We start from the raw sequence: 56,872 nt of genomic DNA on the forward strand, positions 1-56,872 counted from the left end.
CTGGTCCTGCTCACCGGCCCCGGCGTGCTGGACGTCGACCCGGCCCGCGAGGTGCCCGACGCCCTGCAGACGCTCACCGTCCTCGCCGACGGCTTCGAGCGGGGCCTCGACGCCCGGCAGCGGACGGAACTGCTGCGGCTGGCGGCGGGGATGTGCGAGCGCGGCCACCTCAGGCTCGTCGGCGCGGTCAGCGACGCCTCGTGGGCCGAGGGGGCCGAGGGGGCGGACGACGTGACGGTGGTACACCTGGAGCCGTGACCGATCACCGACTCGCCGAACTCCAGGCACGGCTCGCCCGATTCGCGGCGGCCCGGAACTGGCAGCCGTACCACACGCCCAAGAACCTCGCCTCCGCCCTCAGCGTGGAGGCCTCCGAACTCGTCGAGATCTTCCAGTGGTTGACGCCCGAGGAGTCGGCGTGCGTCATGGCCGACCCGGACACCGCGCACCGCGTCACGGACGAGGTCGCCGACGTGCTCGCGTACCTGCTCCAGCTGTGCGAGGTGCTCGGCATCGACCCCCTGGCGGCCCTCGACGCGAAGATCGACCGCAACGAACACCGCTTCCCGCTCCCGGGCGAGCGGTCCTAGGTCTGGGTCGCGTCCGCGAAGTGGCGCCCGGCGCACACGGGCGCTTCTGCGGAGTGTCGGACTCCGTTATCACGCTCCGGAGTTGGAAACCTGTCCGACACCGACTTGTTGTCCACAGATTTCCGTCTTCCTCTGGCTTTTCGTCCCAGACTCCCTCACTCTGGGTAGTGGACACGGGAGTTCGGGCGGACGCGCGGCAGCGCGTCGGGACAGACGGGGACAGCGCATGGACGCGATGCGGCTCATCGTGACGAGCAGGCGTGCCCTGGCGGCGAGCGGGGACGTGCCGCAGGTTCTGGCGGAGGTGTGGCAGGCGCAGGCCCTGGCACAGGCGATAGGCAGCCGCCTCGCGGTCGCCGGCCCGCCCGAACTGCGCGGCGAGGCACTGGGACTGACGGAACTCGCGGGCCGGGGCTGCGGCGTCCTCACCCGCCCCGAGCTGGCCCCGGGCGAGCTGCTCGCGGCCCAGCTCACCGAACTGGGCGACGCGCGGCTGGCGTTGACGCGGCTGGGCGGCCTGCTCGGGGAGATAGGCATCGCCCTCGTCGGCATCGCCTGCTCCGCGGACGACGAGGGCACGTACTGGCAGTGCATGGAGGCCATCGACGCGGCGGACGAGTCCCGCGACCGGGTGCGGGAGATGCTGCGCAGACTGGCGGACCGGGAGGAGGACTTACCGCCCGGCGCACCCGACGGCCTCCTGCCGGAGGTCTACCGCGAGCCCATGCTGCCCCAGCGCGAGGCCGGCTGAACCACCCCCTCCGCATGCGCGGTCCGGCGGGGTTCCGGGCGTGCGGTCCGGCGGGGGTTGGGTGTGCGGTCGGGCGGGGGTTGGGTGTGCGGCATGGTGGGGTTCCGGGTGTGCGGATTGGCCGGGTTCCGGGCGTGCGGTCTGGCGGGGTTCCGGGCGTGTGTCCGGCGGGGGCCGGGTGTGTGTCCGGCGGGGGCCGGGTGTGCGGTCGGGCGGGGCCGGGTGTGCGGCATGGTGGGGTTCCGGGTGTGCGGATTGGCCGGGTTCCGGGCGTGCGGTCTGGCGGGGGCCGGATGTGCCGTCGGGCAGGGTTCCGGGCGGGTGGTCCGGCGGGGCCGGATGTGCGCAGCGGTGGGGATCCGAGCGGGCGGACCGGCCGGGGCCGGATGCATCGACCGTGGTGATCCGGATGCGCCGACCCTGGAGATCCGGACGCGCGGACCCGCGGGATTTCACCCGACCGGCCGCCCGGGCCGCGGGGGACCGCCGCCGTCGCCGGGACCTGCGGCGGGCAGGATGGGGACATGGATCTGCGTATCTTCACCGAGCCCCAGCAGGGGGCCACCTACGACACCTTGCTCACCGTCGCCAAGGCCACCGAGGACCTCGGCTTCGACGCCTTCTTCCGCAGTGATCATTACCTCCGGATGGGTTCGTCGGACGGCCTGCCCGGGCCCACCGACGCCTGGATCACCCTCGCCGGACTCGCCCGCGAGACCAGCCGCATCCGCCTCGGCACCCTCATGACCGCCGGCACCTTCCGGCTGCCCGGCGTGCTCGCCATCCAGGTCGCCCAGGTCGACCAGATGTCGGGCGGCCGCGTCGAACTGGGCCTGGGCGCCGGCTGGTTCGAGGAGGAGCACAAGGCGTACGGCATCCCGTTCCCGAAGGAGAAGTTCGCCCGCCTGGAGGAGCAGCTGGCGATCGTCACCGGCCTGTGGGAGACCCCGGTCGGCAAGACCTTCGACTTCCACGGCACCCACTACGACCTCACCGACTCGCCCGCGCTGCCCAAGCCCGCCCAGCAGAAGATCCCGGTGCTCATCGGCGGGCACGGCGCCAAGCGCACCCCGCGGCTCGCCGCGCGCTACGCCGACGAGTTCAACATCCCCTTCGCCTCCGTCGAGGACAGCGAGCGCCAGTTCGGCCGGGTCCGTGCCGCCGCCGAGGCCGCCGGCCGCACCGACGAGCTGATCTACTCCAACGCCCTCGTCGTCTGCGTCGGCCGGGACGAGCGGGAGGTCGCCCGCCGCGCCGCCGCCATCGGCCGCGACGCCGACGAGCTGCGGCTCAACGGCCTCGCGGGCTCCCCCGCCGAGGTCGTCGACAAGATCGGCCGCTACGCGGAGATCGGCAGCAGCCGCGTCTACCTCCAGATCCTCGACCTGGACGACCTCGACCACCTGGAGCTGATCTCCTCCGAGGTGCGGTCGCAGCTGTCGTGAACGCCTGACGCCCCCACGCGGCATGGATACGGCCCGCCGGTCTCCCTGACGAGACCGGCGGGCCGTTTCACGGTCGCCCGGGGGCGGGGGCCGTGCCCCCGGGCGACCGGCTCAAGGACGCAACGGCGACGGTCAGGAGGCCGTGCAGGTCCCGACGACGGGATCGGCGTTGCTGCCGTTCTTGTTCACCGTGAAGCCGAAGCTGGTCGACGCGCCGGCCGCCACCGAGCTGTTCCAGCCCACCGGGCGGACGGTCACGACCTGGCCGCTCGTGCTGGACGCGCCGTTCCAGATGGCGGCCAGCTGCTGGCCCGAGGGCAGCGTCAGCGTGACGGTCCAGCCGCTGATGGCGGCACTGCCCGCCTTCACGGTCACCTGGCCGTTGTAGCCGGACTGCCAGTCGGCGGTACGGGTGTAGGTGGCGGTGCAGGCCTTCGTACCCGGGTCGGGGGTGCCGGGGCCGCCCGGGTCGGGGGTGGCGCCGAAGGCGCTGATGACCGCGTCGTACGCCGGCTTCTTGTTGTAGTTCGAGTCGAACAGCAGCGGCGTGCCGCTCGCCCGCCACGAGTACTTGTCGGTGATGCCCCACACGGTGATGCCGGAGCACTTGGTCACGGCGAGGCAGGCCTTGACGACGTTGGCGTAGTTGGTGGCCTGCGCCGTCCCCGAGCCCTCGATGTCCAGCTCGGTGATCTGGACCTCCACCCCGAGGTCGGCGAAGCGCTGGAGGTTGGCCTGGAGGTCGCCCGGGACGGGGGACTGCGCGTTGAAGTGGCCCTGGAAGCCGACGCAGTCGATCGGGACGCCGCGGGCCTTGAAGTCCTTGACCATGTTGTAGACGGCGGTGCTCTTCGCGTTGATGCCGTCGGTGTTGTAGTCGTTGTAGCAGAGCTTGGCCGCCGGGTCCGCGGCGCGGGCGATCCGGAAGGCCTCCTCGATGAAGCCGTTGCCGAGCTTGTCCTGGAAGGGGGAGCTGCGGCGGGCGCCGCTGGTGCCGTCCTGGAACGCCTCGTTCACGACGTCCCAGGAGTCGATCTCGCCCTTGTAGTGACCCATGACCGTGTTGATGTGGTTGGTCATGGCCGCGCGCAGGTCGGTGGCGCTCAGCGATCCCACCCAGCTGGGCAGCTGGGAGTGCCACACCAGCGTGTGGCCGCGGACCTTCATGTTGCGGATCTGCGCGTGCTCGACGATCCGGTCGGCGCTCGCGAAGTTGAACGAGTTGCGGGCCGGCTCGATGGCGTCCCACTTCATCTCGTTCTCGGGCGTGACCTGGTTGAACTCGGTGTTGAGCGTGTTCGCGTAATCGGGCTCGCCGAGGTGGTTGTTCGCGACCGCGGTGCCGAAGTAGCGGCCCTTGGCGGACGCCGCCGAGGCCAGCGTCGTGGCGGCGTCGGCGGTCCCGGCCAGGGCGGTGACGCCGGCCATGGCGAGCAGACTCGCCATGCCGAGGCCCAGGGCCCGGCGGACCCGGGACGGGTTCGTGCTGCGTGCGGTACTCATGGGCATGTCATCCCCTTTGAGGGCCTTCGCGCATACGAAAGTTTCGTGGAAGTTTCCGAATTGCTGCGCAGAAGGTACGGCCGCAGGGCTGTCCGGTCAACCGGTCACGCAGGAATTGTCGAGCGGCCCACGCGTCACGCGGCGGCTCTCGGGCCCCAGTTGACGCCATGGCGCGGGCCCGTGCGAGGTCGTACGGCGTGTGCGAGAAAATGCGAAACATTCGGCGCGGGTCGAGCCGCTCCGTCCGCTCACGCCCCCCGAGGCCGTGCCGTGCTCTGCCGGGTCACCAGGTGGGTCGCCAGTTCTATGCGCTGGGCCGCCTTGCCCGGGTCGTCCGGGCGCAGCAGCATGCGGGCCGCCTCCTCCGCCATGTGGCGCAGCGGCTGGTGCACGGTGGTCAGTGGCGGGCTCGACCACTGGGCGAGCGGGACGTCGTCGTAGCCGACGACCGAGAGGTCCTCCGGCACGCTCAGGCCCTTGAGGCGGGCCGCCTCCAGGACGCCGAGGGCCTGGAGGTCGCTGCCGGCGAAGATCGCGGTCGGCCGGTCCGGGCGGTCCAGCAGGTCCATGGCGTGCTCGAAGCCGCCCTGCACGTGGAAGTCGCCGAACCGCACGAGGTCCGGGTCGATCTCCAGGCCCGCCATCGCCATCGCCGAGCGGTAGCCGTCCAGCCGCGCCAGCGAGCACAGCATGTCCTCGGGCCCCGTGATGATGGCGACGCGCTCGTGCTTGTGGTCGGTCAGGTGCCGCGTCGCCGCGAGGCCCCCGGCCCAGTTCGCGGAGCCGACCGACGGCACGTCGGGGTCGGGGTCGCCGGCCGGGTCGATGATGACGAACGGGATCGCCCGTGACCGCAGCTGCCGCTTCACGTCCTCCGGGAGCGTGGAGAAGACCAGCACGACCCCCAGCGGCCGGCGCCGCAGCACCCCCTCGATCCAGTCCGGGGAGGGGGCGTGCCGCGTGCCGCTCTCGGTGAGGACCACGGTCGCCCGGTTCTCCTTGGCGACGTTCTCCACGCCCCGGATCAGCTCCATCGCCCAGATGCTGTCCAGCTCGTGGAAGACGAGCTCGATGAGCGGCGACCGGGGCGCTCCCTGGGCCCGGCGGCGGTAGCCGTGGGCGTCGAGAATGCCCTCGATGCGGGCCCGGGTGGCGTCCGAGACATCCGAACGTCCGTTGAGGACCTTCGAAACTGTCGCCAGCGACACGCCGGCCTCTTTCGCCACCGCGGCCAGGGTGACCCTGCCGCTCACCTCGTCGTCATCGTGCATGCCCGCAGGATAGGCCACGCGCGCCGGTAACGGTTTGGGCGACTCCGTGCAGGACCGTTGACCGAAACTCGGGTCGCCGCCTACTGTCCCGAGGCATGGACTTTCGGCGAAGATGCCGAAACTTTCGAAAGGCGAACGATGAAGACACGTGCGCTGCCCAGACTGGTCGCCGCCTCAGCGACGCTCGCGCTCGCGCTGAGCCTGTCCGCCTGCGGTGACGGCAACGGCGGAGGCTCGTCGGACGACGGGAAGATCCATGTCCTCGTGTACGGGGACGCGAGCAACAAGGTCGAGAAGCAGATCGTCGAGACGTTCAACAAGACGTCCGACGTGAAGGTGAAGCTCGACACCATCCCCGGTGCCGACTACCAGCAGAAGCTCCAGACGATCATCAACACGCCGCAGGCCCCGGACATCTTCTTCAACTGGGGCGGCGGCAGCATCAAGCCGTTCGTCAAGGCCGACCTGCTGATGCCGCTGGACGACTTCATCAAGAAGAACCCGGACCTGGAGAACAAGTTCCTCCCGTCCGTGTTCAACAGCGCCGTCGTGGACGGCAAGCCGTACGGCGTCCCGATGCGGGGCACCCAGCCGGTCCTGCTGTTCCACAACAAGAACGTCCTCGACAAGGCGGGTGTCCAGCCGCCGAAGACCTGGGACGAGCTGATCGCCGCGGTCAAGAAGCTCAAGGCCGAGGGTGTCACGCCGATCGCCCTCGGAGGCGGCGACCGCTGGCCGACCCAGATGTGGTTCCAGTACCTCTACGACCGCGTCGCCGGACCCGGCCTCTTCCAGAAGGCCCTGGAGGGCGACAAGGAGGCCTGGAACAGCGCCGACAGCAAGAAGGCCCTCGCCATGTTCCGGGAGCTGGTCGACGCCGGCGCCTTCGGCAAGAACTACGACTCGGTGAAGTACACCAACGGCGCCTCGCCCGCGCTGCTCGCCTCCGGCAAGGCCGGCTTCGAGCTCATGGGCTCCTGGTACTACGCCCAGCAGCAGTCGGACGCCCCGAAGTTCGCCAAGGACGGCCTCGGCTACACCGCCTTCCCGACCGTCGACGGCGGCAAGGGCGAGCCGGGCAACGTCGCCGGCAACACCAACAACTTCTACTCGGTGCTGAAGAAGACCAAGCACCCCGAGGCCGTCGCCGAGTTCCTGAAGCTCATGTACTCCGACGAGTTCGTCAAGGCGCAGATGGCGATCGGCAACCTGCCGACCACCACCAACACCAAGGACTTCCTGGACACCGCGGCCAGCCCCGAGTACTCCCGCTTCCAGTACGAACTGGTCGCCAAGGCCCCGTCGTTCCAGCTGTCGTGGGACCAGGCGTTCCCGCCGTCCGCCGCCACCCCGCTCCACCAGGCCATCCAGCAGTTCACCAACGGCCAGATCGACGCGGACGGATTCATCAAGGCCATGCAGGCCCTCCCGACCGAATGAACGGCTCATGACCACTCAGATCAAGAGCCCTCCCACCGCCGCCGAGCCCCGCAAGCGGGCCCGGCGGCGGCCGGACGGCTCCCACGCCGCAGGCGTGGCACGCCCCGGCTCCGCCTGGGCCCTGCCCGCCACCGTGTTCTTCGTCCTGTTCGCGATCGTCCCGCTGATCATGGTCGCGGTGCTGTCGTTCATGACCTGGAACGGCCTGGGCTCACCCGAGTTCGTCGGATTCGACAACTGGTCGCGCATCATCGACGACCCCGTGATGCTCAAGAGCGTCTGGCTGACCCTGCTGCTCACCGCCCTCGGCGTGATCCTGCAGACCCCGCTGAGCATCCTGCTCGGCGTCTGGGCGGCCGGCAACCAGCGCAACCGCGCCGTGCTGTCCGTCATCTACTTCGTGCCGCTGCTGCTGTCCGCGACGGCCGTGTCCGTGCTGTGGCGGGCGCTGCTCGACCCGAACTTCGGCATCCCGGCGAGCGCCACCTGGCTGTTCGGCGACGGCAACCTGTTCGGTGAACAGGCCACCGCCATCGGCGTGCTGGCGTTCGTGAGCACCTGGCAGTTCACCCCGTTCCACACCCTGATCTACCAGGGCGCCGCCCGCGCCATCCCGCAGGTGCTCTACCAGGCCGCGCAGATCGACGGGGCGGGCCGCTTCCGGACGTTCTTCCACATCACGCTGCCGCAGCTGAAGAACTCGATGATCACCTCGATGATCCTGATGATCGTCGGCGGCCTGACCACCTTCGAGACGGTCCTCATCCTGACCCAGGGCGGACCCGGCACCGACACCACCATCAGCGCCTACTACATGTACCAAAAGGCCTTCAAGGGCTTCGACTTCGGCGCCGGCTCCGCCATCGCCCTCACCCTCGTCGTCGCGGCCACCGTCATCTCGCTGATCGTCGTCCGCGTCTCCGGCTACGACAAGATGCGCAGCTCCATGGAGGGTGTGTCATGAGGCGCCGCCCCAACTACCTCGCCGGCGCCGGCTCACTGCTGTGGCTGTTCCTGATCGGCCTGCCGCTGTACGTGATGCTCGCCGCGACGGTCCGCACCCGCCAGGACTACGCCGAGAACGGCCCGGTGTCCATTCCGGACAGCTTCACCCTGGACAACTACCTGGGCGCCTTCGACTCCGGCTTCGGGCAGTACTTCTTCAACACGCTCGTCGTCACCGTCGCCGTCGTCGGCCTCGTCCTGGTGCTGGTGCCGCCGCTCGCCTACGCGATCGTCCGCAGCCGCAGCAGGATCACCACGGGTGCCTTCCGGCTGTTCCTGCTGGGCCTCGCGATCCCGGTGCAGGCCGTCATCGTGCCGATGTTCTACCTGATCAGCGAGGCGGGCCTGTACGACAACCTCCTCGGTGTCATCCTGCCCACCGCGGCGTTCTGCCTGCCGATGTCGGCGCTCATCCTCAGCGGCGCCATGCGCGACATCTCCCCGGAGCTTTTCGAGGCCATGGCCATGGACGGCGCCACACCGCGGCGGATGTTCTTCCAGCTCGTGCTCCCGCTCTCCCGGGGCGGCCTGTCCACGATCGTGGTGTTCTCCGCGCTCCAGGCCTGGAACGGCTTCCTGTTCCCGCTCGTGCTGACCCAGTCCGACTCCACCAAGGTCGTCACCCTGGGTCTCTACAACTTCCAGACCGAACACGGCATCGACATCCCCGGTCTGCTGGGAGCCGTGGTGCTGTCCATGGTGCCCGTCCTGCTCGTCTACTTGTTCGCCCGTCGCGCCCTGGTCCAGGGCCTGATGGGCGTCGGAGGAAAGTGACCGCCAACGTGGCCGTTGAGACCACCCCCGAAGTCCCTGTCTGGAACGACCCCGCCCACGACATCGACACCAGGGTCACCGCCCTGATCGACGCCATGACCCTCGAGGAGAAGATCGCCCAGCTCTACGGGGTCTGGGTCGGCGCCTCCGCCGAGGGCGGCGAAGTGGCCCCGCACCAGCACGACATGGAGGACGCCGTCGACCTCGACGCCCTCCTGCCCGCCGGCCTCGGACAGCTGACCCGCCCCTTCGGCACCGCCCCCGTCGACCCGGCACTGGGCGCGCTGTCCCTGCTGCGCACCCAGACCCGGATCGCCGCCGCCAACCGGTTCGGCATCCCGGCCGTCGCCCACGAGGAGTGCCTGGCCGGCTTCGCGACCTGGGGCGCCACCGCCTACCCCGTGCCGCTGTCCTGGGGCGCCACGTTCGCCCCCGACCTGATCCGCCGCATGGCCGCCGCCATCGGCCGCGACATGCGCGCCGTCGGCGTCCACCAGGGCCTCGCACCCGTCCTCGACGTGGTGCGCGACCCCCGCTGGGGCCGCGTCGAGGAGACCATCGGCGAGGACCCCTACCTGGTCGGCACCATCGGCACCGCCTACGTCCAGGGCCTGGAGTCCGCCGGACTCGTCGCCACCCTCAAGCACTTCGTCGGCTACTCCGCCTCCCGCGCCGGACGCAACCTCGCGCCCGCGCCCATGGGCCCGCGCGAACGCGCCGACGTGCTGCTGCCGCCGTTCGAGATGGCCGTGCGCGAGGGCGGCGCCCGCTCCGTCATGTCCTCGTACACCGACACCGACGGCCTCGCCGCGGCGGCCGACGAGACCCTGATGACCGGCCTGCTGCGCGACACCTGGGGCTTCGACGGCACCGTCGTCGCCGACTACTTCGGCATCGCGTTCCTCAAGACCCTGCACGGCGTCGCCGGCGACTGGGCCGAGGCCGCGGGCGCCGCGCTCCGCGCCGGCGTCGACATCGAGCTGCCCACCGTGAAGACGTTCGGCGCGCCCCTGGTCGAAGCCGTCACCGAGGGCCGCGTCCCGGAGAAGCTCATCGACCGCGCGCTGCGCCGCGTCCTCGCCCAGAAGGCCGAGCTCGGACTGCTCGACCCCGACTGGAACCCGGTGCCCTCCGCGCTCGCCGAGGCCGACCTCGACGACCCGGACGCGCTGCGCGGCAGCGTCGACCTGGACTCGGCCGACAACCGCGCCCTGGCCCGCGAGGTCGCCGAGCAGGCCGTCGTCCTGCTCAGCAACGACGGCACCCTGCCCCTGGCCGGGCCGCGCCGCATAGCGCTGGTCGGACCCAACGCCGCCGAACCCACCGCCGTGCTCGGCTGCTACTCCTTCCCCCTGCACGTCGGCGTGCACCACCCCGAGTCCCCGGCCGGCATCGACCTGCCCACCCTGCACGACACCCTCGCCGCCGAGTTCCCCGACGCCGAGATCGTCCACGTGCGCGGCACCGGCGTCGACGACGGCGACGTCTTCGGCATCCCCGAGGCCGTCCAGGCGGCCCGCGACGCCGACGTCGTCGTGGCCGTCCTCGGCGACCGCGCCGGACTGTTCGGGCGCGGCACCAGCGGCGAGGGCTGCGACGCCGAGTCCCTCGCGCTGCCCGGCGCCCAGCAGCAGCTCCTCGACGCGCTGCTCGACACCGGCAGTCCGGTCGTCACCGTGCTGCTCGCCGGCCGGCCCTACGCCCTGGGCCGCGGCATCGAGGAGTCCGCCGCGATCGTGCAGTCGTTCTTCCCCGGCGTCGAGGGCACCGCCGCCCTCGCCGGCGTGCTCAGCGGCCGGACCGAGCCCAGCGGCCGGCTGCCGGTCAGCGTGCCGCGCGGACCGGGCGCCCAGCCGACGACGTACCTCGGCGCGCGGCTCGCCCACGCCAGCGAGGTGTCGAACATCGACCCGACCCCGGCCTTCGGCTTCGGCCACGGCCTGACCTACACGACGTTCGACTGGAGCGAGCTGACCGTGGACGCCGAAGAGGCGCCCACCGACGGCGAGTTCGGCCTGTCCCTCACGGTCCGCAACACCGGGGAGCGGCCCGGCACGGAGGTCGTCCAGCTGTACCTGCACGACCCGGTCGCGTCCGTGGTCCAGCCGGTCCAGCGCCTCATCGGCTACACGAGGGTCCCGCTGGCCCCCGGCGAGTCCCGCCGCGTCCGCGTCAAGGTCCCCGCCGACCTGGCGTCGTTCACGGGCCGGCAGGGCCGCAGGGTGGTGGAACCGGGCGACCTGGAACTCCGCCTGTCGGCATCGAGCACGGACGCCCGCCTGACGGCCGAGGTGAAGCTGACGGGCGAGCCCCGAGAGGTGGACCACACGAGGCACCTGCACGCGACGTTCGCGTGAGCCGGCGCCCCCGCTGGGCCTGAGCCAGTCCCAGCGGGGGTCCCGCTCCCAAAATCAACGGCACCACCCCCACGGCCCTCTGTACGGTGAGCGAACGCGCATTCGCGCCCACACCACTCACGCCAATTCAGAGGCACCCGTGTTCCTGACCCTCACCACCACCGGCACCCCGGCCCACCCCGCGACCGACCTCGGCTACCTGCTGCACAAGCATCCCGACAAGGCGCAGGCGTTCTCCACCTCCTACGGCACCGCCCACGTCCTCTACCCGGAGGCGGACGCCGAGCGCTGCACGGCGGCGCTGCTGCTGGAGGTCGACGCGGTGGCCCTGGTCCGGCGCGGCAGGGGCAAGGGCCGCGGCGGCGCCCCCGACGCGGCCCTCGCGCAGTACGTCAACGACCGCCCGTACGCCGCGTCCTCCCTCCTCGCCGTGGCGCTGAGCGGCGTCTTCTCCAGCGCCATGCGCGGCGTGTGCCACGCCCGCCCCGAGCTTCCGGGACGGCCGCGGCCGCTGCGCGTGGAGGTGCCGGCCCTGCCCGCCCGCGGCGGCGCCGACCTCGTACGCCGCCTCTTCGAGCCGCCGGGCTGGACGGTCACCGTCGAACCGGTGCCGCTGGACACCGAGTTCCCCGAGTGGGGCGACTCGCGGTACGTGCGTCTCGTGCTGGAGTCCGAGGCGCTGACCGTCGCCGAGGCCCTGCGCCACCTCTACGTCCTGCTGCCGGTCCTGGACGACGCCAAGCACTACTGGGTCTCCCCGGACGAGGTCGACAAGCTGCTGCGGGCCGGGGAGGGCTGGCTGGCCGGCCACCCGGAGCAGAAGCTGATCACCAGCCGCTACCTGTCGCGCCGCTGGTCCCTGACCCGCGAGGCCATGGAACGGCTGGAACTGGTCCGGCTCGCCGAGGCCGACGACAGCGAGGTCGAGGACATCGACAACGCGGTGGCGGCCGAGGCGGAGACCGAGGAGCGGCCCACCCCGCTCGCCGTACAGCGGCGCGACGCGATCGTGGCGGCGCTCCGGGAGTCCGGTGCCGCCCGCGTCCTCGACCTGGGCTGCGGGCAGGGCCAGTTGGTACAGGCGCTGCTGAAGGACCCGCGGTTCACGGAGATCGTCGGCGTCGACGTGTCGATGCGGGCGCTCACCATCGCCGGGCGGCGGCTCAAACTGGACCGCATGGGGGAGCGGCAGGCCTCGCGCGTGCGGCTGCTCCAGGGCTCCCTCGCCTACACCGACAACCGCCTCAAGGGCTACGACGCCGCCGTGCTCAGCGAGGTGATCGAGCACGTCGACCCGCCGCGGCTGCCCGCCCTGGAATACGCGGTGTTCGGCGCGGTCCGCCCGCGCACGGTCCTCGTGACCACACCCAACGTCGAGTACAACGTCCGCTGGGAGAGCCTCCCGGCCGGGCACGTCCGGCACGGCGACCACCGCTTCGAGTGGACCCGCGCCGATTTCCGCGCCTGGGCCACCGCGGTCGCCGAACGGCACGGCTACGACGTCGGGTTCGCGCCCGTGGGCCCCGACGACCCCGAAGTGGGTCCGCCCACGCAGATGGCCGTGTTCACCGCGCAGACCCGTAAGGAGGCGAAGGCGGCATGACCGACACCCCGAAGACCCGTGTGCTCCCCGTCACCGACCTGTCCCTCGTCGTGCTCGTCGGCGCCTCCGGCTCCGGCAAGTCCACCTTCGCCCGCCGGCACTTCAAGCCGACCGAGGTGATCTCCTCCGACTTCTGCCGCGGCCTGGTCTCCGACGACGAGAACGACCAGAGCGCCACCCGCGACGCCTTCGACGTGCTGCACTACATCGCCGGCAAGCGCCTCGCCGCCGGCCGCCGTACCGTCGTCGACGCCACCAGCGTGCAGCAGGACGCCCGGCGCCAGTTGATCGAACTGGCCCGCGCGCACGACGTACTGCCGATCGCCGTCGTGCTCGACGTGCCGGAGGAGGTGTGCGCCGAGCGCAACGCGGCCCGCACCGACCGCGCCGACATGCCGCGCCGCGTCGTCCAGCGCCACGTCCGCGAACTGCGCCGTTCCATACGGCACTTGGAGCGCGAGGGCTTCCGCAAGGTGCACGTGCTGCGCGGCGTTGAGGAGGTCGAGAACGCCACCGTCGTCACCGAGAAGCGGTTCAACGACCTGACCCACCTCACCGGACCGTTCGACATCATCGGCGACATCCACGGCTGCTCCGCCGAACTGGAGTCGCTGCTCGGCAAGCTGGGCTACGTCGACGGCGCCCACCCCGAGGGCCGCACGGCGGTGTTCGTCGGCGACCTCGTGGACCGCGGTCCGGACAGCCCGGGCGTGCTGCGCCGCGTGATGGCCATGGTGAAGTCGGGCAACGCGCTGTGCGTGCCCGGCAACCACGAGAACAAGTTCGGCCGCTTCCTCAAGGGCCGCACCGTCCAGCACACCCACGGCCTCGCGGAGACCGTCGCGCAGATGGACGCCGAGAGCGAGGATTTCCGCGCGGAGGTACGGGAGTTCATCGAGGGGCTGGTCAGCCACTACGTCCTCGACGGCGGCCGGCTCGTGGTCTGCCACGCCGGGCTGCCCGAGAAGTACCACGGCCGCACCTCCGGCCGGGTCCGCAGCCACGCCCTGTACGGCGAGACGACCGGCGAGACCGACGAGTTCGGGCTGCCGGTGCGCTACCCGTGGGCCGAGGACTACCGGGGCCGCGCCGCCGTGGTGTACGGCCACACCCCGGTCCCGGAGGCGACCTGGCTCAACAACACGATCTGCCTGGACACCGGCGCCGTCTTCGGCGGGAAGCTCACCGCGCTGCGCTGGCCGGAGCGCGAACTGGTCGACGTACCGGCCGAACGCGTCTGGTACGAGCCGGTGAAGCCGCTGCGGTCCGAGGCGCCCGGCGGGCACGACGGGCGGCCCCTCGACCTCGCGGACGTACGGGGGCGGCGCGCTGTGGAGACGCGGCACGCCGGCCGGATCACCGTCCGCGAGGAGAACGCCGCCGCCGCGCTGGAGGTCATGAGCCGCTTCGCGGTGGACCCGAGGCTGCTGCCGTACCTGCCGCCGACGATGGCGCCGACCGCGACCTCGCAGGTCGACGGGTACCTGGAGCACCCGGCGGAGGCCTTCGCGGAGTACGCCGCCGACGGTGTCGCGCGCGTCGTGTGCGAGGAGAAGCACATGGGGTCGCGGGCGGTGGCCCTGGTGTGCCGGGACGCGGACACGGCCACGAAGCGCTTCGGCGTGGAGGGACCGACCGGCGCCCTCTGCACGCGCACCGGCCGCCCCTTCTTCGACGACGAGTCCGTCACCGAGGAGATCCTCGCGCGGCTGCGCGCGGCGGTGGACGAGGCCGGGCTCTGGGCGGAGCTGGACACCGACTGGCTGCTGCTGGACGCCGAGTTGATGCCCTGGTCGCTGAAGGCGGCCGGGCTGCTGCGCTCGCAGTACGCCGCGGTGGGCGCTGCGTCCGGCGCGGTGTTCCCGGGCGCGCTGGCCGCGCTGGAGGGCGCCGCCGCCCGGGGCGTCGACGTGTCCGCGCTTCTGGGGCGCCAGCGCGAACGCGCCTCGGACGCGGCGGCGTTCACCGCGGCGTACCGGCGCTACTGCTGGACGACGGACGGCCTCGACGGCGTGCGGCTGGCGCCGTTCCAGATCCTCGCCGTCCAGGGCCGCAGCCTCGCCGGGCTGCCGCACGACGAGCAACTCGCCCTGCTGGACCGGCTCGTGGAGCACGACGGCAGCGGCCTGCTGCGCACCACCCGGCGGTTGTACGTCGACACCGGCGACCCGGAGTCGGTGCGCGCCGGCGTCGACTGGTGGCTGGAGATGACCGGCCGCGGCGGCGAGGGCATGGTCGTCAAACCGCTCGGCGCGCTGGTCCGCGACGGCAAGGGGCGGCTGGTGCAGCCCGGCATCAAGTGCCGGGGCCGCGAGTACCTGCGGATCATCTACGGCCCGGAGTACACGCGCCCGGAGAACCTGGAACGGCTGCGCCACCGCTTCCTGGGCCACAAGCGGTCCCTGGCGATCCGCGAGTACGCCCTCGGCCTGGAGGCCCTGGACCGGCTCGCGGACGGCGAGCCGCTGTGGCGGGTCCACGAGGCCGTGTTCGGCGTACTGGCCCTGGAGTCGGAGCCGGTGGACCCCCGGTTGTGACGGGTGAGGGCCCGTTGGACGTCACGTCGTCAACGGGCCCTAGACCACCAGCCGCAGCCGCCGCGCGCACACCGCGACCCGTACGGTCTGACCCCACGTCAGCTCCAGCGCGTCGTTCTCCATGCCGTCCCCGAAGGCGACGAGGCGCTCGGACTCGACGGTCAGGCGCAGCGCGGCCGGGTCCGTCAACTCGCCCGCCACCAGCGACGTGCCGGTGGCGGGCGAGGGCCAGGCCTCGCGCACGAACCACAGCAGCCGGGTCTCCGCCGGGCCCGGCAGGGGCAGGCCCCCGCCGCGCTCCTGCCACACCGAGCGGATCCAGCCCGTCGCCCCGGTCCCGGTGCCGACCAGCACCCCCGAGGAGGCCTGGGCCTCGACGGCACCCCCGTCGCCGTCCAGGCCCAGGCGGTACCTGACCGTCGCGTGGCCCGCGGCGCCCAGGTAGATCTCGTTGAGGGCGACCAGCCGCTGCGTGTCGTCGGCGACCGCCTCCACCATCGTCAGGTCGTCCGTCACCGCTCCCGTGTGCGCCGACCGCAGCAGCGCCGGCGCGTCGCCCACGCTGTGCCGCACCAGCACCCCCGGGTTGCGTCCGGGGTCCGTGTCGACGCCGATCACCGGCTGGCCGTCGAGGTACTTGGCGACGTTCGCCACCAGGCCGTCCTGGCCGACGACGACCACGACGTCCTCCGGCGCGAACAGGAACCGGTCCAGGTCGGCCCGCTCCACCCGTGCCTGACGCCACGTCAGCGGCACGGCCGAGGCGACCTCGGCCAGGGCCCGCCGCGTCCGGTGGTGGCGCGCGGCGATCTCCTCGATGTCCCGGCCGCGCGACGCCAGGAAGAACGCGGCCTGCCCGTGCGTGCCGTGCCGGGCCACCAGCTCCTCGTACTCCGTGGTGCGGTGGACGAGGACGACCCGCGGGGCGAGGCTCACGCCGGTTCCCCGCGGCCCAGCCGCGACAGCAGCCCGGTCAGCACGTCCGGCGACACGGTCACGCTGTCGATGCGCGGCAGGTTCTCCGCGAGCCTCGCCCCGGTGAGGGCGTGCAGCGTCGCCGCGTCGACCTCCCCGTGCACCCGCAGCCAGGCGGCCTGCGCCTGCGCGCGCGCCTCGCCGACCTCGCGCGCGCCCTCCGCCTCGGCCTTCGCCAGCCGTATGGACCGGGTCGCCTCGGCGTCGGCCAGCCGTACCGTCCGGGCGGCCTCCCCCTCGGCGAGCTTCACCGTGCGGGCGGCCTCGGCGTCGGCGCGCACCGCGTCGGCGGCGGCCTGCTCCTCGGCCTTGCGGCGGGCGTTGGTGCCCTGCTGCTCGACCAGCCGCTCCTCGCGGCGGGCCAGTTCGATCTTGCTGGCGAGCTCGTTCTCGGCGATGGCCCGCTCCCGCTCCACCGCCACGGCCCGCCGCTCGTACGTGGCGCGGTCGGCGTCCTGCTGGATCAGCTCGCGGGCCGGAGTGCGCAGGGCCCGCTCGACCTCCGGCTCCGGCCGGAGCGCCACGACGCGCACGGCGACCACCTCGATGCCGGTGGCGGGCAGCCGGGGCTCGGCCGCGAGGCCCGACGCGACCCGGTCGCGGACCGCCGCGACGCCGTCCACGAGCGCGGTCGCCAGCGGCGTACGGGCCAGGACGTCGAGGGCGTGCTGCTGGGCCGTCTCGGTGAGCAGCGTGCCCAGTTGCTCCAGCGGCGCGCCCCGCCAGGCGCCGGTGTCCGGGTCGATGGAGAAGTCCAGCCGCTCGGCGGCGAGCGCCGGGTCGCCGATGCGGTAGGTGACGGTCGCCTGCACCGCCACGTCCTGGAAGTCGGAGGTGCGGGCGTGGAAGGTCATCGCCAGTTCCCGGTCGTCGACCGGCACCTCGGACAGCGCGGCGGTCAGTGCCCGGTACCAGAAGCTGAGGCCGGGTCCCTCGTGCACGAGCCTGCCGGACCTGTGGTGCCGGACGTGTGCCGTCGGCGCGCCGCGCAGGTGGCGCCAGCCGAGGCGCCGGGTGATGTCGGCCATGAGGACCCCCTCGTTCATTTCGTCATGATGACGATAACCATGGCGCCGTTTATCGTCAAGGGGACGAAAACAGAAGGGGGCGGAATCGGTCGAGCAGCGGGTGAAGACGGTCCGCGATGGTCAGGATGGAGTCATGGCATTCCATGTCGACTCCGAGGCCGGGCGGCTGCGCCGCGTCATCCTGCACCGGCCTGATCTCGAGCTCAAAAGGCTCACGCCCAGCAACAAGGACGCCCTTCTCTTCGACGACGTGCTGTGGGTGCGCCGGGCGCGCGCCGAGCACGACGGGTTCGCGGACGTGCTGCGCGACCGCGGGGTCACCGTCCACCTCTTCGGTGACCTGCTCTCCGAGACCCTGGAGGTCCCCGAGGCCAGAACCCTGGTCCTGGACCGCGTCTTCGACGAGAAGGAGTACGGCCCCCTCGCCACCGACCACCTGCGCGCGGCCTTCGAGTCGCTGCCCGCCCCCGGCCTGGCCGAGGCGCTCGTCGGCGGCATGACCAAACGGGAGTTCCTCGACGAGCACCCCGAGCCGACCTCCGTGCGCTTCCACGCCATGGACCTGGACGACTTCCTGCTCGGGCCGCTGCCCAACCACCTGTTCACCAGGGACACCTCCGCCTGGATATACGACGGCGTCTCCGTCAACGCGATGCGCTGGCCGGCCCGGCAGCGCGAGACCGTGCACTTCGAGGCGATCTACCGCTACCACCCGCTGTTCCGCGAGGAGGGCTTCGGCAAGGGCTTCCACGTCTGGTCCCAGGGCCAGGCCGACTACCCGTCGACCATCGAGGGCGGCGACGTCCTCGTCATCGGCAACGGCGCCGTCCTCATCGGCATGAGCGAGCGCACCACGCCCCAGGCCGTCGAGATGCTCGCGCACAAGCTGTTCGCCGCCGGTTCCGCGACCACGATCGTCGCCCTCGACATGCCGAAGCGGCGCGCGTTCATGCACCTCGACACGGTGATGACCATGGTCGACGGCGACACCTTCACGCAGTACGCCGGGCTCGGCATGCTCCGCTCGTACACCATCGAACCGGGCACGGGCGAGAAGGAGCTCAAGGTCACCGACCATCCGCCCGAGCACATGCACCGGGCGATCGCCGCCGCCCTCGGCCTCAGCGAGATCCGCGTCCTGACCGCCACCCAGGACGTCCACGCCGCCGAGCGCGAGCAGTGGGACGACGGCTGCAACGTCCTCGCCGTCGAACCGGGCGTCGTCGTCGCCTACGAGCGCAACGCCACCACCAACACCCACCTGCGCAAGCAGGGCATCGAGGTCATCGAGATCCCCGGCAGCGAACTGGGCCGGGGCCGCGGCGGACCGCGCTGCATGAGCTGCCCCGTGGAACGCGACGCCGTGCCCTCGTAGGCCGGGCGGGGCGGGAAGGGGACTGTATAGAAATGTCTACCGTCGTATAGACTTCCAACGGTCCCTGTCCCGTCCTGTCCACGCACCGTCCCACGCACCCCTGGAGCGCCCCCCATGGCGACAGTCCCGACCGCCCTCGCCGGGCGCCACTTCCTCAAGGAGCTCGACCTCAGCGCGCAGGAGTTCCTGGGCCTCGTCGAGCTGGCCGCGGAGCTGAAGGCCGCCAAGAAGGCCGGGACCGAGACACGGTACCTGCGCGGGAAGAACATCGCGATGATCTTCGAGAAGACCTCCACGCGCACGCGCTGCGCGTTCGAGGTCGCCGCCGCCGACCAGGGCGCCGCCACCACCTGCCTCGACCCGTCGGGTTCGCAGATCGGGCACAAGGAGTCCGTCAAGGACACCGCCCGCGTGCTGGGCCGGATGTACGACGCGATCCAGTACCGCGGCGACAGTCAGGCCAAGGTCGAGGAACTCGCCGCGTACGCCGGCGTGCCCGTCTACAACGGCCTCACCGACGACTGGCACCCCACGCAGATGCTCGCCGACGTGCTCACCATGACCGAGCACAGCGGCCGGCCCGTGACCGAGATCGCCTACGCCTATCTCGGCGACGCCCGCTTCAACACGGGCAACTCCTACCTGATCACCGGCGCCCTGCTCGGCATGGACGTACGGATCGTCGCCCCGAAGTCCTACTGGCCCGCCCAGGAGATCGTCGACCGCGCCCACGAACTCGCCGAGACCTCCGGCGCCCGCATCACGCTCACCGAGTCCGTCGCCGACGGCGTGCGCGGCGCCGGCTTCGTGGTCACCGACGTGTGGGTGTCCATGGGTGAGCCGAAGGAGGTCTGGGACGAGCGGATCGCGAGCCTCGCACCGTACGCCGTGACCATGGACGTGCTGCGCGCCACCGGCGACCCGGACGTGAAGTTCCTGCACTGCCTGCCCGCCTTCCACGACCTCGACACCAGCATCGGCCGGGAGATCCACGAGCGGCACGGCCTGGAGTCGCTGGAGGTCACGGACGAGGTGTTCGAGTCGGCCCACTCGGTCGTCTTCGACGAGGCGGAGAACCGGCTGCACACCATCAAGGCGCTCCTGGTCGCGACCCTGGCCTGACCCGGCTCAGGACCCCACTCGGGATCCACTCGGGACCCGGCTCAGGGCGAGCGGCGCCGCTGGGTGGGCACCACCGGCAGCCGGAACCAGACCGCCTTGCCGGACTCGGTGGGGCGGTGCCCGCACGACGAGCTCAGGGTGCGGATCAGCAGCAGACCCCGCCCGTGCTCCTGCCACGGGTCGGGCGCCTCCAGCACCGGCCGGGTCAGATCGCCCGGGGGCGCCGGATCGGGATCGTGCACCTCGACCTGGCAGCCGTTCGGCTGCAGCTCCACCACCAGTTCGATCGGGGTCGCCCCGCTGGTGTGCTCGACGGCGTTCGCGACCAGCTCCGCCGTGAGCAGCTCGGCCGTGTCGCAGTCCGCCGAGTGCTCCAGCTCCGCCAGTGCCGTGCGGACCAGGGCACGCGCGACCGGCACCGCGGAGGCGGCGTGGGGCAGGGCGATGCGCCAGGAGGCGGAAGCGGGGGAGTCGTGCACAACGGGTCCGTTCATGAGCAGGCTGTCCTGCTTTCAACCGTAAGAATGGTACGGGTCCGCCCGGCAGAGGCGTCCGGCGGGCCACGTACGGGACCTTCGGCCCCGTCGCCGGGCGGCTTACCCAGGGCCACGCCGTGGCGCGCCCGCCGGGTCCCGCCGTTACCGGCCCGTCGAGGAGCCGTGACGCCCGTGACGGCATCGGGGCCCACCTGAAGCGTAGGCAGAGACGCGCGACACAGGCCTATCGCGCACTCGTGACGACAGTCACAGATGGGTGATAGCTTCGAGGGACAGAACTCAGTGAGGCAGTGCCCGCCCGAGGAGGCCGCACGTCATGAGTCCTTTCACCGGCTCCGCCGCCCCCACCGCCGACTGGCGGCACCTGCGCGTCGACCTCACCGACGGCGTCGCCACCGTCACCCTCGCCCGCCCCGACCGGCTCAACGCCCTCACCTTCGGCGCCTACGCCGACCTGCGCGACCTGCTCGCCGAGCTGTCCCGCGCCCGCGCCGTGCGCGCCCTGGTGCTGGCCGGCGAGGGACGCGGCTTCTGCTCCGGCGGCGACGTCGAGGAGATCATCGGCGCCACCCTCGCCATGGACGCCGCCGAGCTGCTCGACTTCAACCGGATGACCGGCCAGGTGGTGCGGGCGGTACGCGAGTGCCCGTTCCCGGTGATCGCCGCCGTCCACGGCGTCGCCGCGGGTGCCGGCGCGGTCCTCGCCCTGGCCGCCGACTTCCGCGTCGCCGACCCCACCGCCCGCTTCGCCTTCCTCTTCACCAGGGTCGGCCTGTCCGGCGGCGACATGGGCGCCGCCTACCTGCTGCCCAGGGTCGTCGGCCTCGGCCACGCCACCCGCCTGCTGATGCTCGGCGAACCGGTCCGCGCCGCCGAGGCCGAGCGGATCGGCCTGATCAGCGAACTCACCGACGAGGGCCACGCCGACCCGGCCGCCCAGGCCCTCGCCCGCCGCCTCGCCGACGGCCCGGCCCTGGCCCACGCCCAGACAAAGGCCCTGCTCACGGCGGAACTGGACATGCCGATGTCGGCGGCCGTCGAACTGGACGCCTCGACCCAGGCGTTCCTGATGACCGGGGAGGACTACCGCGAGTTCCACGCGGCGTTCACGGAGAAGCGGCCCCCGAAGTGGAGGGGGCGATGAACGCGCGGAGTGGTCCCGCCCGCGTCGCCGTCATCGGCGGCGGCCCCGGCGGCCTCTACACCGCCGCCCTGCTCAAACGCCTCGACCCCGGCAGGGACGTCACCGTCTGGGAGCGCAACGCCCCGGACGACACCTTCGGCTTCGGCGTCGTCCTCTCCGACGAGACCCTCGGCGGCATCGAGCACGCCGACCCCCACGTCTACGAGGCGCTCCAGCGGCACTTCGTCCGCTGGGACGACATCGACATCGTCCACCGCGGCACCCGCCAGACCTCCGGCGGACACGGCTTCGCCGCCCTCGGCAGACACCGCCTCCTGAGCGTCCTGCACGACCGCTGCCGCGACCTCGGCGTGGACCTCCGCTTCGGCGCCCCGGCCCCGCACCCCGACCGGCTGGCCGAGGCGTACGACCTCGTCGTCGCGGCCGACGGCGTGCACAGCACGACCCGCGACACGTACGCGGACGTGTTCCGCCCGCACCTCACGAGCCACCGCTGCCGCTACATCTGGCTCGCCGCCGACTTCGCCTTCGACGCCTTCCGCTTCGAGATCGCCGAGACCGAGCACGGCGTGATGCAGCTGCACGGCTACCCCTACTCGGCGGACGCCTCCACCGTCATCGTGGAGATGCGCGAGGAGGTGTGGGGCGCGGCCGGTTTCGACGCGATGGACGAGCGGGAGTCGGCCGAGCGCTGCGCCAAGATCTTCGCCGACGCGCTCGGCGGACGCCCCCTGCGCTCCAACAACTCGGCGTGGACCACCTTCCGCACGGTCGTCACCGAACGCTGGTCGCACGGCAACGTCGTCCTGCTCGGCGACGCCGCCCACACCGCCCACTTCTCCATCGGCTCCGGCACCAAACTCGCCGTCGAGGACGCCCTCGCCCTCGCCGCCTGCCTGACCGAACGACCCACCCTCGCCGAAGCGCTGGCCGCCTACGAGGAGGAGCGCAAGCCGGTCGTCGCCTCCACGCAGCGCGCCGCCCGCGCCAGCCTGGAGTGGTTCGAGAACCTCGCCCTGTACGTCGACCAGCCGCCCCGCCGGTTCGCCTTCAACCTGCTCACCCGCAGCCGCCGCGTCACCCACGACAACCTCCGGCTGCGCGACGCCCGCTTCACCCGGTCCGTGGAGCGCGAGTTCGGCTGCCCGCCCGGCACACCGCCGATGTTCACCCCTTTCCGGCTGCGCGGACTCACCCTGCGCAACCGTGTCGTGGTGTCCCCGATGGACATGTACTCGGCCGAGGACGGCGTCCCCGGCGACTTCCACCTCGTCCACCTCGGCGCACGGGCCCTCGGCGGCGCCGGGCTCGTGATGACCGAGATGGTGTGCGTCAGCCCGGAGGGCCGCATCACCCCCGGCTGCGCCGGCCTCTACACCGGCCGGCAGACCGAGGCGTGGCGGCGCGTCACGTCGTTCGTGCACGCGCAGGCGCCCGGCACCGCGATCGGCGTGCAGCTCGGGCACAGCGGACGCAAGGGCTCGACCCGGCTGATGTGGGAGGGCATGGACGAGCCGCTGGACGACGGCAACTGGCCGCTGGTCGCCGCGTCCCCGCTGCCGTACACCCCGCGCAGCCAGACCCCGCGCGCGCTCGGCCGGGCCCAGCTGACCGACATACGGGAGCAGTTCACGAGCGCCGCGGTCCGGGCCGCCCGCGCCGGCTTCGACCTCCTCGAACTGCACTGCGCGCACGGCTACTTGCTGTCCGGCTTCCTCTCCCCGCTGACCAACCGCCGCACCGACGCCTACGGCGGATCACTGGAGGGCAGGCTGCGCTTCCCGCTGGAGGTGTTCGACGCCGTACGGGCGGTCTGGCCGGAGGAACGCCCCATGACCGTGCGGATCTCGGCCACCGACTGGGCCGACGGCGGCACCACCGCCGACGACGCCGTCGAGATCGCCCGCGCCTTCGCCGCGCACGGCGCCGACGCCATCGACGTGTCGACCGGGCAGGTCGTCGCCGACGAACGGCCGGAGTACGGGCGGTCGTACCAGACGCCGTTCGCGGACCGCATCCGGCACGAGGCGCGCGTGCCCGTGATCGCGGTCGGCGCGATCTCCTCCTGGGACGACGTCAACTCCCTGATCCTGGCCGGGCGGACCGACCTGTGCGCGCTCGCCCGGCCGCATCTGTACGACCCGCACTGGACGCTGCACGCCGCTGCCGAACAGGGCTACACCGGTCCCGGCGCCCTCTGGCCGGCCCCGTACCGCGCGGGCAGCAGGCCCCCGCGCACCGGACGCACGGACACGCCCAAACCCCGCCTGGGCCTGTCCGGTTGAGGCCCGGGGCCCGACGCCCGACGCCCGGGGCGCAGGACGCCGCCGGTCGTGTCAGGCGGTGCCCCCGGTCGTGCGGTCGCACCGGTCGCCCGGCCGTGTCACCCGGTCGACTCCAGGCCGACGTAAGCCGCCCCCGCGTCCCGCAGCCGCTCGTGCAGCTCGTGGAACACCGCGGCCGACCGGGCGCCCGGCCAGTCGGCGGGCAGCAGCCGGGCGGGCAGACCGGGGTCGGTGTAGGGCAGATGGCGCCAGGAGTCCAGGGCGAGGAGATAGTCGCGGTAGGCCTCCTCCGGCGGGGTGTCCGGGCGCCGCCGCCAGTCGTCCAGCACGCGCGCGTGGCGGTCCAGGAACGCCTCGTGCTCCTTGGCGATCGCCGCCAGGTCCCACCAGCGGGCCACGGCCTGAGCAGTCGGCGCGAACCCCAGGTGCTCGCCCCGGAAGAGGTCTACGTAGCCCTCCAGGCGCAGCCGCTGAAGGGTGTGCCGGGTCTCCTCGTACAGCCGCGCCGGGGCGATCCACACGCCGGGCGCCGCCGTGCCGAAGCCCAGTCCGGCCAGCCGGGAGCGCAGCACGTGCCGCTTCTGCCGCTCGGACTCGGGCACGGAGAACACCGCGAGCACCCAGCCCTCGTCGTCCGGCGCCGCGCCCGCGTAGATGCGCCGGTCGCCGTCGTCCAGCAACTGGCGGGCGTCCGGCGACAGCCCGTACCCGGCCGCGCCCGACGCGGTGCGGGCCGGGACGAGCAGGCCGCGGCGCTTGAGCCGCGACACCGAGGAGCGCACGGAGGGCGCGTCCACGCCGACCGCGGCCAGGAGCCGGATCAGCTCGGCGACGGGCACCGGGCCCGGGGCGAAGCGGCCGTACGCGCCGTACAGCGTGACGATGAGGGACCGTGGTGCATGCTGGTCGGACACGTTGATCATCTTAGGGTCTTCGGCATCACTGCTGGTCACCCCCCGCGTCGGTGGACGCGCGCAGCTTGAACCGCTGGAGTTTGCCCGTCGCGGTGCGCGGCAGCGCGTCCAGGAAGACGATCTCGCGCGGGCACTTGTACGGCGCCAGCTCCGACTTCAGGTAGGCCCGCAGTGCCTCGGCGTCCCGCGCTGCGCCCTCCTTGAGGACCGCGAACGCCACGACGACCTGACCGCGCGCCTCGTCGGGCCGCCCCACGACCGCCGCCTCCACCACGTCCGGATGACGCAGCAGCGCGTCCTCCACCTCGGGCCCGGCGATGTTGTACCCGGCCGAAATGATCATGTCGTCCGCGCGGGCGACGTACCGGAAGTAGCCGTCGGGCTCGCGGACGTAGGTGTCGCCGGTGATGTTCCAGCCGCCGCGCACGTACTCCCGTTGCCGCGGGTCGGCGAGGTAGCGGCAGCCGACCGGGCCGCGCACCGCGAGCAGGCCGGGCTCGCCGTCGGGCACGGGGTCGCCGTTCGCGTCCTGCACGCGCGCGTGCCAGCCCGGCACGGGGACTCCCGTCGTGCCGGGCCGGATGGCGTCGTCGGCGGCGGAGATGAAGATGTGCAGCAACTCGGTCGCGCCGATGCCGTTGATGACGCGCAGCCCGGTCCGCTCGTGCCAGGCGTGCCAGGTCGCCGCCGGCAGGTTCTCGCCGGCCGACACGCAGCGGCGCAGCGAGCCGATGTCGTACCCGTCGAGGGAGTCGAGCATCGCGCGGTACGCGGTCGGTGCCGTGAACAGCACGGACACCCGGTGCTCGGCGATCGCCGGCAACAGTTGTCTCGGCGTGGCCTGTTCGAGCAGCAGGGCGCTCGCCCCGGCGCGCATCGGGAAGATGACCAGGCCGCCGAGCCCGAAGGTGAAGCCGAGCGGCGGGCTGCCCGCGAACACGTCGTCCGCGCGGGGCCGCAGGACGTGCCGGGAGAAGGTGTCGGCGACCGCCAGCACGTCCCGGTGGACGTGCATGCAGCCCTTGGGGCGTCCCGTGGTGCCCGACGTGAACGCGATCAGCGCCACGTCGTCGGCCGCGGTCGGCACCGCAGGGAACGGCTCCCCGGACGCGGGGCGGCCCAGGAGGTCGTCGGGGGCGTCGCCGCCGTACGTCGTGATGCGCAGTCCGGGCACGTCGGCCTTGGCGAGGTCGTCCACCGCGCGCACGTCGCACAGCGCGTGCCGCACCCGCGCGATCTCGCACATGGTGGCCAGCTCGTGCGGGCGCTGCTGGGCCAGCACGGTCACGGCGACCGCGCCCGCCTTCAGCACCGCGAGCCAGCACGCCGCCAGCCACGGGGTGGTGGGGCCGCGCAGCAGCACCCGGTTGCCGGGGACGACGCCGAGGTCGCCGGTCAGCACGTGGGCGATGCGGTCGACGCGGGCGCGCAGGTCCCCGTACGTCCAGACGGGGCCGGTGGGGGTGCGGAACACCGGCCGGTCGGCGGGCGGTCCGGCGAGGAGTTCGGCGGCGCAGTTCAGCCGGTCCGGGTAGCGCAGCTCCGGCAGGTCGAAGCTCAGCTCGGGCCACTGGCCGGGCGGCGGGAGGTGGTCCCGCGCGAAGGTGTCGACGTGGGCGGTGGCCCCGTGCCGGGCGCGGGGGGTGTCCCCGTGATTCATGACGATCGCCCCCTTTGTGGTGGTGGGCTCGCACGAGGAGCGTATCGTGTTGGTGACGGCAGTCAACGGTTCGCGATAACCTCGTCGGGTGCCCCGGCGGCCACGAGGCGGCGGGGGAGAAGCGACCGGGAGGCCCGGGAATGACCGCATTCTCGCTCGAACCGGAACAGACCGCCTGGTGTGCCGAACTGCGCACCCTGGCCGCCGAACGGCTCCGCCCGCTCGCCGAGAAGGGCGAACCGGGCACCGTCAACCGCCCGCTGGTCGCCGAACTGGGCGCGCTCGGCCTGCTCGCCCGCCTCTTCACCTCCGGCGCGCTCGACCTGTGCCTGATGCGGGAGTCCCTCGCGTACGCCTGCACGGAGGCGGAGACCGCCCTCGCCCTGCAGGGCCTCGGCGCCCACCCGGTGCACGCCCACGGCACCGACGCGCAGCGCGCCCGCTGGCTCCCCCGAGTGGGTGACGGCACGGCCGTCGCGGCGTTCGCGCTGAGCGAGCCGGGGGCCGGTTCCGACGCGGCGGCACTCGGGCTGCGGGCGGAACGGGACACGCGGGCCGCCCCGGACGGCGCGCGGCGCGCCGAGCCGTCTCTCACCGCCGCACCCGACGGCGGCTCCCGCTGGCGGCTCACCGGCGAGAAGTGCTGGATCTCCAACGCCCCCGAGGCCGACTTCTACACCGTCTTCGCCCGCACCACCCCCGGCGCCGGCGCCCGCGGCGTCACCGCCTTCCTCGTCCCGGCCGACCGCCCCGGCCTCACCGGCACCGCCCTCGACATGCTCTCCCCGCACCCCATCGGCGCCCTGGACTTCGACGCCGTGCCGGTCACCGCCGACGACGTGCTCGGCGAGGTCGACCGCGGCTTCCGCGTCGCCATGGGCACCCTCAACCTGTTCCGCCCCAGCGTCGGCGCCTTCGCCGTCGGCATGGCGCAGGCCGCCCTCGACGCCACCCTCGCCCACACCGCCCGGCGCGACGCGTTCGGCGGGAAGCTGAGCGACCTCCAGACGGTCGCCCACCAGGTCGCCGAGATGGCCCTGCGCACCGACGCGGCCCGCCTGATGGTCTACGCGGCGGCCACGGCGTACGACGCGGGCGCGGCCGACGTCCCCAAACGCGCCGCCATGGCGAAACTGCTCGCCACCGAGACCGCGCAGTACGTCGTCGACACGGCCGTCCAACTGCACGGCGCCCGTGCCCTGCGCCGCGGCCACCTCCTCGAACACCTCTACCGCGAGGTCCGCGCCCCCCGCGTCTACGAGGGCGCCAGCGAGGTCCAACGCGGCATCATCGCCAAGGAGTTGTACACGGCCGCCGCCCGAGGAGAGGACGCCCCGTGACCGCCGAGCGCGTCAACCCGCCCGAACTGTCCCCGCCCACCGGCTTCAGCCACGCCGTCGTCGCCTCCGGCGGCCGCGTCGTCTTCCTCGCCGGCCAGACCGCGCTCGACACCGACGGCAAGGTCGTCGGCGACACGCTCCCCGCCCAGTTCACCCGCGCGCTCACCAACCTGCTGACCGCGCTGCGCGCCGCCGGCGGCACCCCGGCCGACCTCGCCCGCGTCACCGTCTACACCACCGACCTCGCCGCCTACCGCACCCACGCCCGCGAACTCGGCCGCACATGGCGGGAGTTGGCGGGCCGCGACTACCCGGCGATGGCCGTGGTCGAGGTCGTGCGCCTGTGGGACGAGCAGGCGCTGCTCGAACTGGACGGCTTCGCCGTACTGCCATAAAGGGCGGCGCGATCCTCGCACACCGGCTAGTGCTGCGGCCGGGAAGGTTTGCCGAAGTGCTCGCGGCGTCCGGTGCGGTGCGTCGCAAGGCGGAGCGCCGCCCGCGTACTGGGCGTACGCGGGCGGTGCGACAACGCCGCGAGGTGCCGTGCCGGGCGTCGCGAGCCGGTGAACCTTTCCGGTCGTGGCGCTAGCATCGCGGCATGCCCGAAATCGAGCTCAGCGCGGGAACCGTCGAGTACGAGGACACGGGCGGCGACGGGCCCGTCATCGTCCTCCTGCACGGCCTCGTCCACGACGCCACCGTCTGGCGCAAGGTCATCGCCGAACTCCGCGCCGACCACCGCCTGATCGCGCCCACCCTCCCGTACGGCGCCCACCGCAGGCCGATGAACAGGCCGCCCACGCCCGACCTCGTCAACGACCTCGTCGTGGAGTTCCTGGACCGCCTCGACCTGCGGGACGTCACCCTCGTCGAGAGCGACTGCGGCCGGGCCCAGACCGTCGCCGCCCGGCACCCCGAACGGCTCGCCCGCCTCGTCCTGATCTCCTGCGAGGCCTTCGACAACTACCCGCCCGGCCTGCCCGGCAAGATGCTCACCCTCGCCTGCCGGGTGCCCGGCGGCATCGCCCTGCTCGTCCGCGTCCTCGGCCTGAAGCCGCTGCGCCGCCTGCCCGTCGGCATCGGCGCCCTCACCAAGCACCCCGTGCCCGACGAGATCGTGGACGGCTGGCTGCGCCCGCTGCGCACCGACCCCGCGATCCGCCGCGACTTCCGCCACTACGGCACCCACGTCCGCCGCACCGAACTGCTGGAGGCCGCCGAGGGCCTGCGCCGCTTCGACCGGCCCGCACTCGTCGTCTGGGCGACCGAGGACGTGATGATGCCCCGCGAGCACGGCCCCCGGCTGGCCGGGCTGCTCCCGCAGGGGCGGCTCCTGGAGATCGCGGACTCCCGGACCCTCGTCGCCGAGGACCAGCCCGAACGCCTCGCCGCCGCGCTGCGGGAGTTCATCGCCGGGCTGTGAGCGCGGGCGTGAACACGGACTCGCCACCGAAAGAGTGACGATCACACCGCTCGGGGCGGGCGCCGGGTACCTGTGGGAACCCCCACACCCGGGATCACCCAGGAGGTACCCCCATGTTCCTGCGTCCCGCCCTCGGCGCCGCCGCCGGTGCCGCGCTGCTGCTCGCCGCCCCCGCGGCCGCGGCCGCGCCCGAGCCCGTCGCCGCCCCCTCGGCCGCGACCGTGACCGTCGACCCGACGGGCCGCGTCGCCGCCGACGGCACCGTCACCCTCTCCGGCACCTACCGCTGCTCCGGCAACTCCGGTCCGGTCTTCGTCAGCTCCTCCGTCGGCCAGAACTCCTCCCACGTCCGCTACGGCATCGGCGGCACCCGCGCGGTCTGCGACGGCCTGGAGCACCGCTGGGTGAACACCGGCACGCCCTACCCGGCCGACGCCCTGAAGGCCGGCCCGGCCCGCGTCGAGGCGACCCTGATGGAGCTGCGGACCACGAACGGCCTGCCCCTGCCCCGCTTCCTCGCCGTGCAGCGCCAGGACATCACCCTGATCCAGTCCTGACCGGCCCGGCCCGACCGACCTGACCCGCACCCGCCCCACGACGGGCGGCCGGATTCCGGCCGCCCGTTCTCTTTCCCGGGGGAGTGTACGTTCGTACGCTCCAGGGTGTACGGTCGACCGCATGCCGACGACCGACCACTTCGCCGACGATCCCCGCACCCAGCTGGAGCGCATGCTCGCCGGGGACCTCTACATCGCCGACGACCCCGAGATCGGCCGCCGGCTGCAGCGCGCCGTACGGCTCGCCGCCCGCTACCAGGCCGCGTACGTCGAGGACCCCGACGCCGCCCGGCCCCTGCTGGCCGAACTCCTCGGCTCCCTCGGCGAGGAGGCCCACGTGCGGCCCCCGCTGTACGTGGACTACGGCAGCCAGGTGTCGATCGGGGCGCGCACCTTCGTCAACTTCAACCTGACCGCCCTGGACGTCGCGACCATCACCATCGGCGAGGACTGCCAGATCGGCCCGAACGTCCAACTCCTCACCCCCACCCACCCCGTGGAGCCGGAGCCCCGGCGCGACAAGCTGGAGGCGGCGCGGCCCATCACCATCGGGGACAACGTGTGGCTCGGCGGCGGCGCCATCGTCCTCGCCGGCGTGACCATCGGCGACAACAGCGTGATCGGCGCGGGCGCGGTCGTCACCAAGGACGTCCCGGCGAACGTCGTCGCCGTGGGCAACCCGGCCCGCGTCGTACGCACCCTCTGACCGCTTCACCGACGGAACCGCACATGGCCACCGGACACACCGACCCGCAGCGACGCGAGCGCATCATCGCCGCCACCCTCGACCTCATCGCCGACGAGGGCCTCGCCGGCGTCTCGCACCGCAAGGTCGCCGCCCGCGCGGGCGTGCCGCTGGGATCGATGACGTACCACTTCCGCGGCCGGGAGGACCTGCTGCGCGAGGCGTTCACGCGCTTCGCCGACGGCGTCGTCGCCGACTTCGACGCCCACCTCGGCGGGGCCGCCGACGCCGACGAGGCCCGCACCGCCGTCACCGACCTGATCCACCGCCTCTCCGACGGACCGCAGCGCGACCTGGTCCTCACCCACGAGCTGTACACGCTCGCCGCGCGGGAGCCCGCCTACCGGGAGCTGACCCGGGAGTGGATGCGGCGCAGCCGGGTATGCCTGGAGCGCCACTTCGATCCGGCGACCGCCCGTCAACTGGACGCCCTCATCGAGGGCCTGGCGCTGCACCGGGCGCTGGACACCGACCCGCACGACCGCGCGCTGACCGCCGAGGCCGTCGCGCGCATCACCGGCGCACCGGCCCGGCCCGGCGCCGCCGCATGAGCCGCCCGTGCGGCACGGACCTGACACCGTGCCGCACGGGCTCCCCCTGTGCCGACGCCCGGCTCACCGTGTGCTGCACACCGTCCTCGGAGCCGTCCGCCGGTCGGAGCCCCGCGCGGAGTGCGCGTCCTGCACCCGCTGCACGTCGTCGAGCAGTTCCCGCACCTTGACGTCCCGGCGGTCGGCCGCCCGGGAGACGGTCAGCAGCACGGCCTCGTAGAAGGCGTCCCGCACGGCCGGTGCCATGACGTCCGAGGCGTCGAGGCAGCGGGGCCCGGAGCGGAGGCGCCGCGCGATCTCGCGTTCCCTCGCGCCGCCGCTCGGCTCCACCTCACGGTTCGCGGAGAAGACACCCGCCGTCTCGGCCCACTTCTGCTGGTCCGCCCGGGAGGCCAGCCGCCTGATCAGTTCCCGGGCGGCGGGGCGGTCGCTGAACAGCGCCGCGAAGTCACCGGTCACCTCGTGCGCCCGCACCCGGCTGCCCCCACCGGGCAGGAACGGGGCGGAGTCCAGCATCCTCGCCCGCTCGGCGGCGTCCCGGTAGAAGGAGGGCGCGAAGGAGCCCTGGTGCTCCAGGACGCACCCCTCCCGGCCGCTGAACAGCAGCCCCTTGCCGTCCGGGGCGCCCCGGTGGTCGGTGAGCAGGGCGTCCTCGGCCGCCTTCTCGTCCTGCCGGAGCAGAGCGGCCCACGCCTCCCAGGCGCCGCGCACCGGGGCGCTGCGCCACCAGTCGGTGGTGCCCGCGTCCAGCGCCCACTTCTCGTAGACGGCCGGGCCCTCGCGTTGCAGCACGAGGTCCTCGATCCAGTCGGTGCCGGGCCAGCCCGAGGCGCCGTCGTCGCCCATGCCCATGCACCAACTGCCCAGCGGGGCGACCGATTGGGCCGGCCTCTCGCCCTCGCGGTACCACACGATGCTCTTCAGGTCGGCCTTGACCGGGACCCAGTAGACGTGCCCGGAGGACGAACCGGTCGGCTGCCAGGGAGCGCCGTACTCGTGCGGTTCGTAGAGCCCGTTCAGCGGTTTGAGGAGATCCTGGTCGGCGTACTCGGCGAGTTCACCGATGCCCGGCATGATCACGATGTCCGGGGGCTCACCCGACTGCACCTTGGACAGCAGCACGTCCCGCTGGGCCGCGGTGCCCTGGTAACGGAACGGAATGCCGACGTCCGTCAGCAGGGACTCGAACCGCTCCTCCTGCGTGGCCGTCCACGTCCCGAGGATCGTCACCGGCTCCTCGTCGTCCTGCCGCACCCACACCACCACCGTGCAGCCGGCCACCACCAGCAGCATGACCATGGCGAGGATCAGCATCTTGAACCGCCGGGTCACCGCCGCCTCCAGTAGTCGCTGTCGAGGCGCAGCCCGAGCCCCAGCACGGGCAGCGCGAGGGCCAGCAGACTGCCGACGAAGGCACCCCGGTACACCCCGTCGGTCCACGCCGCGTCGGTCATCCGCTGCCGGACCTCCTCCGACTTCTCCGTCACCCGCTGCTGCGCCTCGGCCGGCTCCGGGCCGGTGTGCCCGGACACCTCGGTGATCTGCCGCAGGTCACTGACCGCCGCGCCGAGGTCGTGCTCGGTGGCGGCCGCCGTGATCAGCGGAACCACCGCGAGCAGCACGGTGAGCACGAACGCCGCGAGCAGATACGGATTCCAGTCGCGTCCGCAGCGGTCCCGCAGCACGAACAGTGCCGACAGCAGCGTCAACGCCACGGCGGCCAAGAGGAGTTCGGCGACCACCCACCCGCCGCGCTGCCAGGGCCCGACATTGGCCGTGGCCTCCGCGTGCAGCAGCTGCCTGCGCTGAAGATCCGCCAGACGCGGGTCGAGTCCGACTCCCGCGCGGGTGAGCAACGACTCGGCCTCCCCCAGTTTCTGCGTCCGCATCAGGTCGTCGTCGCGGTAGAGGGACGCGCCGAGGACGAGCGAGTTGCTGTAGGTGGCGAGCAGGCCCTTGACCGTGCCGAGGTCCTGGTCGGTGCGGTCCGCGATGCGGGACAGGCCCTGGTCGGCGGCCGAGAGCTGGGAGCGGTACGTCTCGCCCGAGCCCGCGACGTCGTTCAGCCTCAGCTCCACCAGCGCCCGGGCCTCCTGGTGGGCGCGCTGCGCCGCGAGCCGGGTGGCGGCGAGCCCCTGCACGGCCGGCGCCTCGCGCGCCGCGAGCGCCGCGGCGCTCTGCTGGATCTGACGGCAGGACAGGAACAGCGCCGTCGACGCCACCGCCGCCAGCAGGAACAGCACCAGCAGGTGCACCTCCAGCAGCCGCCGGGTCCGGAAACGGCTCAGACGCCCGCGCCAGTAGGCGGCGGGGGAGTACCGGCGCCGGTACGCGCCCGCTTCGGCCGTCACCGCAGCTCCTTTCCGCACGCGACGCAATAGCGCGCCTTGCTCCCGGCCGGACGGCGGCACGCACGGCACCGCGGACCCGGCGCCGCCCCGGCGGCCTCGGCCGGCGGCCGGTCGGGACGGGACCCGGCCCGCAGGATCACCGGACCGAGGCTGCCCGCGTCGACGTCGCGCAGCCGGACCCGCATCTCGGGGGAGTCCTCGATGTCGGCGTGCTCCCGGATCACGTCCAGCGCCCAGTCCTGGCCGAGCCGTGCCGCGAGCCGCGCCGCCTGCCCCAAGTACTCCTCGGCGGCCTCCCGTTGGCCGTTGTTGGCGGCGGACAGCCCCCGGCGCAGCGCTTGCCCGATCCTGGCGGTGTCGTGGAGGTAGCGCACGCTGCCCGTGCCCGCGGGGCCGTCCGGCGGGGACTGGCCGGGAAGGCGCCAGCGGGCGGTGACGGGCACGTGGACGTCGCCGACGGAGACCATGGCGAACTGCAGCTCCGTCTCCAGCGGGTCGGTGTCCGGGTCGGCGACCAGCGTGAGCAGGTAGTCGCGCCTGCCCTCCTCCCACTGGTACGTCGGAAAGCTCCAGCGGTGCGGCGGACCGGGCAGGAGCCGCCCGCCGAGGAGGTGCGGCCGGGGCGACCTCTCGCTGAGCGAGACCTCGCGCACGGCGGGGCGCACGGTCACCTCGATCGGCAACTGGGCGGTGTGCACCCGGCCCAGCCGGTGGATCGCGGCGCCGATCGCCCGGCCGAGCCCGTCGTCCACGAACTCCGCGGTGCCGTGCAGCCGTTCGGCGAGCGTCAGCAGCGGATCGGGCGGCCAGTCGGCGCCGACGGCGAACACATGGCAGGTGAACTGCCCCGCGCAGGCGTCCAGTTCAGCCTCCAGACGGGTCTCGCCCGCGGCGCTGCTGCCGTCGGTGATCAGCACCAGATGCCGTACGGCGTCCGGACGTCCGGCGAGCAGGGCGCGCGCCGCGGCGACCCACACGGCGTACCCGGCGGGGCGCGGTCCCTCCCGGTGCAGCGGGAGGGACCCCGCGACGAAGGCGGCACGGCGTCGCTCCTCCCGGTCGGCGACGGCCCACTCGGCGTCGCCCCGCGGATAACAGCGGACCGGCTCGGGGCCGCTGCCGAGCACGGCGAAGGAGACGCGGTCGGGCAGGGCGCGCAGCGCCGCCGGCAGAGCGTGCCGGACGGCCGCCCGGTTGGCCTCGGCGACGTCCACCGCGATCACCACGGCGAGCCGGACCGCGGGCAGGTCGGGGGGCCCGTCGGCCGCGACGTCGACCTGGAGGTGGGCCTCGATCTCCGCGCCCCGTCGCGGGTACGGATCGACGTCGACGTCGACGCGCAGCCGGATGCCCGGCTGGGGCTGCCGAGTCGGGCTGCTCATGTCGTACGTCACCGTTTCCCTCACCTCCGTCGCCGGGCACCGCCGGTGCCGGTCCGTCTGTCGTGCCGTGCGGTCAGAACCGGGTCTGGGGCCGGATCGCGTGCATGAGGTCCACGAAGTGTTCGAGCACGGCGGCCGGCTCCTGATGGTGGGCCGCCAGCCGCCGGTAGTGCGCCGCCAGCCGCCTGCGCAACTCCCGCTCCGGAAGGCTCAGTCGACGCAGCGCGCGGGTGTCGAGCCGCCCGGCGCCCCGCCCGGGAGTTCCGGGCCGGTCGCTGAGGTGGTGCACCGCGTCCAGCTTCCACTCGTGGAGTTCGGTGCTCAGCCGCAGCGCCTCCTCCTCGGACAGGCTCGGCTCCCCGGCACCCGGACTGCGGCCCACCAGACCCGCCAGTTCGGCGAGCACCGCGTCGACCTCGGCGGGCGCCGGCAGCGGGTCGCCGTCGCCGGGCAGCCGGGCCGCGCGGATGCGCAGGGAGGCGATCCGGGCGACCGTGTGGTCCAGGGTTCCCGGCCGGACCCGGCCGAGCACGTCGATGGCCGCCCGGCGGTCGTGCGCGCGCAGCGCGAGCCTGGCCAGGCCCAGGGCGGCGCCGCCGTGCGCCGGGTTGCGCGCGAACACCGCCTCGTACAGCTCCCGCGCCGTCGGCTCGGCCACGTCGTCGCCGAGCCACTCCGTGCAGTGGGCGAGGGCCAGCTTGGGCGCGTACTCGCCGGGCAGTTCGTGGTGGACCTCCGTGAAGTGGGCCCTGGCCTCGGCGACGTGTCCCCGGTCGCCGTCGAGACCGGCGTCGCGCAGCGCGAGCAGCGCGCGGTGCCACTCCAGCCGCCACCGGCGCACGGCGGGCGGACCGGGGATGGAGTCGGCCGTGTCGAGCTCCTCCCGGGCCAGTTCCAGGTCCTGCCGGGTGTCGCGGCCCAGCAGGACCCGCACGTTGTGCAGGCAGATCTCCACCGAACGGGGCTTGTCGCCCTCCTGCGCGAGGAGCCGGCGCGGGTCGTAGCCGCTGCTCACCTCGAACCGCGCGGCCTGCGGATCGCCCGGGTACGGCCGCGGCACCGGCAGGCACGCGGCGATCTCCGCCGGCGTGGGCGCGCCCGGGTCGAGGGCCGGCGCCACGGGCGGCTCGTACCGGTCGCGGCGCGGGCGGTCCAGCCAGTGCTCGATGCCCGGCACCGTGCCCAGCCGCGCGCCGAGCAGCCGCGTGGACGGCCGGAAGTAGTCGGAGGGCTCCGGCGGATCGCTCTTGCCGCGCAGCGCGCGGATCTCCCGCAGGGCGCCGCGCAGTTGGCCGACCATCTCCCGGGCATCGGTGAAGCGCCGCCCCGGCTCGCGCCGTACGGCGCGCTCGACGACGCCCTCGAAGGAGGCGATGCCGAGACCCGGGACCTCGGTGACGGCCCAGCGGGCCAGTTCCCGCAGGGTGACGCCGACGGTGTGCAGGTCGTGGGCGACGGTGGGCATGCCCGAGGTGCCGGTCTCGGGCGCCATGTAGTCGGGCGTGACGTGCGCGGGCGGCCGGGTCTGGCCCTCCTCGCGCATGCCCCCGAGGTCGATGATCTTGACGCCGTCGCGGTGGTGCACGACGTTGGAGGGCTTCATGTCGCCGTAGACGAAGACCCGTTCGCCGTCGGCGTGCAGATGGGCGAGGGCTTCCAGGATCTGACAGCCGTAGGCCGCGACGTGCTCGATGTCGAGGACGGACTCCCCGCGCCGGACCTCCTCGACGACCTTCACCAGGGTGCCGTCACCGACGTCGTCCATGACGATGTGACCGCCGGTGATCCGGCCGGTGTCGTCGTCGGTGCGGGCGACGAAGTCGCGGATCTGCACGATGCGCGGGTGGCGGATGGCGACCAGGTTGCGGCGCTCGACGTCGGCGAGCCGGGCGCCGTCGTGCTCGTACCGGTTGAGCAGCCCCTTGACGGCGACGACGTCACCGAGATGGGTGTCCTCGGCGAGGTAGACCCAGCCCTGGCCGCCGTGCGCGATGGGCCCCAGGATGCGGTACTGGCCGCGCAGCACGTCGCCCTCGGCGAGTTCGGGCCGGTACGAGTAGCGCCGGCCGCACGCCGGGCAGTAGCCCTCGGTGTCCACCGGGCCCACGGTGTAGGGCGGGGCGAACGGGACGCCGCAGTCCTCGGCCGAGCAGCTCATGCGGATCCGCGGCGGCAGCGCGGGGCTGATGAGGCGTTCCCCGGGGGCGCGGGGCTCCCGCTCGGGCAGCGACAGCAGCTCACGGGGCCCCAGTTCACGCGGGTCGTCGGGCAGGGCGGGCAGCCCGGGGCCGTTCCTCGCCCGGCCGCACCGCGCGCAGTGGCCGGTGGGCAGCACGGCACCGCCGCAGCGCGCCCCGGAGAAGTCCCGGTGCGGGCAGACCGTCGTGCTCGCGGGGCCCTCCTGTCCGGCCCGGGCCGCGCGAGGCGGCGCGTCACCGTTGCCCATGGCGTCCCAGGTCGGCGCGCAGGTCCCGGATCAGCGCCCGCAGCCGGGGCAGTTGCTGCTGCGGGTCGCGCACGTCGTCGAGCAGGCGGCGCGCGGTGCGGTGCCGGTCGGCGGTCTCGGTCACCGAACCGAGGGACTCGCTGTTGACGACGTCGCGCAGGACCGCCCGGCTGAACTCCAGGCGCTCCAGCCGGTCGAGCAGCGTGTCCGCGTGCCGCAGCAGCGCGGGCTGGAGCAACCGGTCGCGGGACGCGGTCCAGCCGGGGCCGCCCTCCTGGCGGAAGACCAGCAGCAGCCGGAAGCCGAGCACCCGCAGCCGGACCAGGACGTCGATCAGGTCGCCGGGCCGTGGCTCCTCGTCAAGACCGTCGACGAGGACCGTCACCGGCCGGCCGGGCGCGCAGCCGGCCGCCCGCGCGGGCCGCGGCTTGGCGCCGCGCAGCCAGTCCCAGTACGCCAGGTACTCACTCGCGGGGAACGCGATCCGGCCCAGCGCGTGGTCGATGAGGTCCGGCCGGCTGGCGCCGCCGCGGTGCACGACGTGGGCGCGGTGCGCCAGATGGCGCAGCGAACGGTCCTTGCCGCCGCCCGGAGGCACCACGGTGATCTTCACCGGGTCCTCGTCCGGGTCGTCGAACCACCGGTTCACCCGCTCCTCGAAACCGCGGTCCCAGGCCTGGGGGTGCGCCAACTCCTCCACTACGGGCGAAAGTTCGGCGATGCGTTCGACCGGGATCAGGTACGAGAAGGACAGCCGGTTGTCCTCGGGCAGCAGCGCGCCCAGGTCGCCGCGCCAGCTGACGACGAGACCGACGACGCGCGTCGGACGGCCCGCTTCGGGCCGGGTGCACACGGCGGCGCCGCTGAACCCGGCGCGCACCACCTCCGCCTTGGTGACCGCGTCGAGCTGGACCCGTTCCCCGCTGGCGCCGCCGATGCGTCCCCACAGGCTCATGCCGTCGTCGAAGCCCTCCGCGTAACCGGTGGCGTACACCTCCATGCCGCCCCACAGCCGGGGCTCCAGCGGAGCGGGGCGGGCCTGCGGACGAGGGCTGTCCAGCCGCAGGACGGCGACGTCCTCGCCGCTCGCGCCGTCCGGCAGCCAGCCGCCGGGCACGACGCGCGCGGACACCGGTTCGAGCGCGTTGTTCTCGGCGAACTCCAGCCACATGACGGCGTCCGGACGGCGCACCACGTGCGCGCACGTCAGCGCCGTGTACTGGTCGAGGAGCACGCCGGCACCGCACACCGGGCCGTGCGCGTCCTCGCGCCGCAGTCTGAGCCTCCAGTCCGCCCGCAGTTCCCCCATGTCGTCTCACACTACGGGCAAAGCGCCGTTCCGTCCCTAGACTTGTGGCCGGCTTGGACCGACCAAGTGACCTGAGACGGCGGTGTGTTGACATGAGGGACATCGAGCCGATCGGCCTCGCGGAAGCGATCGGCGCGGTCCGTGCGGAACTCGCGCGCGCCCAGACCGAAGGCGCCCGGAGCGACTGGCGGTTCAGCGTGGAGCAGGTCAGCCTGGAGTTCTCGGTGCAGTTCCACCGCTCCGGCGAGGGCGGGGCGGGCCTGCGGCTGGGCGTGGTCGAGGCCCGGCTCGGGGGCACGGTCAGCCACGACTCCACGCACCGCATCGAGGTCGCCCTCAAGCCCCTGCCCCGCCCGGACGGCCGCCATCACGAGGTGAGCCGCGAGGAGTAGAACCCCTCCGAACTCCCCCTCTTCTTCGAATCTTTCGGCCTCGCACCCGAATCGTGCGAGAACCATTGACGCCGCTCGCGGGATCCCCAATCCTTCAGTCTGCTCGATACTGCGACCCAGGTTCGAAATCACGAACGAACCGCGTCGCTTCCTTGGCATGTCATGCCCACGACACTCACGAGGTTGGGAAGTCCGCATGCACAGTGGAAACTTCAGCCGCAGGCATCGGTCCGGGGCGCTCGCCGCCGCCCTCGCGGCCCTGGCCGCCCTGGCGGCGCTGCTCGTCGCGCCACCGGCTCAGGCGGCCTCCAGCGGCCCCTTGAAGGGGGTCGGCTCGGGCCGGTGCCTCGACGTGACCGGCGCGAGCCAGACCGACGGCACGTCCCTGCAGATCTACGACTGCTGGAACGGCACCAACCAGCAGTGGACGCACACCAACAGCAACCAGCTGACCGTCTACGGCGGCAAGTGCCTGGACGTCCCGGGCCACGCCACCACATCCGGCACCAAGGTGCAGATCTGGACCTGCTCCGGCGGCGCCAACCAGCAGTGGCGGGTGAACGCCGACGGCACGGTCGTCGGCGTGGAGTCCGGGCTGTGCCTGAGCGTGACCGGCTCCGGCACGGCCAACGGCACCGCGGTGGAGATCCGCACGTGCACCGGTGCCGGCAGCCAGAAGTGGACCGGCCTGACCCCGGGCGGCGCGTGCTCCCTGCCGTCGACGTACCGCTGGACGTCGACGGGCGCCCTGGCGCAGCCGGCGAACGGGTGGGTGTCGCTGAAGGACTTCACCAACGTGATGCACAACGGCAAGCACCTGGTCTACGGCTCCAACTCCTCGGGCTCGTCGTACGGCTCGATGATGTTCACGCCGTTCACCAACTGGTCGGACATGGCGTCGACCGGCCAGAACGCGATGAACCAGGCCGCGGTGGCGCCCACGCTGTTCTACTTCGCGCCCAAGAACATCTGGGTGCTGGCGTACCAGTGGGGCGCGTGGCCCTTCATCTACCGCACGTCGAGCGACCCCACCAACCCCAACGGCTGGTCCGCGCCGCAGCCGCTGTTCACCGGCAGCATCTCCGGCTCCAACACCGGTCCGATCGACCAGACCCTGATCGGCGACGGCCAGAACATGTACCTGTTCTTCGCCGGCGACAACGGCAAGATCTATCGCGCGAGCATGCCGATCGGGAACTTCCCGGGCAACTTCGGCACCTCGTACACGACGATCATGAGCGACACGACGAACAACCTGTTCGAGGCGGTGCAGGTCTACAAGGTGCAGGGCCAGAACCAGTACCTGATGATCGTCGAGGCGATCGGCGCGAACGGCCGCTACTTCCGCTCCTTCACCGCCTCCAGCCTGAACGGCACCTGGACCCCGCAGGCCGCGACCGAGAGCAACCCCTTCGCGGGCAAGGCCAACAGCGGCGCCACCTGGACCAACGACATCAGCCACGGTGACCTGGTCCGCAGCAACCCCGACCAGACCATGACCGTCGACCCCTGCAACCTCCAGTTCCTCTACCAGGGCAAGGCTCCCAACTCCGGCGGCCCCTACGACCAACTCCCGTACCGCCCGGGTCTGCTGACCCTGCAACGCTGACGCGACGGCCCCGCGCCGACGCACCCGAAGAACCCCAGCCGCACGCCGGCCGGCTGGGGTTTCTCGGGCTCGCGCATGTCTGGGCTCAGCGCTGCCCCTGGACGTCGCCCAAGGTGGACGCGGTGACCGGATCGCCGTGCGGGAAGTCGCCCGGCGGGATTCCGGGATGGTGTCCGGCGGACCGCGCGGCCGGCGCCGTGTCCGCCCCGAGCGTGAGGCGGGAGACGATGCGGTAGCGGTCGCCGCGGTACAGCGAGTGGACGTACTCCACCGGGCGCCCCCCGGTGTCGGTGGTCAGACGTTCGAAGAGCAGGGCCGGGGAGAGCTCCGGCACGTCCAGGACCTCCGCCTCCGCGCGGGTCACCACGGTCGGCTCGATGGCCTGCGTCGCCTCGCTCACATGCACGCCGTGATGCGTGCGCAAATGCTCGTAGAGGTCGCCGTGCTCCAACTCGGCGGCGGTCAGGCCGGGAACCAGCCCCGCGGGGATGTGCAGGTGCTCGATGGCCATGGGGGAACCGTCGACGAGCCGCAGCCGGGCCACGTAGACGATCTCTGCGGCGGGGGAGAGGCGCAGCCTGCGGCCCACACGGGCGCCCGCCGGCATGGTCGCGAACTCGAGCAGGCGGCTGGCCCAGACCCCCGACGCCCGGGGCACGCTGAGCGAGTGGTGGCTCGGCACCAGTTCCTGGGTGATCTTCTCCGGGGCGACGAACACGCCCCTGCCGTGTTCGCGGACGAGAACCCCGGCGGTGACCAGTTCGTCCACGGCCGACCGCAACGTGGGCCGGGACACCCCGAGTTGTGCGCACAGCGCGCGCTCGGAGGGGATGGCGTCCCCCGGGCTGCGCTCCTCGACCATCTCCAGCACCGCGTCACGGACCCGCTCACGTTTGAGCACGTTGCCGGGGCGGTGCCCCTCCGACTCGACACCGGCTGCCCGGGGCGCGCCCGGTTTCCTGTAGCCCATCCGCGTCGTCCTCATTTCCGCGCCGGTTCCGCGTATCGGTGTGACCAGCCCTTGGCGTCTCGGCCGACGACCGCACTGGTCAATACCAGTTTACGGTCATTGGTCACCGGCCTGCGCTGCTGTGACCCATCGGCTGCATGAAGTCCCCGGTATTCGCGGGGGGTTGACGACCGCATTGGTCCATGCCAACTTCTTCCCTCATCGACAGGTCACCTGACCAGTGGCCCAACTGGTCAGCTCCTGAGGCTGTCCCCGTCCGCACCATCCCTGAGCTCTTCGAGGTGAACCGTGAAGTTCCGCTTGCTCGCCGGTGCGTCCGTCCTGATCCTGACCGCCACGCTCGGCGCCTGCTCCGGCGGCTCCGACGAGGCCACCGGCGGTGGCGCCGATGCCGAGCTGACCGTATGGCTGATGCGGGACAGCGTCTCCGCCGCCTTCCAGCAGGAGTTCACCGCGGCGTTCGCCGAGGCGCATCCGGACATCGACCTGAAGGTGCAGATACAGGAGTGGGACGGCATCGGCCAGAAGGTGACGGCCGCGCTGGCGAGCAACGACGCGCCCGACGTCATCGAGGTCGGCAACACCCAGGTCGCCCAGTACGCCCAGAGCGGCGGACTGCTCGACCTCACCGACAAGAAGGCCGACCTGGGCGGCGACACCTGGCTCAAAGGTCTCGCCGAGCCCGGTGCCTGGGAGGGCAGGCAGTACGGCATTCCGTACTACGCGGCCAACCGGGTCGTGGTCTACCGCAAGGACCTCTTCCAGCGGGCCGGTCTCGACCCGGCCGCGATCAGGACCAGGGACCAGTGGACCGCCGCCACGCGGAAGCTGAACAAGGACGGCACGCAGGGCATCTACCTCACCGGCCAGACCTGGTACGCCCTCGCCGGCTTCATCTGGGACGAAGGCGGAGACCTCGCCGTCCGGGAGGGCGAGACGTGGAAGGGGGCCCTGGACACCCCCGAGGCCCTGGCCGGCATGGCCTTCTACAAGAAGCTCCAGGCGCTGGGCAAGGCACCCAAGGACGCCGACGAGGCCAATCCCCCGCAGGCCGAGGTCATGGCCCTGGGCAAGGTGGCCCAGATCATCGCGGTCCCCGGCGCCGCGGGCGTCGTCGCGGAGAAGAACCCCGATCTGAAGGGCAAGCTCGGCTTCTTCCCCATTCCCGGCAAGACCGCAGACAGGCCCGGCGCGGTCTTCACCGGCGGTTCCGACCTGGTGATCCCGGCCGCCTCACGGCACCAGGACGCCGCCTACACGTTCATCGAGGAACTCACCGGCGACGCCTGGCAGAAGAAGCTGGCCCGCGCCATGAGCTACGTGCCGAACAAGACGTCCCTCGCCGCGGCCGTGGCCTCCGACCCCGGCGCCGCGGCCATGGCCGTCGGCGCCGCCGAGGGCCGCGCCACGCCGAACACGCCCGGCTGGGCGGCCGTGGAGGCGGAGAACCCGATCAAGGACTACATGACCGCCGTGCTCACCGGCGGCGACATGGAGCAGGCGGCGGCGAAGGCGTCCGAGGAGATCACCCGGGCGATGAACAGCGCGTCCTGACGGGCCCGGAGCCGCGTCCCGCGCCCAGCCCTCCACCGGGCCCGGGACCCCCTAGGTGACCCAGGGTCCCTGGCGGATCCGAGCCCCTGGCGGACCTGGGCTCCCGCCGGACCCGGATCCCCCCGGGGCCCGGACCCCTAGGTGATCCAGGCCCCCTCCGGACCGGGCCCCCTCCGGACCGGGTCCCCTCCGGACCGGGTCCCCTCCGGACCGGGTCCCCTCCGGACCCGACTCCGACCGGGCCCGGAAGACCGAGGCAGCGGCCGGCGGCGCGGTGCGGGTCGACGCCCGCCCGACGCCTCCACCGCCCACAGCCGCCACCCCCGTACGAGAGGAGGAGCCGTGCCGGTCACCGAGCAGCGCTCCGCCCCGCGACCCACCCGTGCCCGGACCCCTGCCCCGCCGACCGGCCGCCCCGCCCCCGCCGGAGGCCGCGACCCCTGGCCCTACCTGCTCGTCGCGCCCGCCGTCTGCGGCATGCTCTACCTGCTGGTCTACCCGCTCGCCCGCGCCGTCCTGATCTCCTTCCAGGACTTCCGGCTCCGCGAACTCATCGCCGGGGACGCGAAGTTCGTGGGGCTCGACAACTACCGGACCCTGCTGACCGACCCGCGGTTCTGGACGGTGGTGCGACGCACCTTCCTCTTCATGGCCGTCAACGTCGTCCTCATCATGGTGATCGCCCTGCTCGTGGCCCTGATGACCGAACGGCTCGGCAAGGTCTGGAGGGCCGCCGTACTCAGCGCGCTCGTGCTGGCCTGGGCGATGCCGGTGGTCGCGGCCACCACCGTCTTCCAATGGCTCTTCCACTCCGAGTTCGGCGTCGTCAACTGGGCCCTGACCGCCCTGGGCGCCGAGTCCTTCGAGCGCTACCCCTGGTTCGCCAACGGCACCGCGGCCTTCGCCATCCTGGTGACCCTGATCGTGTGGCAGTCGGTGCCGTTCGCCGCGATCACCCTGTACGCCGCGCTCACCACGGTCCCCGCCGAACTGCGCGAGTCCGCCCGGATCGACGGCGCCGGGGCCCTGCGGGTCCTCCGCTCCGTCACCTTCCCCATGATCCGGCCGATCGTGATGCTCGTGCTCTGCCTGGAGGTGATCTGGACCTTCAAGGCCTTCGTGCAGATCTGGGTGATGACCAAGGGCGGCCCCGGCGACGCCACCACCATCCTGCCGGTGTACGCGGTGCAGACCGCCCTCTCCGGCCAGCGCTACGACCTCGGCTCGGCGGCCTCGGTGATCACGGTCGTCCTGATGTCGGGCGTCCTCGTCCTGTACTTCCGCCAGATGTTCCGACAGGAGAACGAGAGTTGAGCCGCACAAGCCGAGCCGGCGGCACGACCCGGAAGCGCACCGTCCGCCGACTGCGGCGTCTCCCGCTCCACGCGGGCGCCGCACTGACGGTGCTGGTCTGCCTCTTCCCCGTCTACTGGATGGCCACCACGGCCTTCAAACCCTCGCCGGACATCCAGTCACCCGACCCGCTGTTCGTCCCCCGCACCTGGACGCTGGAGCACTTCCGCACCGCCGTGGACTCGGAGGGCTTCGCCCAGTTCTGGCGCAACAGCCTCCTGGTCACCGCCGGCGCCGTGCTCCTGTCCCTGCTCGTCGCCCTCGGCTCCGCCTTCGCCGTGGCCCGGATGCGGTGGAAGGGCCGCCGCCAGTTCGTCCTCGCCGTCTTCCTCGCCCAGATGGCGCCGTGGGAGTCCCTGATCATCCCGATCTACATCATCGCCCGCGACACCGACATGCTGGACCGGCTCGCCACCCTCACGCTCGTCTACTTCATGATCACGCTGCCCTTCACCATCATCGTGCTGCGCGGCTTCCTCGCCACCGTCCCGCCCGAACTGGAGGAGGCCGCGCAGGTCGACGGCTGCACCCGGTTCGGCGCCTTCCGTCGGGTCGCCTTCCCGCTGCTCGCGCCCGGCCTGATGGCCACCTCGCTCTTCGGATTCATCACCGCCTGGAACGAGTTCGCCTACGCCAACTTCCTCATCATCAAGAACCAGGACCAGCGCACCCTCCCGGTCTGGCTCTCCTCGTTCCAGAACACCTTCGGCACCGACTGGGGCGCCACGATGGCCGCCTCCACCCTCTTCGCCCTGCCCGCGCTCGCCGTCTTCCTGCTCCTGCAGCGGCACGTCACCTCCGGCCTGGCCTCCGGCGCCGTCAAGGGCTGACGCCCTCGCCCCCGTCACCCGGAGACCCACCGGACGCAAGCCACCTCCCCGCACGCGCCCTCTCCCGGAAGGCCACCCACCCGTGCTCCCACCCCGCCGCGAACAGGCCCTGCTGCCCCGGCCCACCCGACTCTCCCTGCGCTCGGGCCACTTCACCCTCGACGCCGCCACCACGATCCGCGCCACGCCCGGCGCCGAGCCCGCGGCCGACCTGCTGCGCGACCTCCTCGCCCCCGCCACCGGCCTGCCCCTGACCCCCTCGCCCGCCGGCGACGTCACCTTCGCCGTCGACCCCGGACTGCGCGGCCTCGGGCCGGAGGGGTACGGACTGACCGTCTCCCCGCACTCCGTCCTGCTCCGCGCCGCCCATCCCACCGGGCTGCTCCGCGGAGTCCAGACCCTCCGCCAACTCCTGCCGCCCCGGGCGCTCGTGCCGGCCCCGACCGGGGCCCGCCCCGCCCGCTGGGAGCTGCCCTGCACCGAGATCACGGACGTCCCCCACCACTCCTGGCGCGGCCTGATGATCGACGTCGCCCGCCACTTCCACGACGCCGCCACCCTCCGCCGCCACGTCGACCTGCTCGCCTTCCACAAACTCAACGTCCTGCACCTCCACCTCACCGACGACCAGGGCTGGCGCATGCCCGTCGCCAGTCACCCCCGCCTGACCACGGTCGGCGCCCACCGGGCCCAGTCGATGACCGGACCCGACGCCGCCGACGGCTTCGACGGCCGCCCGCACGGCGGCGCGTACACCCGCGCCGAACTCACCGGCCTCGTCGCCTACGCGGCACGCCGCGGCGTTCGCGTCGTCCCCGAGATCGGGATGCCCGGACACGCCCGCGCCGTCCTCGCCGCCTACCCCCACCTCGGCAACCACCCGGAGCGCAGCCTCGACGTGTGGACCCGCTGGGGCGTCTGCGACACCGTCCTCGGCGTCCACGACGAGGTCCTCGACTTCCTGTACGCCGTCCTCGGCGAGGTGATGGAGATCTTCCCCTCCCCGTACGTCCACCTCGGCGGCGACGAGTGCCCCACCACCGAGTGGGAGCGGAGCCCCGCCGCCCGGGCCCGCGCCGCCGCGGAGGGACTGCCCGGCCCCGCGGCCCTGCACGGCTGGCTCCTGGGCCGGGCCGGCGCCTACCTCACGGAACACGGCCGCCGCCCCGTGGGCTGGGCCGAGACCGACACCGCGCTCCCGCCCGGCTTCACCGTGATGAGCTGGCGCGAACCCGCCCACGCCGCCGACGCCCTGCGCCGCGGCCACGACGTCGTCCTCGCGCACCACCGCACCACCTACCTCGACTACGCCCAGGACGACAACCCCGACGGCACACCGGTCCAGCCCGGCCCCACCGTCGACCTGCGCACCGTCCACGCCGGGGACCCGGAACCGCAGGCGCCCGCCCCGGGCGGCGGCCAAGTCCTCGGCACCCAGGCCCAGATCTGGACCGAGTTCGCCCCCACCGCCGCGGACCTCGACCGCCTCGCCTACCCCCGGCTGTGCGCACTCGCCGACCGGGCCTGGACCGGGGACACCACCTGGGCGGACTTCACCACCAGGCTCACCGCGCACACCACACGGCTGGACGCGCTCGGCGTCCGCCGTCACCACCCCACGACCGCGCCGCCGCCCAGGGCGGCGCCTGCAAGTACGGCGCCCTCCACATGACCAGCGCACGAAGCCCCGACCACCAGCGCACCAGAACCCGACCACTGCGCACGAAGACCCGACCACAGCGCACCAGAACCCGACCACTGCGCACGAACACCTGACCCAGCGCACGAAACCACGGAGAGGACACCACTGTGACCAGCAAGGACAACCGACCGGACGGGCGGCACCGCAACCGCCTGCGCGCCGCCGTAGCCACGGCCCTCGCCGGCACCCTCGGAGCCGCCGCCCTCGTCGCCCTGCCGGGCACCGCCACGGCCGCGGGCGGGCTGTCGGTGCAGTACCGGACCAGCGCCACCGGCGCCACCGCCGACCAGAGCGAACCCTGGTTCAAGGTGAAGAACACCGGCGCCACCGCCCTGCCCCTGAGCGAGGTCAAGCTCCGCTACTACTTCAAGGCCGACTCGCCCGGCGCCACCTACCGCTTCGCCTGCTCCTGGGCGGCCAAGGGCTGCGCCAACATCACCGGCACCTTCGGCACCCTCGCCAACCCCACCGACACCGCCGACCGCTACCTGGAGATCGGCTTCACCTCAGGCGCCGGCTCCCTCGCCCCGGGCGCCGACACCGGCGACATGCAGCTGCGCTTCTACCAGTCCAGCTGGCAGACGCTGCGCCAGAGCGACGACTACTCGTTCGACGCCGCCCGCACGACCTACGGCGACTGGGCCAAGGTCACCGCCACCCGCGCCGGGCAACTCGCCTGGGGCACCGCCCCGGCCGGCACCACTCCCACCGACCCGCCGCCCACCACGCCCCCGCCCGGCGGCTCCGCCGGCACCCTGTGGGACGACTTCAGCTACACCTCGCACACCGACCCGAGGATCTCCGCCAACGGCTGGAGCGTACGCTCCAACTCCGGTGGCCCCGGCGTCCCCGGCGCCACCTGGGACCCCTCCAACATCACGTTCGCCACGAGCAACGGCAACACCGTGATGACCATGGAGACCTCCACGGCAGGCACCGCCGCCACCACCGAGCAGACCGAGATCCTCACCAAGGCGACCAAGTTCAAGAACGGCACCTACGCCGCCCGGGTCCGCTTCAGCGACGCCCCCAAGTCGGGCCCCGACGGCGACCGGCTCGTCCAGACCTTCTTCACCATCAACGACCTCAAGGCCCCGATGGCGGACGACTACGCCGAGTACGACTTCGAGTACCTCCCCAACGGCGGCTGGGGCGAGCCCGCCAACATCCTCTACGTGACGTCCTGGGAGACCTACAACCCGGACCCCTGGCAGGCGGTCAACCAGCACACCGAGAGCCGGCAGAGCTTCGCCGGCTGGCACGACCTCGTCCTCACCATCGACGACAGCACCATCAAGTACTACGTCGACGGCACGCTCTTCGGCACCCATGACGCCGCCTACCTGCCCGAGCGGCCCATGTCGATCAACTTCAACCAGTGGCTGATCGACCTCGCCGGCCAGACGTCCACCACCCCGAGGGCGTACGAGGAGCAGGTCGACTACGTCCTCCACGTCAAGGACCAGGTCCTCACCCCCGCCCAGGTCAACGCGAAGATCGCCGCGTACCGCTCGGCCGGCACGTCCTTCGAGGACACCGTCCCCGCCACCTGAGCCCCATCACCGCCGCACCCCGCCCCGGCCCCCTGAAGAGCAGGTCGGGGCGGGGCGGGGTGCGGCGGCAGTGCCGGTTCACCAGAGAGGTCCGTCAGCCCGGCTGACCTGTCGGGCCGTCAGGTGGAACAGGCTCGAACGTGGGCGGATTGGCCCACGACCCGTAGCCCGGCGCCTTCGCGCCGGACGGGTGGGCACCGATCGCCCGCCACAGCAGTCCCTCGGTGTAGGCGTCGGGGGAGACGACGAACAGGGGCTTGCGTCCGTCTCCGGCGTGCGGGACGGCGGGCTTCGCTCCGCTGCGTCCGGGCGCCGTCCAGGCCGCCACGTCCACGCGTCCCGCCAGTTCCGGGCCGTACCAGACGCCGACGTACCAGAGCTTGATGATGCTTTTCACGACTGGATCGGCGAGGTCGGCGGAGGGGTCGGAAGAGATCACTTTCTGGATCGCATCCGGCCCTTCCTGATCCACGACAGTCTCGTAGTACGCCTCCGCCTGACCGGTTCCCCACAGGTCGAATTCGCTGAACCCGGTCACGGTGGCAGAGAACTTCACGAATGCGCGCAGCTTCTCTTCCGTGGTCGTTCCTTGTGTCATGATCCCGCCTCCTTCGACGGCCTAGATCTCGAATGTCGGGCCGGCGTGCGCCCCTGGATGCCCTGTGAGCGGGTTGCGGATGAGCCGGTTCATGCTGTCGCGAATGCGGAACATCTCCCAGACCGCCTTGAGCAGCAGGTCGGGCTGACCGTTGTAGGCCAGATTGACATTGGTCAGGAAGGTGGCGTAGGACTGATTGAATTCCTTGGCCGCCGCCAGGATTTCCGGGTCGCTCGCGAGATCCGCCAGCTTGATGTCCGGCTTCACCGGATAGACGGCATCCCAGTCGACGGTCAGATCCGGGCCGGAAGGCTCGCCCGGCTCATCGCCCTTCTGGTAGTACCTCCCCTTTTCCAGCTGCTGGAACCTGTAGTAGTGGGCGAGTTCGTCCTGGCTGTCGTAGATGCCGCCGTACAGCCCCTCACCCTGCTCCGCGACGAGGCTGAGCGCCGCGACCGCGGTGTCGCGACCGGTCACCTTGATCACATCGCCGCCACCGGAGTAGAAGTACTCGGGGGTCACCTGGCGTGCGGGATCGCCGGTGAAAATCGTCTTCCCCGCCCTGCGGGCCTGGTCCTCCAGGTGGTTGATGCCCCGGATGATCTCCTCGTAGAACTCACCGATGCTCGAGAAACGCTGGGTGGGCTCTCCGGGGACGAGGCCGAGGACGGTGCCGGACTCCTCGAGTTCCGCCAGCTGTTCCGACGGCGGCACCGCGCCGTCGGACGTCAGTCCGAGGGCCGCCCAGTCCATCGGTACGAACCTGTCCTCCTCGCTGGGTGCCGGCGCGGGCTTCTCGATCGAGAGGAACGTCTCGAGAGCCTCGGGCGAGAACGGCCGCAGATGCACCTTGAAGTAGTCCGGACCACACGGCAGGCGCGTCGGATAGTTCGGCACGAAGCCGGGCCTGGTGAGGTCGGGCGTCCCGCCCACGGCGTTCATGACGTTCGCGACCAGGGTGAGGTGCAGCATCTCCTCGACGGCCACGACCCTGATGACGTGCCAGGCGTCCGAGTTCTTCCCCGGATGCAGCGAGTAGAGGGCGGTCAGGTAGGGCGGGAGCGTCGCGTGCTCCAGCTGGAGCCCCTTGTAGAGGTACGCGTGCAGCTCCTCGACGGTCTGGATCCTGGAGCCCCGGGACGGCTCTGATTCTGAAACGGACATGGTCCCCCAATCGTGGGCGGTGGCGGTGACGCGGTGTCGGGTTCGACCCGTCGATCTGTTGGCCGGCTAACTGCGGACAGTGGCCGGCGCCTTCGCGGCACGCAGGTACCTGGCGATGTGGGTCGAACTGCGGAAGGCGAGCGCCGCCATGGTCAGGCTGATGTTGGAAGTCCCGATCGAGGGCAGGCTGCCGGGCCCGACGAGGTAGAGGTTGTCGTGGTCCCACGACTGCTGGGTGTGGTCGACCACCGAGTTCGCCGGGTCGGTTCCCATGATGTGGGTGCCCGCGAGGTGGTTGCCGCCCACGATGTTGTACCACTGGCCGTCGTGCTCGACGGCGCTGTAGTGGTCCTTGTCGTACGCGGTCCGATCCTCGGCGCCGAGCTTCTTGAAGATGTCGGTCGCGAGTTTGCGGGCGAACGCGGCGCCCCGCATGGTGTAGGGCGGGATCTTGAGCGACACGACCGGTTTCACGTTGCCGATGGCATCCTTGTACCGGTCGTCCACGGTGACCGTGTTGCTCGTGTCGGGCAGCAGGTCGATCATGAAGGCCAGCAGAAGCTGCCGGGAGATCTGGTTCCCGAGTGTCCTGCGCAACTCCGCCCCGCGCAGGCCCTGTTCGTCGACGAGTTCGACCAGGTCCTTGTAGGGCGAGCCGGTTGCCCACCCCCAGCCGTCGTTGTGGATGTCCACGCCGAATCCGGCCTGGGTTCCGCGGAATCGCCCGCCGCGCAGGTCGGTGATTCCGCTCGTGCAGGACGTGCCCCGCATCGTGCCGGCCGGCTCGGGCAGCAGGCCCCAGGACAGCAGGTACGCATGGTCCATCAGGTTGCGGCCGATCAGCTTGCTGCGGCTCATCCGCTGCATGCCGGAGGCCAGCATGAGCCGGGCGTTCTCGATGGCGTGCGCACAGAGAACGTAGACGGCGCCCCTCACCGTGTACGTCTCGTACCTGTCGGAGTCGAGCGACTGGTAGTTCTTGATGGTGATCCCGGTCACCCGTCGGTCCTGCTCGTTGATCTCGACCTTGGACGCGACGGCCTGCGTCACGATCTTGACGTTGCCCTTGCGGAGCGCCTTGGTCAGCGTCTTTCCCGCGTGATACTTGGCCTGCACGGGGCAGATCGGGACGCAGTTGGTGTTGCCCTGGCAACGCTCGCCCTCTTCCACCTGGCTGGTGCTCACCGCGCCGACCGGGACGAAGCCCTTTCCGCCGTCGTACGCGGCGTTCGGCACGCCGTTGCGGGCCTGCGGGAAGCTCCGTACCCGGAGGGTGTAATCGTCGTCCGCCAGGTTGACCCGCATGCCGTCCACGCCTCGGGCGACCGTCTGGTCGAGATAGGACGGCGGCATGCGGTGCATCGGGAACACGTATCCCTCGGGGAAGTGCATTCCCAGGTATGCCTGGTCCTCGACTTCGGCGGCTACGCCCAGTTCGGCCTCGGCCTGCCGGTAGTACGGTTCCAGGTCGTCGTAGCTGAGCGGCCAGTTCAGGCCCTGGCCGTACCTGGTACGCAGATCGAAGTCCTCGGGGAGCATGCGAGCGCCTTCCCCTCCCAATGCATGGAGGTGCCGCCGAGGACCCGGGTGAAGGTGGTGTCCGTGCAGTACTTGTCCTTTTGCACGAGGTAGAAGTCGTCCCGGGGCGTGTCCGGACGCACCGGCATGGTGTCGGTGCTCCTGGGCATCCGGGCGTTCGGGTTGAACGGGTACGGAGACTGGTTGTCCTTGACGACCGCGCCGTAGAACCGCGACAGGTACGACTCGTACTCGGCGAGGTCCAGGTCCTTGCCGGGGCCGGCTTCGACAATCAGCACCCTGTGGCCCGCCTGGCTCAGCTGATCGGCGACGATGGAACCTGCCATGCCGCCGCCGACGACAACGGCATCCCACTCGTCTCTCGCGGCCTCTGCGGCGCTGGTCTGCGTCGTGGCGCCGGCTGGGAAGATCACCGGTTCTGCACCGTCGTAGGACGTCATTGATTCCCCTTGTCGCGTCTGGGGTGGCCTGGTGAGTGAATGACTGTCGAAGGCCGCCACCGCCACTGGCAAAAGAGAACCAACTCAGAAACCGAGTTCAAGCTGGAGAACCAAGGCAAGCAAGCGTCGCGGCGCCCACCGATGAATCGATGAGGGATTCCCGTTCTGATTCCGTAGGGGATCGCGGGAAGGGCCTCGACTCGAGGCTTGCATATGTCGCTGTCATCCTGATCGGCCCCCGTGGGGATCCCGTGGGTAAACCCATCGTTCGGGCGTAAAACAGTGCGCCTCCCCCCACCGCGCGTTGACGAGCGCGGTGGAGATGGATCCCACTACTGGCGGGAGTCTTTCGGATCTGTGCGGCAGTACGGCTCGTCGGCCGCCTCCTTTGCCACGAGGGCACTGGAACCTGCTTGTCGAGCGCCGGGCGCTCGTGATGCCTTGCGGGATGGTCCTGATGATCGACGAACGGCCTCTCGCGCGAGCCCGGCGAGCGCTCGGCTTCCTCCCGCGACCCCGCGATCTCTGCCCGGACCTGTGTCTCCCAGCCGCGGACGAACCACGCCCATCCCGCCCGCCGCCAACCGGCCTGCCGCTCCCCACTTACATACCCCCCAAGGGTATGCTACGGTGCAGTCACTGGGTACCCCCCAGGGGTATATGTGAAGGGGTGAATTCCATGTCTGCCGTCAATCCCCGGCGTTGGTGGGCGCTGGTCGTGCTCGCCGCCGCCCAGTTCATGGTCATCATGGACACGTCAATCATCGGGGTGGCGCTCCCCGAGATGCAGAAGGACCTCGGCTTCTCGCAGGGTGAGTTGCAGTGGGTCTTCAACGCGTACGTCATCGCCTTCGGCGGGCTGCTGCTGCTCGGCGGACGCCTGTCCGACCTGCTCGGTGCACGCAAGGTCTTCAATACCGGGTGGGTCGTGCTCATCGCCGGCTCGGTCGTCGCCGCCGCCGCGCAGACCGCCTGGGTGGAGGTTGCCGGCCGGGCTGTCCAGGGTGTGGGTGGTGCCCTGATCGCACCCTCGGCGATGACGCTGCTGATGATGCTGTTCGCGCACGACCCGAAGGAGCTCGGCAAGGCCATGGCGCTCTACGGCGCCGCCGCTCCCGCAGGCGGTACGGCCGGTGTGTTCCTCGGCGGGGTGTTCACCGAGTGGCTCAGCTGGCCGTGGATCTTCATCATCTACGTCCCGATCGGTGTCGCGACTCTCGCCGCCACCAAGCTCCTGCCGGCCGTCGGCAGCCGTCGCGGCTCCGTCGACGTGCTTGGGGCGGCCGCTGTCACGGCAGGTCTCGCGCTCGCCGTGTTCGCCATCGTCCGGGCGCCCGAGGTCGGCTGGACCTCCACCGGCACTGTGCTCCAGCTGGCCGGCGCCGCGGCGCTGCTCGTGCTCTTCTTCGTGATCCAGAAGACGGTGCGCGAGCCGCTGATGCCGCTCGGTATCTGGCGCGTCCCGCGTCTTGGCTCGGCCAACCTGGCCATGACCCTGCTCGGCGCCGCGTGGATTCCCATGTGGTACTTCCTCAACCTGTACCTCCAGCAGGTGCTGGGCTACGGGGCGTTCGCGTCCGGTGCCGCGCTGCTGCCGATGACCGGCCTGCTGATGATCTTCATGACGGCGATCACTGCCAGGCTGCTGGCGAAGTTCGGAGCCAAGCCGCTGATCGGCGGCGGTCTGCTGGTCCTCGCGGCCGGACTGCTGTGGCTGTCCGCGGTGGAGCCCACCGGCACCTTCGTGGTGGACGTCCTGCCGGCCTCGCTGGTGGCCGCACTCGGTATGTCGCTGGCCTACATCCCGGCGATGATGGCCGCGATGTCCGGGGCTCCGCAGGAGCAGGCGGGTCTGGCGTCGGGCATCGTCAACACCACCTACCAGGTCGGCTCCGCGCTGGGCCTCGCCGCACTGACCGCAGTGGCCACGTCGCAGGGCGCCGGCGAGCTGGGCGACCTGCCCGCGCTGACCGACGGATTCAGTGCCGCGTTCATCTGGGCCGCGGTCATCGCGGCGGCGGGCGGTCTGCTCACCCTGCTGTTCATGCGGGGCGACAAGGCGGCTGCGGGAGTGCAGCCCGATGCGTCGCCGACGGCGCAGGGCGAGCGCGCCGGCGTATAGCGCCCGGCGGGCGGGTGGAGGTGCGATCAAGCACACGTCCACCAGGACAGCAGGACAAGAGGAATCTCCGAAGGGCCGTCCGGTCCCGGGCAACCGGGGTCTCGGGCGGCCCTGCGTTCTTGTGCAGAGGAGCACCAGTCATGGACATACAGACCCGTGCCGTGCATGCCCTGACCGAACCGGTGCCGGGCTCCGGCCAGCCGCTGAGCGTCCCCATCTTCCAGTCCTCGGCCTTCGCCTTCGCGTCCGCCGACGCGCTGGCCGACGCGATGGCGGGGCCGGACGGCCCGTACGTCTACACCCGGCGGGGCAACCCGACCGTGAGGGCACTCGAGCGGACGCTCGCCGCGCTGGAGGGCGGTGCCGCGACGATCGCCTTCGCGTCCGGAATGGGCGCGATCAGCGGCATGCTGCTGTCGCTGCTGAGGCCGGGCGACCACGTGCTCGCTCAGCGTTGCCTGTACGGCGGCACCTACGCCGTGCTCTCCGACCTTTCCGCCCGCTACGGGATTCACGTGGACTACCTACGAGGTGACGACGTGGGCGAGTTCGAACGGCTCGTGCGGCCCACCACGCGGGTGCTGCACCTTGAGACCATCGCCAACCCGACCGGCCAAGTGCCCGACCTCCCGGGCCTGCTGGCCGCCGCTGGGCGACACGGCGTGATGAGCGTGGTCGACAACTCGCTCGCCTCGCCCGTGCTGTGCCGTCCCCTCGAACACGGCGCCGACGTGGTCGTGCACTCGACGACCAAGTATCTGGCGGGCCACTCCGACGTGGTGGGCGGGGCGGCGGTCTTCGCCGACGAGGAGCTGCGAGACCGGGTGTGGCCGCGCACCGTCGAACTCGGCGCGTGTGCCGATCCGTTCGCTGCCTGGCTGACCCTGCGAGGGCTGCCGTCGTTGCCGCTGCGAATGCAACAGCACTGCGCCGGCGCGCAACTGCTGGCCGGGAGGCTCGCCGAGCACCCGCGGGTGACCGCCGTCAATTGGCCCTGGCTGCCCGGCCATCCGTCGTACGACCTGGCGCGCAAGGTGCTGTCGGGCGGAGGCGGCATGGTCTCGTTCGAGGTCGCCGGCGGGCGGGCGGCCGGCCGCGCGTTCATCGAGAGGGTGCGGCTCGCCCGGCTCGCGCTCTCGCTGGGCGGGGTGGAGACGCTGGTCACACACCCGGCGTCCACGTCGCACCGGGAGCTGGGGTCAAAAGCCCTGGCAGCAGCCGGCATTGGTGAGGGAACGGTGCGGATGTCGGTCGGCATCGAGCACCCGGACGATCTCTGGCAGGACATCGAACAAGCTTTGGGTGGGTCGTAGATTTGGATTGACAAAATAAACGACTGGTTCGTAGATTGGGGTGTGTCAGAAGGGTCTTCTCTCCGGCTCCTGGGGGCGTCATGCGCTACTTCTTCGAGGACTTCCGCACCGGTGACATCCACGAGCTGGGCACCGTCACCGTCACCGAGGAGGAGGTGCTGGAGTTCGCGCGGCGTTACGACCCCCAGCCTTTCCACACCGACCCGGAGCGCGCGAAGCAGTCGCCCTTCGGGGGGCTGATCGCCAGCGGTTTCCACACCTCGGCGCTCTTCATGCGCCGCTACGTCGACGGACTCCTCGCCTACAGCGCCTGCGTCGGTTCGCCTGGCATCGACGAGGTCCGCTACCACCGGCCCGTACGGCCCGGCGACGTCCTCGACGCGCGCGTGGAGATCCTTGGCTCGCGCCCCTCGCTCGGCAGCCCCACCACCGGCATCGTCCAGCCGCGCTGCGAGCTGGTGGCCCCGGACGGGACGGTCGTGTTCAGCATGATCCTGCACAGCATCTTCCGGCGGCGCCCCGCCGACTCCTCCGCCGCATCCCCCGCGTCGATGCCCGCGGCGGAGGACCCGGTGCCCTGTGCGCGACAGCGCTGAACACGGCCGTCCGACATTTCCGTTGCCCTCCCGTTTCCGAAGCGCTTCCCGAAGGGAGACCTCCTGTGGAGGCCGTATCCCGCACCGCCCAGTGGACCGCCGCCGCGCGTGCCCTGGAAACCGAGCGTGAGGACCGGTTGTTCGCCGATCCGTACGCCCGCACCGTCGCCGGAACCGTCGGCTTCGACCTGCTCGACCGCTACGCGGGCGCAGGAACCGTGCCGTTCCTCGCCATCCGCACCACCTACTTGGACCGCGCCATCGCCCGCGCGCTGGTTGGCGGAGAGATCCATCAGGTCGTTTTCCTCGCGGCCGGCATGGACACCCGCTACTACCGGCTCGACTGGCCCGACGGCGTCACCGTCTACGAGCTCGACCGCCCCGCGCTCCTCGAGGCGAAGGCGGCCATGCTCGCCGACGAGCCCGAGCCGGCCGGGCGTGAGCGCCGCACCGTCGCCGTCGACCTCACCCAGGACTGGACCGGTCCGCTGAAGGAGGCCGGCTGGCGCTCCGAGCAGCCCACGCTGTGGGTGGTCGAGGGTCTGCTGTTCTTCTTGCCCGAGGACGCCGTGCGCACCCTGATCACGACCCTGTGGCAGCACAGCGCGCCGGGCTCCGTCCTGCTCGGCGACGTCATCAGCAGGGCCGCCCTGGAGAACCCGCTCTCGCGGCCGTTCATGAAGGCCCTGGCGGAAGACGGCAACCCCTGGCTGTTCGGCACCGAGGAGCCCGAGCACCTGCTCACCACCTGCGGCTG

Annotated in this window: 48 protein-coding genes (2 of these 48 running past the window's edge); 31 read left to right on the forward strand and 17 right to left on the reverse strand. The window is 72.1% G+C overall.

Annotated features, from left to right (window positions below; all coding sequences use genetic code 11):
• The 4 genes from ACZ7D7_RS25535 to ACZ7D7_RS25550 form a co-directional block, all read left to right on the forward strand.
• Positions 1-258 carry the 3' portion of an AAA family ATPase gene (locus ACZ7D7_RS25535; protein WP_470827214.1) on the forward strand. 999 nt of this gene lie to the left of the window's left edge, so the window shows 258 of its 1,257 coding nt (coding positions 1,000-1,257); its start codon lies beyond the left edge, outside the window; its stop codon occupies positions 256-258.
• Complete coding sequence (locus tag ACZ7D7_RS25540; RefSeq protein ID WP_470827215.1) at positions 255-590, forward strand: nucleotide pyrophosphohydrolase; 336 nt, start codon at positions 255-257, stop codon at positions 588-590. The genes ACZ7D7_RS25535 and ACZ7D7_RS25540 overlap by 4 nt, the downstream gene beginning before the upstream one ends.
• Before the next feature lie 226 nt (positions 591-816).
• Positions 817-1,341, forward strand: coding sequence for a DUF6099 family protein (locus ACZ7D7_RS25545; protein WP_470827216.1), 525 nt, complete (start codon positions 817-819; stop codon positions 1,339-1,341).
• Positions 1,342-1,865: 524 nt separating this feature from the next.
• Entirely contained in the window at positions 1,866-2,786 is a 921-nt protein-coding gene (locus ACZ7D7_RS25550; protein ID WP_470827218.1) for an LLM class F420-dependent oxidoreductase, read from the forward strand.
• A gap of 132 nt (positions 2,787-2,918) precedes the next feature.
• Here the strand turns inward: ACZ7D7_RS25550 and ACZ7D7_RS25555 are convergent, their stop codons facing one another.
• Positions 2,919-4,289: a glycoside hydrolase family 10 protein gene (locus ACZ7D7_RS25555; protein WP_470827219.1), complete on the reverse strand. Its 1,371-nt coding sequence runs from the start codon at positions 4,287-4,289 to the stop codon at positions 2,919-2,921.
• Between the two features lie 248 nt (positions 4,290-4,537).
• A complete protein-coding gene (locus ACZ7D7_RS25560; RefSeq protein WP_470827221.1) occupies positions 4,538-5,560 on the reverse strand; it encodes a LacI family DNA-binding transcriptional regulator in 1,023 nt (340 codons plus the stop codon).
• A gap of 138 nt (positions 5,561-5,698) precedes the next feature.
• Between ACZ7D7_RS25560 and ACZ7D7_RS25565 the strand changes: the two genes are divergently transcribed.
• The 6 genes from ACZ7D7_RS25565 to ACZ7D7_RS25590 all read left to right on the forward strand — a co-directional run bounded on the left by ACZ7D7_RS25565 (position 5,699) and on the right by ACZ7D7_RS25590 (position 15,276).
• The gene (locus tag ACZ7D7_RS25565) at positions 5,699-7,000 is read left to right on the forward strand and encodes an ABC transporter substrate-binding protein (protein ID WP_470827222.1); all 1,302 of its coding nucleotides are present in this window, start codon (positions 5,699-5,701) and stop codon (positions 6,998-7,000) included.
• A 7-nt stretch (positions 7,001-7,007) separates the two neighbouring features.
• Positions 7,008-7,964 (forward strand): carbohydrate ABC transporter permease, encoded by a 957-nt coding sequence (locus ACZ7D7_RS25570; RefSeq protein ID WP_470827224.1) that lies wholly within the window; start codon positions 7,008-7,010, stop codon positions 7,962-7,964.
• Positions 7,961-8,779, forward strand: a complete 819-nt coding sequence (locus ACZ7D7_RS25575; protein WP_470827225.1) for a carbohydrate ABC transporter permease — start codon at positions 7,961-7,963, stop codon at positions 8,777-8,779. Before ACZ7D7_RS25570 ends, ACZ7D7_RS25575 begins: the two co-directional genes overlap by 4 nt.
• On the forward strand, positions 8,776-11,136 hold the full coding sequence (locus ACZ7D7_RS25580; RefSeq protein WP_470827226.1) for a beta-xylosidase/alpha-l-arabinosidase: 2,361 nt from the start codon (positions 8,776-8,778) through the stop codon (positions 11,134-11,136). The genes ACZ7D7_RS25575 and ACZ7D7_RS25580 overlap by 4 nt, the downstream gene beginning before the upstream one ends.
• A gap of 139 nt (positions 11,137-11,275) precedes the next feature.
• Positions 11,276-12,739 (forward strand): 3' terminal RNA ribose 2'-O-methyltransferase Hen1, encoded by a 1,464-nt coding sequence (locus ACZ7D7_RS25585; RefSeq protein ID WP_470827227.1) that lies wholly within the window; start codon positions 11,276-11,278, stop codon positions 12,737-12,739.
• On the forward strand, positions 12,736-15,276 hold the full coding sequence (locus ACZ7D7_RS25590) for a polynucleotide kinase-phosphatase (RefSeq protein WP_470827229.1): 2,541 nt from the start codon (positions 12,736-12,738) through the stop codon (positions 15,274-15,276). Before ACZ7D7_RS25585 ends, ACZ7D7_RS25590 begins: the two co-directional genes overlap by 4 nt.
• A gap of 39 nt (positions 15,277-15,315) precedes the next feature.
• Here the strand turns inward: ACZ7D7_RS25590 and ACZ7D7_RS25595 are convergent, their stop codons facing one another.
• Positions 15,316-16,212: a hypothetical protein gene (locus ACZ7D7_RS25595; RefSeq protein ID WP_470827230.1), complete on the reverse strand. Its 897-nt coding sequence runs from the start codon at positions 16,210-16,212 to the stop codon at positions 15,316-15,318.
• On the reverse strand, positions 16,209-17,279 hold the full coding sequence (locus ACZ7D7_RS25600) for an SPFH domain-containing protein (protein ID WP_470827296.1): 1,071 nt from the start codon (positions 17,277-17,279) through the stop codon (positions 16,209-16,211). Before ACZ7D7_RS25600 ends, ACZ7D7_RS25595 begins: the two co-directional genes overlap by 4 nt.
• A gap of 133 nt (positions 17,280-17,412) precedes the next feature.
• Here ACZ7D7_RS25600 and ACZ7D7_RS25605 point away from each other — a divergent pair, with 133 nt between their 5' ends.
• Both ACZ7D7_RS25605 and argF read left to right on the forward strand, forming a co-directional pair.
• The gene (locus ACZ7D7_RS25605; protein ID WP_470827231.1) at positions 17,413-18,654 is read left to right on the forward strand and encodes an arginine deiminase; all 1,242 of its coding nucleotides are present in this window, start codon (positions 17,413-17,415) and stop codon (positions 18,652-18,654) included.
• Between the two features lie 114 nt (positions 18,655-18,768).
• The gene (gene argF, locus ACZ7D7_RS25610) at positions 18,769-19,776 is read left to right on the forward strand and encodes an ornithine carbamoyltransferase (protein ID WP_470827232.1); all 1,008 of its coding nucleotides are present in this window, start codon (positions 18,769-18,771) and stop codon (positions 19,774-19,776) included.
• A 41-nt stretch (positions 19,777-19,817) separates the two neighbouring features.
• Here argF and ACZ7D7_RS25615 read toward each other — a convergent pair whose 3' ends face one another.
• Positions 19,818-20,270 carry an ATP-binding protein gene (locus ACZ7D7_RS25615; RefSeq protein WP_470827233.1) on the reverse strand — a complete coding sequence of 151 codons (453 nt, stop codon included), beginning with the start codon at positions 20,268-20,270 and terminating at the stop codon, positions 19,818-19,820.
• A gap of 319 nt (positions 20,271-20,589) precedes the next feature.
• On the opposite strand from ACZ7D7_RS25615, the gene ACZ7D7_RS25620 reads away from it, so the two are divergent.
• Both ACZ7D7_RS25620 and ACZ7D7_RS25625 read left to right on the forward strand, forming a co-directional pair.
• A complete protein-coding gene (locus ACZ7D7_RS25620) occupies positions 20,590-21,417 on the forward strand; it encodes an enoyl-CoA hydratase family protein (RefSeq protein WP_470827235.1) in 828 nt (275 codons plus the stop codon).
• Positions 21,414-23,702, forward strand: coding sequence for a bifunctional salicylyl-CoA 5-hydroxylase/oxidoreductase (locus ACZ7D7_RS25625; protein ID WP_470827237.1), 2,289 nt, complete (start codon positions 21,414-21,416; stop codon positions 23,700-23,702). The genes ACZ7D7_RS25620 and ACZ7D7_RS25625 overlap by 4 nt, the downstream gene beginning before the upstream one ends.
• 98 nt (positions 23,703-23,800) lie before the next feature.
• Here the strand turns inward: ACZ7D7_RS25625 and ACZ7D7_RS25630 are convergent, their stop codons facing one another.
• Both ACZ7D7_RS25630 and ACZ7D7_RS25635 read right to left on the reverse strand, forming a co-directional pair.
• Positions 23,801-24,625: a PaaX family transcriptional regulator gene (locus tag ACZ7D7_RS25630; protein ID WP_470827238.1), complete on the reverse strand. Its 825-nt coding sequence runs from the start codon at positions 24,623-24,625 to the stop codon at positions 23,801-23,803.
• Positions 24,626-24,641: 16 nt separating this feature from the next.
• A complete protein-coding gene (locus ACZ7D7_RS25635; protein ID WP_470827240.1) occupies positions 24,642-26,276 on the reverse strand; it encodes an AMP-binding protein in 1,635 nt (544 codons plus the stop codon).
• 140 nt (positions 26,277-26,416) lie between these two features.
• Between ACZ7D7_RS25635 and ACZ7D7_RS25640 the strand changes: the two genes are divergently transcribed.
• The 6 genes from ACZ7D7_RS25640 to ACZ7D7_RS25665 all read left to right on the forward strand — a co-directional run bounded on the left by ACZ7D7_RS25640 (position 26,417) and on the right by ACZ7D7_RS25665 (position 30,892).
• Positions 26,417-27,616 carry an acyl-CoA dehydrogenase family protein gene (locus tag ACZ7D7_RS25640; RefSeq protein WP_470827241.1) on the forward strand — a complete coding sequence of 400 codons (1,200 nt, stop codon included), beginning with the start codon at positions 26,417-26,419 and terminating at the stop codon, positions 27,614-27,616.
• On the forward strand, positions 27,613-28,011 hold the full coding sequence (locus ACZ7D7_RS25645) for a RidA family protein (RefSeq protein ID WP_470827243.1): 399 nt from the start codon (positions 27,613-27,615) through the stop codon (positions 28,009-28,011). Before ACZ7D7_RS25640 ends, ACZ7D7_RS25645 begins: the two co-directional genes overlap by 4 nt.
• 203 nt (positions 28,012-28,214) lie before the next feature.
• The gene (locus ACZ7D7_RS25650) at positions 28,215-29,039 is read left to right on the forward strand and encodes an alpha/beta fold hydrolase (RefSeq protein WP_470827244.1); all 825 of its coding nucleotides are present in this window, start codon (positions 28,215-28,217) and stop codon (positions 29,037-29,039) included.
• Positions 29,040-29,152: 113 nt separating this feature from the next.
• Positions 29,153-29,596, forward strand: a complete 444-nt coding sequence (locus tag ACZ7D7_RS25655) for a DUF6299 family protein (RefSeq protein WP_470827246.1) — start codon at positions 29,153-29,155, stop codon at positions 29,594-29,596.
• A gap of 121 nt (positions 29,597-29,717) precedes the next feature.
• On the forward strand, positions 29,718-30,302 hold the full coding sequence (locus tag ACZ7D7_RS25660) for a sugar O-acetyltransferase (protein WP_470827247.1): 585 nt from the start codon (positions 29,718-29,720) through the stop codon (positions 30,300-30,302).
• Positions 30,303-30,325: 23 nt separating this feature from the next.
• On the forward strand, positions 30,326-30,892 hold the full coding sequence (locus ACZ7D7_RS25665; protein ID WP_470827248.1) for a TetR/AcrR family transcriptional regulator: 567 nt from the start codon (positions 30,326-30,328) through the stop codon (positions 30,890-30,892).
• 63 nt (positions 30,893-30,955) lie between these two features.
• On the opposite strand, the gene ACZ7D7_RS25670 is transcribed toward ACZ7D7_RS25665, so the two are convergent.
• The 5 genes from ACZ7D7_RS25670 to ACZ7D7_RS25690 all read right to left on the reverse strand — a co-directional run bounded on the left by ACZ7D7_RS25670 (position 30,956) and on the right by ACZ7D7_RS25690 (position 38,380).
• On the reverse strand, positions 30,956-32,224 hold the full coding sequence (locus ACZ7D7_RS25670; protein WP_470827249.1) for an ABC transporter substrate-binding protein: 1,269 nt from the start codon (positions 32,222-32,224) through the stop codon (positions 30,956-30,958).
• Positions 32,221-33,243 (reverse strand): hypothetical protein, encoded by a 1,023-nt coding sequence (locus ACZ7D7_RS25675; protein WP_470827251.1) that lies wholly within the window; start codon positions 33,241-33,243, stop codon positions 32,221-32,223. The genes ACZ7D7_RS25670 and ACZ7D7_RS25675 overlap by 4 nt, the downstream gene beginning before the upstream one ends.
• Complete coding sequence (locus ACZ7D7_RS25680) at positions 33,240-34,625, reverse strand: vWA domain-containing protein (RefSeq protein WP_470827252.1); 1,386 nt, start codon at positions 34,623-34,625, stop codon at positions 33,240-33,242. Before ACZ7D7_RS25680 ends, ACZ7D7_RS25675 begins: the two co-directional genes overlap by 4 nt.
• A 73-nt stretch (positions 34,626-34,698) precedes the next feature.
• On the reverse strand, positions 34,699-37,071 hold the full coding sequence (locus ACZ7D7_RS25685; RefSeq protein WP_470827254.1) for a tetratricopeptide repeat protein: 2,373 nt from the start codon (positions 37,069-37,071) through the stop codon (positions 34,699-34,701).
• Positions 37,058-38,380, reverse strand: coding sequence for a S1 family peptidase (locus ACZ7D7_RS25690; protein WP_470827255.1), 1,323 nt, complete (start codon positions 38,378-38,380; stop codon positions 37,058-37,060). The genes ACZ7D7_RS25685 and ACZ7D7_RS25690 overlap by 14 nt, the downstream gene beginning before the upstream one ends.
• 92 nt (positions 38,381-38,472) lie before the next feature.
• Between ACZ7D7_RS25690 and ACZ7D7_RS25695 the strand changes: the two genes are divergently transcribed.
• Entirely contained in the window at positions 38,473-38,772 is a 300-nt protein-coding gene (locus ACZ7D7_RS25695; protein ID WP_470827256.1) for a trypco2 family protein, read from the forward strand.
• A 196-nt stretch (positions 38,773-38,968) separates the two neighbouring features.
• Positions 38,969-40,381 carry a non-reducing end alpha-L-arabinofuranosidase family hydrolase gene (locus ACZ7D7_RS25700; protein ID WP_470827258.1) on the forward strand — a complete coding sequence of 471 codons (1,413 nt, stop codon included), beginning with the start codon at positions 38,969-38,971 and terminating at the stop codon, positions 40,379-40,381.
• An 85-nt stretch (positions 40,382-40,466) separates the two neighbouring features.
• On the opposite strand, the gene ACZ7D7_RS25705 is transcribed toward ACZ7D7_RS25700, so the two are convergent.
• The gene (locus ACZ7D7_RS25705; protein WP_470827259.1) at positions 40,467-41,351 is read right to left on the reverse strand and encodes a GntR family transcriptional regulator; all 885 of its coding nucleotides are present in this window, start codon (positions 41,349-41,351) and stop codon (positions 40,467-40,469) included.
• 288 nt (positions 41,352-41,639) lie between these two features.
• On the opposite strand from ACZ7D7_RS25705, the gene ACZ7D7_RS25710 reads away from it, so the two are divergent.
• The 5 genes from ACZ7D7_RS25710 (at position 41,640) to ACZ7D7_RS25730 (ending at position 48,343) form a co-directional block, all read left to right on the forward strand.
• Entirely contained in the window at positions 41,640-42,905 is a 1,266-nt protein-coding gene (locus ACZ7D7_RS25710; RefSeq protein ID WP_470827260.1) for an extracellular solute-binding protein, read from the forward strand.
• A gap of 342 nt (positions 42,906-43,247) precedes the next feature.
• Positions 43,248-44,219, forward strand: a complete 972-nt coding sequence (locus tag ACZ7D7_RS25715) for a carbohydrate ABC transporter permease (protein WP_470827261.1) — start codon at positions 43,248-43,250, stop codon at positions 44,217-44,219.
• Complete coding sequence (locus tag ACZ7D7_RS25720) at positions 44,216-45,088, forward strand: carbohydrate ABC transporter permease (protein ID WP_470827262.1); 873 nt, start codon at positions 44,216-44,218, stop codon at positions 45,086-45,088. Before ACZ7D7_RS25715 ends, ACZ7D7_RS25720 begins: the two co-directional genes overlap by 4 nt.
• Positions 45,089-45,170: 82 nt before the next feature.
• A complete protein-coding gene (locus tag ACZ7D7_RS25725; protein WP_470827264.1) occupies positions 45,171-46,760 on the forward strand; it encodes a beta-N-acetylhexosaminidase in 1,590 nt (529 codons plus the stop codon).
• Positions 46,761-46,897: 137 nt separating this feature from the next.
• Entirely contained in the window at positions 46,898-48,343 is a 1,446-nt protein-coding gene (locus tag ACZ7D7_RS25730) for a cellulose binding domain-containing protein (RefSeq protein WP_470827266.1), read from the forward strand.
• A 94-nt stretch (positions 48,344-48,437) separates the two neighbouring features.
• On the opposite strand, the gene ACZ7D7_RS25735 is transcribed toward ACZ7D7_RS25730, so the two are convergent.
• The 4 genes from ACZ7D7_RS25735 to ACZ7D7_RS25750 all read right to left on the reverse strand — a co-directional run bounded on the left by ACZ7D7_RS25735 (position 48,438) and on the right by ACZ7D7_RS25750 (position 52,084).
• A complete protein-coding gene (locus ACZ7D7_RS25735; protein WP_470827267.1) occupies positions 48,438-48,941 on the reverse strand; it encodes a hypothetical protein in 504 nt (167 codons plus the stop codon).
• A 21-nt stretch (positions 48,942-48,962) separates the two neighbouring features.
• A complete protein-coding gene (locus tag ACZ7D7_RS25740; protein WP_470827268.1) occupies positions 48,963-50,105 on the reverse strand; it encodes a ferritin-like domain-containing protein in 1,143 nt (380 codons plus the stop codon).
• Positions 50,106-50,171: 66 nt separating this feature from the next.
• A complete protein-coding gene (locus ACZ7D7_RS25745) occupies positions 50,172-51,644 on the reverse strand; it encodes a GMC oxidoreductase (protein ID WP_470827270.1) in 1,473 nt (490 codons plus the stop codon).
• Positions 51,596-52,084, reverse strand: coding sequence for an NAD(P)-binding protein (locus ACZ7D7_RS25750; protein ID WP_470827272.1), 489 nt, complete (start codon positions 52,082-52,084; stop codon positions 51,596-51,598). Before ACZ7D7_RS25750 ends, ACZ7D7_RS25745 begins: the two co-directional genes overlap by 49 nt.
• 679 nt (positions 52,085-52,763) lie before the next feature.
• On the opposite strand from ACZ7D7_RS25750, the gene ACZ7D7_RS25755 reads away from it, so the two are divergent.
• From ACZ7D7_RS25755 to ACZ7D7_RS25770, 4 genes are all read left to right on the forward strand, one after another.
• Positions 52,764-54,206, forward strand: a complete 1,443-nt coding sequence (locus tag ACZ7D7_RS25755; RefSeq protein ID WP_470827273.1) for an MFS transporter — start codon at positions 52,764-52,766, stop codon at positions 54,204-54,206.
• A 140-nt stretch (positions 54,207-54,346) separates the two neighbouring features.
• Entirely contained in the window at positions 54,347-55,519 is a 1,173-nt protein-coding gene (locus tag ACZ7D7_RS25760) for a trans-sulfuration enzyme family protein (RefSeq protein WP_470827274.1), read from the forward strand.
• 80 nt (positions 55,520-55,599) lie between these two features.
• Positions 55,600-56,115: a MaoC family dehydratase gene (locus ACZ7D7_RS25765; protein ID WP_470827275.1), complete on the forward strand. Its 516-nt coding sequence runs from the start codon at positions 55,600-55,602 to the stop codon at positions 56,113-56,115.
• A gap of 65 nt (positions 56,116-56,180) precedes the next feature.
• Positions 56,181-56,872, forward strand: the 5' portion of a protein-coding gene (locus ACZ7D7_RS25770) for a class I SAM-dependent methyltransferase (RefSeq protein WP_470827276.1). Its footprint extends 139 nt past the window's final position; only the first 692 of its 831 coding nucleotides appear in the window; the start codon lies at positions 56,181-56,183; its stop codon lies off the right edge, out of view.

The organism is Streptomyces sp. NPDC037054, assembly GCF_055606745.1.

Bases quoted from the DNA above. Each gene is read 5' to 3' on its own strand.
- ACZ7D7_RS25735 (WP_470827267.1), bottom strand. From the start codon at position 48,941: ATGACACAAGGAACGACCACGGAAGAGAAGCTGCGCGCATTCGTGAAG.
- ACZ7D7_RS25665 (WP_470827248.1), top strand. From the start codon at position 30,326: ATGGCCACCGGACACACCGACCCGCAGCGACGCGAGCGCATCATCGCC.
- ACZ7D7_RS25760 (WP_470827274.1), top strand. From the start codon at position 54,347: ATGGACATACAGACCCGTGCCGTGCATGCCCTGACCGAACCGGTGCCG.
- ACZ7D7_RS25630 (WP_470827238.1), bottom strand. From the start codon at position 24,625: ATGATCAACGTGTCCGACCAGCATGCACCACGGTCCCTCATCGTCACG.
- ACZ7D7_RS25625 (WP_470827237.1), top strand. From the start codon at position 21,414: ATGAACGCGCGGAGTGGTCCCGCCCGCGTCGCCGTCATCGGCGGCGGC.
- ACZ7D7_RS25690 (WP_470827255.1), bottom strand. From the start codon at position 38,380: ATGGGGGAACTGCGGGCGGACTGGAGGCTCAGACTGCGGCGCGAGGAC.
- ACZ7D7_RS25650 (WP_470827244.1), top strand. From the start codon at position 28,215: ATGCCCGAAATCGAGCTCAGCGCGGGAACCGTCGAGTACGAGGACACG.
- ACZ7D7_RS25660 (WP_470827247.1), top strand. From the start codon at position 29,718: ATGCCGACGACCGACCACTTCGCCGACGATCCCCGCACCCAGCTGGAG.
- ACZ7D7_RS25570 (WP_470827224.1), top strand. From the start codon at position 7,008: ATGACCACTCAGATCAAGAGCCCTCCCACCGCCGCCGAGCCCCGCAAG.
- ACZ7D7_RS25755 (WP_470827273.1), top strand. From the start codon at position 52,764: ATGTCTGCCGTCAATCCCCGGCGTTGGTGGGCGCTGGTCGTGCTCGCC.
- ACZ7D7_RS25695 (WP_470827256.1), top strand. From the start codon at position 38,473: ATGAGGGACATCGAGCCGATCGGCCTCGCGGAAGCGATCGGCGCGGTC.
- argF (WP_470827232.1), top strand. From the start codon at position 18,769: ATGGCGACAGTCCCGACCGCCCTCGCCGGGCGCCACTTCCTCAAGGAG.
- ACZ7D7_RS25550 (WP_470827218.1), top strand. From the start codon at position 1,866: ATGGATCTGCGTATCTTCACCGAGCCCCAGCAGGGGGCCACCTACGAC.
- ACZ7D7_RS25700 (WP_470827258.1), top strand. From the start codon at position 38,969: ATGCACAGTGGAAACTTCAGCCGCAGGCATCGGTCCGGGGCGCTCGCC.
- ACZ7D7_RS25640 (WP_470827241.1), top strand. From the start codon at position 26,417: ATGACCGCATTCTCGCTCGAACCGGAACAGACCGCCTGGTGTGCCGAA.
- ACZ7D7_RS25685 (WP_470827254.1), bottom strand. From the start codon at position 37,071: ATGGGCAACGGTGACGCGCCGCCTCGCGCGGCCCGGGCCGGACAGGAG.
- ACZ7D7_RS25765 (WP_470827275.1), top strand. From the start codon at position 55,600: ATGCGCTACTTCTTCGAGGACTTCCGCACCGGTGACATCCACGAGCTG.
- ACZ7D7_RS25680 (WP_470827252.1), bottom strand. From the start codon at position 34,625: ATGAGCAGCCCGACTCGGCAGCCCCAGCCGGGCATCCGGCTGCGCGTC.
- ACZ7D7_RS25600 (WP_470827296.1), bottom strand. From the start codon at position 17,279: ATGGCCGACATCACCCGGCGCCTCGGCTGGCGCCACCTGCGCGGCGCG.
- ACZ7D7_RS25555 (WP_470827219.1), bottom strand. From the start codon at position 4,289: ATGAGTACCGCACGCAGCACGAACCCGTCCCGGGTCCGCCGGGCCCTG.
- ACZ7D7_RS25655 (WP_470827246.1), top strand. From the start codon at position 29,153: ATGTTCCTGCGTCCCGCCCTCGGCGCCGCCGCCGGTGCCGCGCTGCTG.
- ACZ7D7_RS25705 (WP_470827259.1), bottom strand. From the start codon at position 41,351: ATGGGCTACAGGAAACCGGGCGCGCCCCGGGCAGCCGGTGTCGAGTCG.
- ACZ7D7_RS25575 (WP_470827225.1), top strand. From the start codon at position 7,961: ATGAGGCGCCGCCCCAACTACCTCGCCGGCGCCGGCTCACTGCTGTGG.
- ACZ7D7_RS25560 (WP_470827221.1), bottom strand. From the start codon at position 5,560: ATGCACGATGACGACGAGGTGAGCGGCAGGGTCACCCTGGCCGCGGTG.
- ACZ7D7_RS25750 (WP_470827272.1), bottom strand. From the start codon at position 52,084: ATGACGTCCTACGACGGTGCAGAACCGGTGATCTTCCCAGCCGGCGCC.
- ACZ7D7_RS25565 (WP_470827222.1), top strand. From the start codon at position 5,699: ATGAAGACACGTGCGCTGCCCAGACTGGTCGCCGCCTCAGCGACGCTC.
- ACZ7D7_RS25605 (WP_470827231.1), top strand. From the start codon at position 17,413: ATGGCATTCCATGTCGACTCCGAGGCCGGGCGGCTGCGCCGCGTCATC.
- ACZ7D7_RS25740 (WP_470827268.1), bottom strand. From the start codon at position 50,105: ATGTCCGTTTCAGAATCAGAGCCGTCCCGGGGCTCCAGGATCCAGACC.
- ACZ7D7_RS25620 (WP_470827235.1), top strand. From the start codon at position 20,590: ATGAGTCCTTTCACCGGCTCCGCCGCCCCCACCGCCGACTGGCGGCAC.
- ACZ7D7_RS25745 (WP_470827270.1), bottom strand. From the start codon at position 51,644: ATGCTCCCCGAGGACTTCGATCTGCGTACCAGGTACGGCCAGGGCCTG.
- ACZ7D7_RS25545 (WP_470827216.1), top strand. From the start codon at position 817: ATGGACGCGATGCGGCTCATCGTGACGAGCAGGCGTGCCCTGGCGGCG.
- ACZ7D7_RS25615 (WP_470827233.1), bottom strand. From the start codon at position 20,270: ATGAACGGACCCGTTGTGCACGACTCCCCCGCTTCCGCCTCCTGGCGC.
- ACZ7D7_RS25635 (WP_470827240.1), bottom strand. From the start codon at position 26,276: ATGAATCACGGGGACACCCCCCGCGCCCGGCACGGGGCCACCGCCCAC.
- ACZ7D7_RS25590 (WP_470827229.1), top strand. From the start codon at position 12,736: ATGACCGACACCCCGAAGACCCGTGTGCTCCCCGTCACCGACCTGTCC.